Source organism: Streptomyces sp. NPDC088766, assembly GCF_044750845.1.
Taxonomy (GTDB): domain Bacteria; phylum Actinomycetota; class Actinomycetes; order Streptomycetales; family Streptomycetaceae; genus Streptomyces.
This window is the reverse complement of sequence record NZ_JBIVKQ010000002.1, coordinates 223202-278268: the sequence shown is the minus strand read 5'-3', so window position 1 is coordinate 278268 and position 55067 is coordinate 223202. Positions and strand designations below refer to the sequence as shown.

Here is a 55067-nt window from a genome sequence, read left to right as displayed (position 1 = left end):
GGCACCCATCAGGTCGGCTCCCCGGTGTTCCCTCCGGCGGCCGGGCCGGCCCGCGCGGGCCAGTTCGCTGGTGCGCAGCAGCAGGGCGCTGACGGTCTCGCGGTGGGCGGGCACGTCCAGCGCGGCGAGTTCCTCCGGGGTGCCCAGGGTCAGTTCCTCCGTGCGTTCCAGGGCCCGGCGCAGCTCGGGGCGGAGCGGGGCGGCCGCGGGGAGGGCGAGGGCCTCGGTGAGGTACCGGAGCAGCTCGTGCAGGTGCCGGACCACGGGGAAGACCTCGGTCATGCGGCGGACGTGCCCGCGGGGCCCCGTACGCCAGTCCCGGCCGCCGAAGGTGACCTGCGAGACCTTCTGGCCGGCGCCGAAGCAGTCGTAGACCGTGCAGCCGTTGAAACCCTGCTGCCGCAGCCGGGCGTGGATGCCGCAGCGGTGGTCCTCGCCCAGGTTGGGGCAGGGCGTGCCGGCGTCCTTGTCGATCGCGAAGTCCGCGGAGCGGGCGAAGGGCAGGGCCACGCAGCACAGTCCGAAGCAGTTTGCGCAGTCGCCGCGCAGGTCTTCCCGGTCCACCGTCTGGTCTCGCATTCCGTCCACCCTACTGACCTGCCCTCCCGGTGCGCCGGCCTGCCCTCCCGGTGCTACGGCCCTGTCGCGCCGGTGCGCCCTACCGGCCGAGGAGTTCGAAGGCCACCGCCGGTGTGCCGCCGAAGCGTTCCCCCACCGACCGGGCCACCTCGGTCAGGAAGTCCCGTGCGTAGGTCTCGGGCTCCTCGTCGGTCAACGCCTCGATGTAGGAACGGTGTTCGAGCAGCGAGGCGACGGCCCGCTCCAGTCCCGTCGTCGCGTCCACGGCGTGCGTGGGGGTCGCGGACCCGGCGACGGCGACCCAGCGGACGCCGTTCCACGGTTCGAGGCCACGCTCGGCCAGTTCGGGGAAGATCCAGCGGTTGCCCGCGTCCGCGGCCGCGTCGAGGACGGCGCGGCCCACGGCGACGTGGTCGGGGGTGTTCCAGGCCACCCCGCCCCAGGTGTCGCGGTGGTTCAGGGTGATCAGCAGTTCGGGGCGGTGCCGGCGGACGGCGGCGGCGATGTCCCTGCGCAGGGCGGGGCCGTACTCGATCACCCCGTCCCGGTGGTCGAGGAACTCCACCGTGGAGACGCCGACGACGGCCGCGCTCGCCCGCTGCTCGCGTTCGCGCAGCGGGGCGCACCGGGCGGGCGGGATGGTGTCGATGCCGGCCTCGCCGCGGGTCGCCAGCACGTAGGCGACCTCGCGGCCCGCGTCCGTCCAGGCGGCGATCGCCGCCGAACAGCCGTACTCCAGGTCGTCCGGGTGCGCGACGACGGCCAGCGCGCGCCGCCAGTCCTCGGGCATGGGGGTGAGCTGAGGGGTCGTCGGCTCGGTCATGGTCCGCACCCTAACCGGGGCCGGCCGCCCGGCACACGCGGCTTTGCCGGGCGGGTCGGATCTCGTCGCGGGTCAGATCTCGTCGCGGGTCAGGGCCAGCAGCCGGTCCAGGACGCGGGGGCCGCCCGCGCGGACGCCGTCGTGCTCGAACTCGTCGGTGACCCAGGTGCGCAGACCGCGGACGGCGCGGGCGGTCCGCAGCGAGTGCGCGGTGTCGACGTAGAGGTCGTCGTGGTAGACCGCCGCGGCGACCGGGACCTCGTTGGCGGCGAGGCGGGCCGGGTCGTACAGGGGGGTCCAGTCGGTGCGGGCGGCGAGGAGTTCGGCGGTCTCGCGCAGCGGGCGCAGCGCCGGGTCACGGTCGAACGTCCAGGGGTGGACGGTCTCGCCGGTCAGCGGCAGGGGCCCGTCACCCGCCAGGGCCTTCGCCGCGTCGAACTGCGGGAACTCGGCGCGCACCCGCTCGGCCGACCAGGCCGTGGGCCGCTCGTCCTGGCCGTAGATCGACTCGTGGACGAGGGCGTAGAGGGGGTGCGAGGCGTACGACAGGAGCCCTTGGACCTCCTCCTGGAAGGCGTCGGACAGGGCGGGGCCGCCCGGTGTGGGCACGAAGGCGTCCTCGAGGAGGAAGTGCAGCCGGTGGCTGCCCTCGCTGCCGCCGAGGAGGATGCCGAGACTCTGGAAGGCCTCGACGCCCAGGCGGTAGCCGTTCGGGAGGGTCACCTCGTGCGCGAGCAGGTGCTCGGCGATCCGGCGGGCGCGGGCGACGTCCTGCGGGTAGCGGGCGTAGTGCGCGGCCGTCTTGCGTTCCATGCGCGGGTAGGCGGCCCGGTAGACGTCGTCGGCGTGGGCGTCCAGGGCGGGCAGCCCGCCGGTGATCAGGGCCGCGGCGAGACCTTCGGGGGCGAGGGAGAGGTAGGTGACCGTGCAGAAGCCGCCGAAGCTCTGGCCGAGGACGGTCCAGGGGGCGCCGCCGGTGACCTCGCGGCGCACCAGCTCGCAGTCGCGGACGATGGAGTCGGCGCGGAAGCGGGTCAGGTACGCGGCCTGCTCGGCGGGGCCGCCGCGCAGCGGGAGCGTCTGCCGGTTGGCGGGCGTGGAGCGGCCGGTGCCGCGCTGGTCGAGGAGGAGGACGCGGAACTCCTTGAGGGCGCGGTCGAGCCAGGCCTGCCGGCCGACGAACCGGTGGGCGCCGAAGCCGGGTCCGCCCTGGAGGTAGACCAGCCAGGGGAGGTCCTGCCGCGCCTTGTCGCTCGCGACGACCTCGCGGGCGTACAGCTCGATCGTCTCCCCGGCGGGGTCGGCGTGGTCGAGGGGCACGGTGAAGCGGCGGTCGGTGAGGACGACGCCGGGCTGACGGTAGCTGTCGGACAACGTGAGGCTCCCGTGACGATCGAGGTGCGGGCCGCGTCCCAGTTCAGCACACGTCCCGGCGTCGGCGGAGGCCGGGGGACCACGGGCCGCCACTGAACGACGGGTCAGGCCGCCGCCAAAAGGCGAATCGTCACTGCTGAACGGCCGGTCAGCGCGACGACAGGCTGGACCGGCGCACCACCAGCTCCGGCTGGAGCACGACCCGCCGGTGCTCGTGCGGCCGTGCCCCGCCGCCGGGCCCCTCCTCGGTCTCCTCCAGGAGCATGTCGGCGGCCAGGGCGCCCATGGTGACGGCCGGCTGGCGGACGGACGTCAGGGGTACGGCCGCGGCGGCGGCGAACTCGATGTCGTCGTAGCCGACGATCGCGAGGTCGTCGGGGACGTTGACGCCGGCCGCGTACATGGCCTGCAGGACGCCGAGGGCGAGCAGGTCGTTGGCGCAGAACACGGCGGTCGGGCGGTCGGCCAGGCCGAGGAGGCGGGCGCCCGCGTCCCGGCCCGCGGCCACGTCGAGCCGCTCGGTGGGCAGCTCGCGCAGGCACTCGGGGCCCAGGCCCGCCTCGGCGAGGGCGCTCAGGGCGCCGGTGCGGCGGTCGCGGATCTGGGTGAGGCCGGGCGGGCCGCTGACGTAGGCGACGGAGCGGTGTCCGGCGTCGACCAGGTGGCGCACGGCGAGCGCGCCGCCGGCCACGTCGTCGACGGAGACCGAGCACTCGGTGGTGCCCTCGGAGACCCGGTCGACCAGCACGAACGGGATGCCGTGCCGGCGGAACGCGGCGATGTTGCGGCCGGTGGCGTCGGCCGGGGTGAGCAGGACGCCCCGCACGCGCTGCTCGGCGAAGAGGGACAGGTACTCGGCCTCCTCGCCGGCGCTCTCGGCGCTGTTGCAGACCATCACGCCGAGGCCCGCCTGCCGGGCGGCCCGTTCGGCGCCGCGGGCGACGTCCACGAAGAAGGGGTTGCCCATGTCGAGGACGAGCAGCCCCATGATGCGGCTGCGGCCCGCGCGCAGTTGGCGGGCGGACTCGCTGCGGACGTAGCCGAGCCGGTCGATCGCGGAGAGCACGCGGGCGCGGGTCTCCGTGGCCACGGTGTCCGGGCGGTTGATGACGTTGGACACCGTGCCGACCGAGACGCCGGCGGCGCGGGCGACATCCTTGATTCCCACCGACTGGGCCATCAGGCAGAAACCTCCAGAGAGTCAGGGACGAGGGGGCGGGGGGGACGGCGGGGCCTTCACATTACCGCCATCCCACCGCGCACCGGACCGGTCAGGCGGGGAGCCGGAAGTCGACGACGTGGAGCGCCGAGGGGGTCGTCCCGCTCGACTTCTCCTGGTACATGACGGACAGGACGCCGTCCTGCGCGATCCGGGTCTCGTCGACGACGACCTCGCCGAAGGCGTTGAGTCCGGCGCCGTCGAACAGCAGCTTCCAGTCGGTGTGTCCGGAGGCCTTCGAGGCGCCGGCGATCCGGCCGAAGGGGAGGATCGCGTAGGCGTTGTCGTATCTGTCGAGGATCAGTCCGGTGCGCTGGCTGGAGTTGAGCGGGATCGGGATCTCGGTCTTCTGCCAGGTGCCCGAGGCGTTCTTGCGGAGGTGGAAGGCGCGGCCGTTGGCGGTGCGGTCGGCGACGTAGTTCGTGGTGCACTGGCCGAAGCGGCCGGGGACATAGCTGATGATCGCGTGCGGGCGGCCGGCCGAGTCGGTGGTCTGGCTCTCCTGGTTCATCAGGGAGTGGTCGGGGTTCAGCGGGTCGACGACGAGTCCGGCGTCGGTGACGGCGACCTTGTCGGAGCCGCCCGTGGTGCCGACCACGGTGCCGGCGTCGTTGCGCCAGGTGCGGCCGCGGTCGTCGGAGTACACGTAGCCGGTGTCGTGGTTGGTGATGCCGCCGCCGCTGCACATCACGGCGCCGTTCTGCTCGCGCCAGGTGAAGAAGGCGTGCAGCCGTCCGCCCCGGTCGTAGTCGATGCCGTGCAGGTACATGTTGCGGGCCGTGCTGGAGCCGTGCTCGCTGGTGTAGGTGCCGGTGGCGGCGGACCACTCACCGAGGGCGGTCCACCGGGTGCCGTCGTACTCGGCGAGGGCGTTGCGGCCGTTGCCGGAGACGGCGACCCGGTGGCTGAGCTGGAGCCTGCCCTCGGGCGTGGAGACGAACTGCGGGTAGGTGAACTGGGAGGTGAGGGCGAGTCCGTCGAGCGTGGACTGCGGTGCGCCGAAGCGGCTCGCGGTCCAGGTCAGTCCCGAGGGGTCGTCCATGAGGCCGGCGACCGACTTGACGTAGGTGAAGCCGTCGCTGTGCGAGTCCATGTTCAGGTGGAGCCGGCCGTCGGCCCTGGAGACGCCCATGGAGATGACGTTGTGGGAGTCGTCGTAGCGGAGCGTGTGGCCGACCTTCACGGTGGACCAGGTGCTGCCGCCCAAGGCGCGGCGGCCGACGACGGCGTTGCGGTCGGCGGTGTACCAGACGGCGTACTGGTGGCCCTTGTAGGTCAGCAGGCCGTTCTTCTGGAACGAGTTGTTGTTGACCAGGCCGTCGTAGGAGACGAAGAAGAGCGCCTGGCTGTCGAGCGTGGTGGTGCCGGTCCTCGTCACCGAGGGGCCGGGGTCGGCGGCCCGTGCGGTGCCGGCCGCGAGGGCGGGCGTCGTCACGGCACCGGCCAGGGCCGCGCCGAGCAGCGTGCGTCGTCTCATCTCAGGACTCCGTTCATCTCGGGGACTTCCGTCGTCTCGTACGAGGGGAACGCGGGGAGGGGGTCAGGCGAGGTGGAAGACCTCGGTGAGTGGTTTCATGGCCTCGTCGGGCCGGGCGCCGTCCAACGACTCGAAGAACGGCGCCATCTCCGCCTGCCAGCGGGTGTTGACGTCGGTGGCCTCCATGCCGGCCTGGGCCGCGGCGAAGTCCTCGGTCTCCAGGTAGCCGACGAGCAGTCCGTCCTCGCGCAGGAAGAGCGAGTAGTTGTGCCAGCCGGTGGCCGAGAGGGCGTCGAGCATCTCCGGCCAGACGGCGGCGTGCCGCTCGCGGTACTCGTCGAGGCGGTCCGCCCGGACCTTCAGCAGGAAGCACACGCGTTGCATCAACACCCCTTGATTGGTCAGAAGTTGAACTGGTCGATGTTCTTGGCGTCGAAGACGGTCGGCTTGCCGAGGCTGATCACGCCGTCCTTGCCGATGGTGTAGCTGGTGCCGCCGGCGGTGAAGGTCTCGCCCTCCTTGCCGGTGATCTGGCCGGACACCAGGGCCACCGCCGTCTGCGCGGCGAGCGCGCCGAGCTTCGCCGGGTCCCACAGCTCGAAGGCCTCGACGGTGCCGTTCTTGACGTACTTGCGCATGTCGTTGGGGGTGCCGAGGCCGGTCAGCTTGACCTTGCCCTTGTACTTGGAGCCGGACAGGTACTGGGCGGCTGCCTTGATGCCGACGGTGGTCGGGGAGATGATCCCCTTCAGGTTCGGGTACTCCTGGAGCAGGCCCTGGGTCTGCTGGAAGGACTTCTGGGCGTCGTCGTCGCCGTAGGCGACCTTGACCAGCTTGATGTCCTTGTACTTGGGATCCTTGAGTTCGTCCTTCATGAACTCGATCCAGGCGTTCTGGTTGGTCGCGGTCTGCGCGGCGGACAGGATCGCGATCTCGCCCTTGTAGCCGATCTGCTCGGCGAGCAGCTGGACCTCGGTGCGGCCCAGGTCCTCACCGCTGGCCTGCGAGACGAAGGCGTTGCGGCACTCGGGGTTGGTGTCGGAGTCGTAGGTGACGACCTTGATGTCACTGCTCATGGCCTGCTTGAGCGCGGTGCACAGCGCCCCCGGGTCCTGCGCGGACACGGCGATCGCGTCGACCTGCTGCTGGGTGAGCGTGTTGACGTAGGACACCTGGCCGGAGGTGTCGGTGCCGCTGCTGGTGCCGACCTCCTTGTAGCTGGAGCCCAGTTCCTTCAGGGCCGCCTCGCCGCCCTTGTCGGAGGTGGTGAAGTACGGGTTGTTGACCTGCTTGGGCAGGAAGCCGACCGTCAGGCCCTTCTTGGTGGCCGCGTTCGGGTCGGCCTTGCCGGCGGAGGCGGCGGCGCCGGTGCTCTCGTTCTTCACGTCCTCCTTGGTGGTGCCGCCGCAGGCGGTGGCGGCGAGCGCGAGGGAGGTGACGGCGGCCAGGGCCGCGCAGGTACGGCGGAGGGACGACTTGCGCATGAGAGAGGGTCCTTTGTGAGTACGGGGGGACGCGGGGGGCGGCTGGGGGGTCACGGGGCCGGGGCGGGTGCGCCGGCCGGTGGTGGTGCCGACGCGGCTCGCCGGCCGGCCCGCGCGACGGCGATCTGGCGGGCGACGCGGGGGCCGAGCACCGAGAGGACGAGCAGGACGCCGGTGACGACGATCTGCGACTGGGCGGAGACGTCCTGGAGGCTCATCACGTTCTGCAGGGCGCCGAGCAGGAAGACACCGGCGACGGCTCCGCCCAGGGTTCCCTTGCCGCCGTCGAAGTCGATGCCGCCGAGCAGCACCGCGGCGACGACGGACAGTTCGAGGCCGGTGGCGTTGTCGTAGCGGGCGCTGGCGTAGTGCAGGGCCCAGAAGATGCCGGTGAGGGAGGCCATCAGGCCGGTGAGGGTGAACAGGATCAGCTTCTGGCGCCTGACCCGGATCCCGGCGAACCGGGCGGCCTCCTCGCTGGCGCCGATCGCGAACAGCGACCGGCCGAACGGGGTGGCGTGCAGGGCGACCACGGCGATCGCGAGGAGGACCACGAAGGGCAGGAGGGCCTGCGGGACGAAGGTGTCCCCGATGCGTCCGGCCGCGAAGTCCAGGTACTGGGCGGGGAAGTCGGTGACCGCGTCGGAGCCGAGCACGATCTGCGCGATGCCCCGGTAGGCGGCCATGGTGCCGATGGTGACGGCGAGCGAGGGCAGTCCGAGGCGGGTCACCAGCAGTCCGTTGACCAGGCCGCAGACCACACCGAGCAGCAGGCAGACCGGGATGATCGCCTCGATGGTCATGCCCTGGTTCCACAGGGCGCCCATCACGGCGCCGGACAGGCCGGCCGTGGAGGCGACGGACAGGTCGATCTCGCCGGAGACGACCAGCAGGGTCATCGGCAGGGCGATCAGCGCGATGGGGAGCGTGTTGCCGATCAGGAAGGACAGGTTGAGGGCGTTGCCGAAACCGTCCACGAACGAGAAGGACAGCAGGAGCAGGACGACCAGGAGGGCGCCGACGACCGTGTCCCACCGGATGGCGCGGGCCAGCGACTCAGGCATGGCGGGCGTTCCTCTTCTTCAGGGCCGACGCCACCCGCAGTGCGACCACGCGGTCGACGGCGATGGCGAGGAGGAGCAGGATGCCGTTGATGGCGAGCACCCAGACGGAGCTGACGCCGAGGGCGGGCAGCACGCTGTTGACGGAGGTCAGCAGCAGGGCGCCGAGGGCGGCGCCGTAGACGCTGCCGGAGCCGCCGGTGAAGACCACGCCGCCGACGACGACCGCGCTGACGACGGTGAGTTCGTAGCCGTTGCCGGTGCCGGAGTCGACGTTGCCGAACCGGGCGAGGTACAGGGCTCCGGCGAGGCCGGCGAGGGCGCCGCAGAAGGTGTAGGCGACGAGGATCCGCTTGCGGACGGGGATGCCGGCGAGGCGGGCGGCCTCCGGGTTGGAGCCGAGCGCGTACAGCTCACGGCCGCTGCCGAAGTGCTTGAGGTAGTAGGCGGTGGCGACCAGGACGACGAGCGCGATCAGCGCGAGCCAGGGCACGGCGGAGATGCCGCCGGCGCCGAAGTCGACGAAACCGCCGGGCAGGTCGGCCGCGGTGATCTGCCGGGAGCCGACCCAGATGGAGTCGATGCCGCGGATGATGTACAGGGTGCCGAGGGTGACGACCAGGGCCGGCACCTGGCCGAGGCTGACCAGGAGGCCGTTGAGCAGGCCGAAGCCGATGCCGAGCAGGACCGCCAGCGCGACCGCGACGAGCGGGTCGCCGCCGTCCTGGAGGTAGACGCCGGCGGCGAAGGCGCTGATGCCGAGCGTGGAGCCGACGGACAGGTCGACGTTGCGGGTGATGACGACCAGGGACTGGCCGGTGGCGACCAGGACCAGGATGGTCGCGTTGAGCAGGAGGTCCTTGATGCCCTGTTCCGACAGGAACTCGCTGTTGCCGGCCTGTGTGACGGCGATCATCACCAGGAAGACGACCAGGATGGCCAGTTCGCGCATCTTGAAGACGCGGTCCACCAGGCGGGTGCTGCTGGACCCGGCCGCCTCGGCGGCGGGGGCTTCGGGAGCGGTCACCGTCATGCGGCTGCCCTCCCCGTGGCTGCGGCCATCACGGTTTCCTCGGTGGCGTCGGAGCGGGGGATCTCGGCGGTGAGCCGGCCCTCGTGCATCACCAGCACGCGGTCGGCCATGCCGAGGATCTCGGGCAGGTCGGAGGAGATCATCAGGACGGCGACCCCGTCGGCGGCCAGCTCGGACAGCAGCCGGTGCACCTCGGCCTTGGTGCCGACGTCGATGCCGCGGGTGGGCTCGTCGACGATGAGCACCTTCGGCCCGGTGGCCAGCCACTTCGCCAGGACGACCTTCTGCTGGTTGCCGCCGGAGAGCGTGTTGACGGTGTCGGCGATCCGGGCGTACTTCACCTGGAGCTTCACCGCCCAGTCGAGCGAGCGGCTGCGCTCGGCGCCCCGGTCCATCAGACCGGCCTTCACGGTGGTACGGAGTCCGGTCAGGCCGATGTTGCGCTCGATGGACATGTCCATCACCAGGCCCTGGGCGCGCCGGTCCTCGGGGACCAGGGCGAGGCCCGCGGCCATGGCGGTGGACGGGGCGCCGTTGGTGAGGGTGCGGCCGTCGACCTCCACCTCTCCGGCGTCCCAGCGGTCGATGCCGAAGACCGCGCGGGCGACCTCGGTGCGCCCGGCGCCGACCAGTCCGGCGAGGCCGACGATCTCGCCGCGCCGGACCTCGAAGGAGACGTCGGTGAAGACGCCCTCGCGCGTCAGCCGGCGCACGCTGAGGGCGACCTCGCCGGGATCGACGTGCTGCTTCGGGTACAGCTCGTCGAGGTCGCGGCCGACCATCCGGCGCACCAGGTCGTCCTCGCTCATGCCGTCGAGGGGCTCGCCGGCGATCCAGGCGCCGTCCCGCAGGGTTGTCACCCGTTGGCAGATCGCGAAGATCTCCTCCAGCCGGTGCGAGATGAACAGCACGGCGGCGCCCTCCTCGCGCAGGGTGCGCACGACGCCGAAGAGGCGGGCGACCTCGCTGCCGGTGAGGGCGGCGGTCGGCTCGTCCATGATCAGGACGCGGGCGTCGAAGGAGAGCGCCTTGGCGATCTCGACGATCTGCTGGTCCGCGATGGACAGGCCGCGCGCCGGGCGGTCCGGGTCCAGGTCGACGCCGAGGCGCCGCATCAGGGCCGCGGTGGCCTCGTGGGTGGCCTTGTGGTCGATGCGGCCGAGGGCCCGCCGGGGCTGGCGGCCCATGAAGATGTTCTCGGCGATCGAGAGGTCGGGGAAGAGCGTGGGCTCCTGGTAGATCACGGCGATGCCGGCGTCGCGGGCGTCGCCGGGGCCGTGGAAGACGACGGGCTCGCCGTCGAGCAGCACCTGGCCGGCGTCCGGCCGGTGCACTCCGGCGAGCGTCTTGATGAGGGTCGACTTGCCCGCGCCGTTCTCGCCTGCGAGGGCGTGCACCTCGCCGGGGAACAGCTCCAGGGAGACGCCCCGCAGGGCGCGTACGGCGCCGAAGGACTTGGAAACGTCCCTGAGCGCCAGCACCGGGGCAGGTCCCGTGTCGGACGGGTGGGTCATGGATGGCTCCTCGACGACGTCCGCCGACAGTCCCCGAGGGGCCGCCACGGCGTCGTGAAAGGTTTCAACTGGATTGCCGGGACGTTAGGCACGACGGACATGTCACGTCAATGGGTCCGCCTCGAAAAGTTTTCGATAGCCGAAGGTCACGCAACGGTCACGGAGGCCGGACCTGGGCAGAGGGGTTGACACACCCCCGACGGCCTCATAGCTTCCCGTTCTGAATCGTTTCACCCGGAAGCCTTTCCGGAAGCCGATCAGGATGTCTTTCCGGACCGATGTCACAGGAGCACTGAGTGACCGACCTCGCCGCGGTGAAGGCCGCGCTGAAGACCCAGGCCGTAGAGACGCCGTCGTGGGCGTACGGGAACTCTGGGACCCGCTTCAAGGTGTTCGCCCAGGAGGGCGTGCCCCGCGACCCGCGGGAGAAGCTCGACGACGCGGCGAAGGTGCACGAGTTCACCGGCGTCGCCCCGACCGTGGCCCTGCACATCCCCTGGGACAAGGTGGAGGACTACTCCGCACTTGCGAAACACGCCGGGGACCGGGGGGTCAAGCTGGGGACGATCAACTCCAACACCTTCCAGGACGACGCCTACCGGCTGGGCAGCGTCTGCCACCCGGAGGCCTCGGTCCGGCGCAAGGCCGTCGACCACCTCCTCGAGTGCGTCGACATCATGGACGCGACCGGCTCCGCCGATCTCAAGCTGTGGTTCGCCGACGGCACGAACTACCCCGGCCAGGACGACATCCGGGCCCGGCAGGACCGGCTGGCCGAGGCCCTGGCCGAGGTCTACGGGCGCCTCGGGGACGGGCAGCGGATGCTGCTGGAGTACAAGTTCTTCGAGCCCGCGTTCTACACGACGGACGTCCCGGACTGGGGCACCGCGTACACCCACTGCCTCAAGCTCGGCCCCAAGGCCCAGGTGGTCGTCGACACCGGTCACCACGCGCCGGGCACCAACATCGAGTTCATCGTGGCCACGCTGCTGCGCGAGGGCAAGCTCGGCGGGTTCGACTTCAACTCGCGGTTCTACGCCGACGACGACCTGATGGTGGGGTCGGCCGACCCGTTCCAGCTGTTCCGGATCATGTACGAGGTCGTCCGCGGCGGGGGCCTCGGCTCCGAGGTGGCGTTCATGCTCGACCAGTGCCACAACATCGAGGCGAAGATCCCGGCGATCATCCGGTCCGTGATGAACGTCCAGGAGGCCACGGCGAAGGCCCTGCTGGTCGACCGGTCGGCGCTGGCCGCCGCGCAGGCCTCCGGGGACGTCCTGGAGGCGAACGCGGTGCTGATGGACGCGTACAACACCGACGTACGGCCGCTGCTGCGCGAGGTGCGGGAGGAGATGGGGCTGGACCCCGACCCCATCGCCGCGTACCGCGCGAGCGGGTGGGCCGAGAAGATCGTCGCCGAGCGGGTCGGTGGGGAGCAGGCCGGCTGGGGCGCGTGAGCGCCGGCCGCGTTCCCGCTGTTCGCGGGCCGCGCACGCCGCGGCCGGCCGCCCGGGCGTCCGCAGCCCGCGGGCCGGGGGTCGTCGTTCCCGCCGCGCACGGGGCACCGGCCGTCGTCCCCGCCCCGCACGGGCCGCGCACGCAGCGGCCGACCGCCCGGGCGTCCGCAGATCGCGGGCCGCGGGGCGTCGTGACCGGTCGCGTCCACGCCGGCGGGCCGCACCTCGGCGCGGCCCCGCGCCCCTGGAAGAACCGCACTCACCTCTCTCTCACGTAAGGACTGGAAGTTCATGGCACCGCATCCCGAAGCCGCCGCACTCCTCGCCCGGTCGCACCGGCTCGGCGCCGACCCCCGCAACACCAACTACGCCGGCGGGAACACCTCCGCCAAGGGCACCGGCACCGACCCCGTCACCGGTGGCGACGTCGAGCTGATGTGGGTGAAGGGGTCCGGTGGGGACCTCGGGACCCTCACCGAGGCGGGACTGGCCGTGCTGCGGCTGGACCGGCTGCGGGGGCTCGTCGACGTCTACCCGGGCGTGGAGCGCGAGGACGAGATGGTCGCCGCGTTCGACTACTGCCTGCACGGCAGGGGCGGCGCGGCCCCGTCCATCGACACCGCCATGCACGGCCTCGTGGACGCCGCCCACGTCGACCACCTGCACCCCGACTCGGGCATCGCGCTCGCCTGCGCCGCCGACGGGGAGAAGCTGACCGCCGAGTGCTTCGGGGACAGCGTGGTGTGGGTGCCGTGGCGGCGGCCCGGTTTCCAGCTGGGGCTGGACATCGCCGCCGTGAAGGCCGCCAACCCGCAGGCCGTCGGCTGCATCCTCGGCGGGCACGGGATCACCGCCTGGGGCGACACCGCCGAGGAGTGCGAGCGCAACTCGCTCCACATCATCCGGACCGCCGAGGCGTTCCTGGCGGAGCGGGGCAAGGCCGATCCGTTCGGGCCCGCCCTCGAGGGCTACGGGGCGCTGCCCGAGGACGAGCGACGGGAGCGGGCCGCCGCCCTCGCGCCGTACGTGCGGGCGATCGCCTCGCAGGACCGGCCGCAGGTCGGGCACTTCACCGACTCGGACGTCGTGCTGGACTTCCTGGCCGCCGCCGGGCATCCGCGGCTCGCCGCGCTCGGCACCTCCTGCCCCGACCACTTCCTGCGGACCAAGGTGCGGCCCCTCGTCCTGGACCTGCCGCCCACCGCCCCGGTGGCGGAGGCGGTGGCGCGGCTGAAGGAGCTGCACGCCGCCTACCGCGAGGAGCACGCCGCCTACTACCGGCGGCACGCGGCGCCCGACTCCCCCGCGATGCGCGGCGCCGACCCGGCGATCGTGCTCGTGCCCGGGGTGGGCATGTTCTCCTTCGGCAAGGACAAGCAGACCGCCCGGGTGGCCGGCGAGTTCTACGTCAACGCGATCAACGTGATGCGGGGTGCCGAGTCGGTGTCGACGTACGCGCCGATCGAGGAGTCGGAGAAGTTCCGCATCGAGTACTGGGCGCTGGAGGAGGCCAAGCTCCAGCGGATGCCGAAGCCGAAGGCCCTGGCCACGCGGGTGGCGCTGGTGACGGGCGCGGGCAGCGGCATCGGCAGGGCGATCGCGCACCGGCTGGTCGCCGAAGGCGCGTGTGTCGTCGTCGCCGATCTGAACGGGGACAACGCGGCCGCCGTGGCCGAGGAGCTGGGCGGGCCGGACAAGGCCGTCGCCGTGACCGTCGACGTCACCTCCGAGGAGCAGATCGCCGACGCCTTCCGGGCCGCGGTGCTCGCCTTCGGCGGGGTCGACCTGGTGGTCAACAACGCCGGCATCTCCATCTCCAAGCCGCTGCTGGAGACCTCCGCGAAGGACTGGGACCTCCAGCACGACATCATGGCCCGCGGCTCCTTCCTCGTCTCGCGCGAGGCGGCCCGCGTGATGATCGCGCAGGAACTGGGCGGCGACATCGTCTACATCGCGTCGAAGAACGCCGTCTTCGCCGGCCCGAACAACATCGCCTACTCCGCGACCAAGGCCGACCAGGCCCACCAGGTGCGGCTGCTGGCCGCCGAGCTGGGCGAGCACGGGATCCGCGTCAACGGCGTCAACCCCGACGGCGTGGTGCGCGGCTCGGGCATCTTCGCGGGCGGCTGGGGCGCCCAGCGCGCGGCGACCTACGGGATCGAGGAGGAGAAGCTGGGCGAGTTCTACGCGCAGCGCACCATCCTCAAGCGGGAGGTGCTGCCCGAGCACGTGGCGAACGCCGTCTTCGCGCTCACCGGCGGCGAACTCACCCACACCACCGGTCTGCACATCCCCGTCGACGCGGGTGTGGCGGCCGCCTTCCTCCGGTGACGGCCGTGAAGTCGTACGCCGCGGTCGACCTCGGCGCCTCCAGCGGGCGCGTGATGACCGGCCGCGTCGGCCCGGACACGCTGGAGCTGACCGAGGCGCACCGTTTCCCCAACCGCCCCGTGCGCGTGCCGGAAGGCCTGCGCTGGGACGTGCTCGGGCTGTACGCCGGGGTGCTGGAGGGACTGCGGGCCGCCGGCCAGGTGGACTCCGTCGGCATCGACAGCTGGGCCGTGGACTACGGCCTGCTCGACGCCGACGGGGCCCTGCTGGGCAACCCGGTGCACTACCGCGACGCCCGCACCGAGGGCGTCCCGGAGAAGGTGTGGGCGAGCGTCCCGGCCGCCGAGCTGTACGCGGCGACAGGACTGCAGTACGCGCCTTTCAACACGCTGTACCAGCTCACGGCGGCCCGCGAGAGCCGTCAACTGGCCTGTGCACGAAGGCTTTTGCTCATCCCCGATCTGCTGTCGTACTGGCTGACCGGGGAGCAGGGCACCGAGCTGACCAACGCCTCCACCACCCAGCTCGTCGATCCCCGGACCCGCGACTGGGCGTACGACCTCGCCGCGCGGCTGGACATCGACCTCGGCCTGTTCGCCCCCCTGCGGCGGCCCGGGGACGCGGCGGGCGTGCTGCGGGCGGAGGTGCTGGAGGAGACCGGGCTGGCCGGGCCCGTGCCGGTGACGGCCGTCGGGTCGCACGACACGGCGTCCGCGGTGGCCGCCGTGCCGGCCACGGGCGAGCGCTTCGCCTACATCTGCACGGGCACGTGGTCCCTGGCCGGCCTGGAACTCGACGCACCCGTGCTCACCGAGGACAGCCGCGCCGCCAACTTCACCAACGAGCTGGGACTGGACGGCACGGTCCGCTACCTCCGCAACATCATGGGGCTGTGGCTGCTCCAGGAGTGCGTACGGGCCTGGGGCGACCCGAACCTGAGCGGGCTGCTGCGCGACGCCGCCGAGGTGCCGGCGCTGCGGTCGGTGGTGGACGCGGGGGACGCCGCGTTCCTCGCGCCGGGCCGGATGCCGGAGCGGATCGCCGAGGCGTGCCGCGCCTCCGGGCAGCCGGTGCCGGGCACCCCCGCCGAGATCACCCGCTGCATCCTGGACTCCCTCGCGCTCGCCCACCGGCGGGCGGTGGAGGACGCCCAGCGGCTGGCCGGCCACCCCGTCGACGTCGTGCACATCGTCGGCGGCGGCACCCGCAACGCGCTGCTGTGCCAGCTCACCGCCGACGCCTGCGGGCTGCCGGTGGTGGCCGGTCCGACGGAGGCCGCCGCGCTCGGCAACGTCCTCGTCCAGGCCAGGGCGCACGGGCTGGTCGGCGACCGGCAGGACATGCGCGGGCTGCTCGCCAGAACCCAGCACCTGACGCGCTACGAACCGCAGGGCGGCACCGGCCGCTGGCGGGACGCGCAGGCCCGGCTCGCCACACAGTGAGCCGGGCCGGCCCCCGGTCCGGGCTCGCCACACGGTGAGCCTCGGCCCGGCCCCGGCCCGGCCGCCGGACTACCCTGCACCCATCCGATGACCGACCCCGAGGAGCCGCGATGCGTGTCGCACTGTTCCTGACCTGTGTCAACGACACGCTGTATCCCGACACCGGCCGCGCCGTGGTGAAACTCCTGACCAGACTGGGTGTCGAGGTCGACTTCCCGATGGCCCAGACCTGCTGCGGCCAGGCCCACTACAACACCGGCTACCGCCACGAGGCCGAACCTCTCGCCCGCCACTTCTCCGATGTCTTCGGGGAGTACGAGGCGATCGTGACGCCGTCGGGATCGTGCGGGGCGATGGTGCGCGAGCTGTACCCGCGGATGGGTGAGCGGGCGCGGGCCGAGGGCCGCGGCGACACCCTCGCCGCGGCCCTGGCGCCGGTGGTGCCGAAGACGTACGAGCTGACCGAGTTCCTTCTCGACGTGCTCGGCGTGACGGACGTCGGGGCGTACTACCCGCACACCGTGACCTACCACCCGACCTGTCACGGGCTGCGCGGTCTCGGTCTCGGGGAACGGCCCCGGCGGCTGCTCCGGGCGGTGAAGGGGCTGCAACTGGTCGAGCTGCCCGGCGCCGAGGAGTGCTGCGGCTTCGGCGGGACCTTCGCGCTGAAGAACGCCGACGTCTCCGCGGCGATGGGCACGGACAAGGTGCGCAACGCCGAGTCGACGGGCGCCGAGGTGCTGTGCGCGGCCGACAACTCGTGCCTGATGCACATCGGCGGCACGATGACCAGGCTCCGGTCCGGCCTGCGGCCGGTGCACATCGCGGAGATCCTGGCGAGCACGGAGGAGGAACCGGCCGTATGAGCGGTACGTATCTCGGAATGCCGGCGTTCCCGAAGGCCGCCCACGAGGCGGTCGGCAACACGACGCTGCGGGGCAATCTGCGGCACGCCACGCACACCATCCGCGCCAAGCGCGCGGCGGCGGTCGCCGAGGTGTCCGACTGGGCCGAGCTGCGGGAGGCCGGCAAGCGGATCAAGGATCACACGCTCCGTCATCTCGACCGCTACCTCGAGCAGTTGGAGGAGTCCGTCACGGCGGCGGGCGGCACCGTCCACTGGGCGGCCGACGCCGACGAGGCCAACCGGATCGTCACCCGGCTGGTCAAGGAGACCGGTGAGTCGGAGGTCGTGAAGGTCAAGTCCATGGCCACGCAGGAGATCGGGCTCAACGAGGCCCTGGAGGCCGAGGGCATCCGCGCCTACGAGACCGATCTCGCCGAGCTGATCGTGCAGCTGGGCAAGGACCGGCCCTCGCACATCCTCGTCCCCGCGATCCACCGCAACCGCGGGGAGATCCGCGACATCTTCGCCCGCGAGATGGGCGAGTGGGGGCGTCCGGCGCCCGAGGGGCTGACGGACACGCCGGCCGAACTAGCCGAGGCGGCCCGGCTGCACCTGCGCGAGAAGTTCCTGCGGGCCAAGGTGGGCGTCTCCGGCGCCAACTTCATGGTCGCCGAGACGGGCACCCTGGTGGTCGTCGAGTCCGAGGGCAACGGGCGGATGTGCCTGACCCTCCCCGAGACGCTGATCTCGGTGGTCGGCATCGAGAAGATCGTGCCGTCGTGGCGTGACCTGGAGGTCTTCCTCCAGACCCTCCCCCGTTCCTCCACCGCCGAACGCATGAACCCCTACACCTCGACGTGGACGGGCACCACCGACGGCGACGGCCCGCGGACCTTCCACCTGGTCCTCCTCGACAACGGCCGCAGCGACACCCTCGCCGACGAGGTCGGCCGCCAGGCCCTGCGCTGCATCCGCTGCTCGGCCTGCCTCAACGTCTGCCCCGTCTACGAGCGGGCGGGCGGGCACGCCTACGGCTCGGTCTACCCGGGGCCGATCGGCGCCATCCTCAGCCCCCAGCTGCGGGGCACCCAGAGCGAGATCGACGCCTCGCTGCCGTACGCCTCCTCGCTGTGCGGCGCCTGCTACGAGGTCTGCCCGGTCGCCATCGACATCCCCGAGGTGCTGGTGCACCTGCGGGAACGGGTCGTCCAGGGCGGGCCGGTGACGCGGGAGGGCAACAAGGCGGTGCTGAAGCCGGCCAAGGGGCACGCCGCCGAGCGGGCGGCGATGCGGGCGGCCCGCTGGGCGTTCAGCCGCCCCGGCGCCCTGCGCACCGGCCAGCGGCTCGCCTCCCGCACCCGCCGGCTGCATCCGCGCTCGCTGCCGGGCCCCGGCAAGGCGTGGAGCGGCACCCGGGACCTCCCGGCCGTGCCGGCGGAGCCCTTCCGCGACTGGTGGCAGCGCACGCACGGCGGGAACGACGGCAAGGGGGCCGCGAAGTGAGCAGCAGGGAACGGATTCTGGGCCGGGTGCGGCGCGCGCTGGCCGACGTGCCGCGGGACGACTCCCCGTACGAGGACGCCGTCGGGCGGGAGTACCTGCGCGAGCACGGCGACCGGAGTGTCGCGGAGACGGTGGAGCTGCTCGCGGAGAACCTGGCGGACTACCGGGCGGTCGTGCACCGCACGGACGAGGAGGGGCTGCCCCTGCTCATCATGCGGCTGCTCGCCCAGCGGGGGCCCCGGTACGTGCTCGTGCCCCCGGGTCTCCCGCCGGCGTGGATGTCGGCCGCCGATCCCACCCGGGTCCACGACCGCGCCGTGAGCACGTCTCACGAACTCGACGAGGTGGAGAGCGTGGTCACCGGCTGCGCCCTGGCCGTCGCCGAGACCGGCACCATCGTCCTGGACGGCTCCCCCGACCAGGGCCGCCGCCGCATCACCCTCGTCCCCGACCACCACATCTGCGTCGTGCGCGTCCCGGACCAGGTGGTCGCCTCCGTCCCGCAGGCGCTCGAACGGCTCGACCCGGCACGCCCGTTGACGTGGATCTCCGGCCCCTCGGCGACCAGCGACATCGAACTCGACCGGGTGGAGGGCGTGCACGGGCCGCGCACCCTGGAGGTGATCCTGGTCGGCTGAGCGGCCGCCTTACCACTCCTTTCGTTCCAGAGGCTGTTGGGCAGGTCCCTGGATGACCTTGCCCTCCCCGTCGAAGCGGGAGCCGTGGCAGGGGCGCTCCCAGGCCCGCTCCGCGTGGTTGAAGGCCACCAGGCAGCCCAGGTGGGTGCAGCGCGCGGAGACGGCGTGCAGCTGTCCGGCCTCGTCGCGGTGGACGGCGCGGCGTTCCCCGGCGACGTGTACGACCGCACCGTCGCCGGGGGCGATCCCGTCCACCGTCGAGCCGGTCCCCGTCGGCAGCCGGTCCCCCACGAAGTGGCGGGCCACGTCGGCCTGCTGCTTCAGGAAGGTGGCGCCCTCACGGACGACGGAGGCGATACGGCGCGGGTCGTAGAGGTCGCTCCAGGCACAGTCGTGCCCGGTGATCCGGTCGCCGAGCAGCCGGCCCGCCATGATGCCGCCGCTCATTCCCCAGCCGCCGAAGCCGGTGGCCACGTACACGTTCCGGCTGCCGGGGTGCAGGGCGCGGACCAGCGGGACGGAGTCGGTGGAGTCGTTGTCCTGGGTGGCCCGGCGATGGGTGGAGGTCAGGTCGCCGAAGTGCTCGGTGGCCCAGCCGGCCAGCCTGTCGAACCGTTCCTCGACGTCGCCGCCCGCGCCGGGGGTGAAGTGCTCGCCGGTCACGACGAGGAGCCGCCGGCCGTCGGGCAGGGGCGCGGTGCGCACGGAGCGGGTGTTGTTCTCGGGGGTGATGTACGTGCCGCGCGGCCGGCGTCGATCGGCGCGGCCGATCCGGAGGGCCTCGGTGGCTGCATCCGCGCGGAGGCGACGCTGACCGGCTGGCACGGCAGCGGCGACTACGGCGTCGCCCTGGGCGAGTTCGCCGAGCGGTGCGCAGCGGCGGTCGGGTCCCGCACGACGGTCTTCGTGCCCGGCGACGCCCGCGCGAACATGAGCGACCCGAGCCTGCCCGCCGTACGGCGGATCGTGGCGCGGGCGCGCCGGGTGCACTGGCTGAATCCGGAGCCGCGTGCGCAGTGGGGTACGGGGGACTCGGCCGCCCCGGACCACGCCGAGCCGGTCGCGATGCACGAGTGCCGCACCGCTCGCCGGCTCGGCGCGCTGGTCAGCCCTGCCCTCCCGGTCTGACTCGCGATCCGGCCCCCGACCTGGCTCCCGGTCCGGCTCCCGGCCCGACTCCCGGTCCGACGGGGCCGGTCTCAGTCGGACTTCGCGTACTCCTGGGCCATCTGCCCGGCGAAGTCGTACGCCACCACCTGCTCGTCGCCGACCACCCAGGCGTCGTGGCCGGGCGAGCAGACGAACACGTCACCGGGGCCCACCTCGCTCTCGGCTCCGTCGTCCATACGGATGCGCATGCGGCCCTGGACGACGTAGCTGTTGTGGTGGACCTGGCAGCTCTCGGTTCCGGCGATCGGTGCCACCGACTCGGACCAGCGCCAGCCGGGCTCGAAGGTCGCCACGGCGAAGTCCAGGCCCGTCATGTGGACGGCTTCGAGATGCCCCCGCGGGAAATCGCGTCGCTCGTCCGGCTTGTCGAGCGTCTTCACTTCCAGCATGACGCTCCTCCCTTCCGGCCGCGTTCGACCGCGGCCGGGGCCGGTCTCCCCGGCGGCACCGGACGTCACCGGTGGGGGCCGGTCCCCACACGTTCATCCTCCGCCCGCGACCCGAGGGCCGCCATTCGGGTGACTCCGGCGTCCCCGGGCGCCCTCGGGCATCTCCGGACGTCCTCGTGGATCTTCCTCAGGCGCCGTCCCGCGCGCCTTCGCCGCAGAGCCGGGCGAAGCGTCCGGCGTCGATGTTGCCGCCCGAGACGATCACCCCGACCCGGTCCGGCAGGGGTCCGGTCCGGCCGAAGAGCAGGGCGGCCAGCGGGGTGGCGCCGCTCGGCTCGACCACGATCTTCAGGCGTTCGAAGGCGAACCGCATGGCCGCGCGGATCTCGTCGTCGGAGACCAGCGCGATCTCGTCGACGAGCCGCCGGTTCACCGAGAAGGTGAGTTCACCGGGCGTGTGCAGGGCCTGGCCGTCGGCGATGGTGCGCGGCACCGGGATCTCGACGCGCCGGCCCGCCGCCAGCGACCGCCTGGTGTCGTCACCGGCCTCCGGCTCGACGCCGACGATCCGGATCCCCTCGTACAGCGCCTTGGCCGCCGTGGCGCTGCCCGCGACGAGTCCGCCACCGCCGACGGGCGCCAGCAGCGCCCCCAACTCGCCTACCTCCTCGAAGAGTTCGAGGGCCGCGGTGCCCTGTCCCGCCATGACGTGCGGGTGCTCGTAGGGCGGGATGACGGTCAGGCCCCGCTCGGCGGCCAGGGCCTCGGCGATGGCCACCCGGTCGCCGCCGTAGCGGTCGTAGGTCACGATCTCGGCGCCGTACCCCTCGGTCGCCTGCCGCTTGGAGCGCGGGGCGTCGTCGGGCATGACGATCACCGCGGTGGTGCCCAGTTCCCGGGCGGCGAGGGCGACGGCCTGGGCGTGGTTGCCGGAGGAGTAGGCGGCGATGCCGTGCGCGAGCTGCGCGGGGGTGAGCCGGGAGGCGGCGTTGTAGGCGCCGCGGAACTTGAAGGCACCGACCCGCTGGAAGTTCTCGCACTTCAGGAGGACTTCGGAGCCGACGAGCGCGTCGAGGGTGCGGGAGCGCAGGACGGGGGTGCGGTGGGCGACTCCCTTCAGCCGGGCGGCCGCGTCACGGACGTCGTCCAGGGTGATCGGCAGGGGTGTGGTCGTCACGGGCGGGCTCCCTCGGAGGTGGGGTGCGGTTCGGGTCCGGTGGCCGTCCGGGCCTGGGACAGGTAGCTGTAGGCGGAGGCGCGGGAGATGCCGAGGCGGGCGGCGACCTGCTCGATCGCCCTGCGCACGGCGAACACGCCACGTTCGTCCAGGGCGCGGAAGAGAGCGAGGCGCCGGGGCCTGTCCAGACCGGCCCAGGTCAGGTCGCGCGGCAGGTGGGTGTCGAGGAGGGTGTCGACGACGGAGTCGATGTCGTCGCCGAAGGTGGTCACGGGCGCGTCCGCGGACGGGCCGGCGGCCCCGGCAAGTGCGGCGAGGAGGGTCTGCGCGCGGCCGACCTCCGTGACGTCCACGTTGACGCACAGGGCGCCGAACACCGTGCCGGCGGAGTCGCGCAGCACCATCGTCGAGGACTTCACCGTCCGGCCGGTGGCGGTACGGGTGACGTAGTTCAGTTCGTCGTCGGCGTCGTCACCGCGGGCGAGGACGCGCAGGCCGATCTCGCTCATCGCGCCGCCGACGGCCCGCCCGGTCACCTCCCCGGCGACGGCGACCACGGAGTTCTCCGGACGCCGGTAGTCGTGCAGCACCACCTCGCACACCGGCCCGAAGGTGGCCGCGACGCCGTCCACGACGGGCACGAGGGCGCGCAGGACGGCGTCCCGTTCGGCATCGCGGGCAGGTCCGGTCCGAAAGTCCTCGTCCACCGTGCGGTTTCCCCTCTGTGTCCCGTCCCCCCATTAGACCATGGTTCCAAGTGTTGGACTGGAAATCCAGAAGCTGTCCGGGCCCGCCGAACCTTCACGGGAAGCGGGAGATCGCGGGAGATCAAGGGGTGGCATCGCCAATTGCCGTATCTCTAGGATGGGTTGCCAACCGCGCCAGCCCTCGGCGCGGGCCCGCACTGGGGGAAGAGATGCAGCCTGGAAAGCAGCTGTCCACGTCGATCGATGCCGCGGTTCCGACGGCCGCGCGCATGTACGACCACTATCTGGGCGGCAAGGACAATTACGCGGCGGACCGCGCGGCGTGCGAGGAACTCGACAAGGTCGTCCCCAGCACGCGCGCCCTCGCCCTGAACAACCGGCGTTTCCTGCAGCGGGTCGTACGGACCCTGACACAGGAGTACGGCATACGGCAGTACCTCGACCACGGGTCGGGCCTGCCCACGCAGAACAACGTGCACCAGGTCGCGCAGAGCATCGACCAGACCGCACACGTCGTCTACGTCGACAACGATCCGATGGTGCTCGTCCACGGCCGTGCCCTGCTGGAGCAGGACCGGCGCACCACGGTCATACACGCCGACATGCGCGAGACCGAGGCGATCTTCACCCACCCCGACACCGAGCGTCTGATCGACTTCTCGGAGCCGGTGGCCGTGCTGTTCAACTCGGTCTTCCACTGCATCCCGGACAGCGAGACCGACGGGCCGCCGGCAGTGGTCCGCCGCGTGGCCGAACGCCTCGCGCCGGGCAGCTTCCTGGTGATGTGCCAACTGGTCAGCGAGGACCCGGAGGTTCGCGAGTTCGTCACGAACTTCATGGACCAGGCCACGCAGGGCCACTGGGGCCGGGTGCGCACGGAGAAGGACGTGGAAGCGCTGTTCGAGGGTCTGGAGATCCTCGACCCCGGCCTGGTGGAGGTCTCCACCTGGCGGCCGGACACCGAGGTGACGCCCCGTCAGCTCACCCGGGAGTGGATCGAGTTCGGCGGCGTGGCCCGGCTCCCCTGACCGGCGCCGAACCCCCTGCCCCCGGACGCCGGGGTCAGGGGGTTCGGTAACGGGTCTCCGCCGTCTCGCGCAGGAGCGCGAGGGACTCCCGCGGATCGAGCGCCTCGTCGGCCAGCCGGTCCAGCGTGACCCGGTACTCCTCCGTCTCGTCCTGGTCCTCCAGGAAGGTGGCGCTCCTGATCTGCTCGAGGTAGACGACATCGGGCAGGTCGGAGCCTCCGAACCGCAGATAGGTCACCGGGATCGCCGGCGCGGACGCGTGGGTGACGTCCAACGGCACGACCTGCACGGTCACATGGGGCAGCGAGGCCATCCGCACCAGGTGGTCGAGCTGCTCCCGCATCACCTCGCGGCCGCCGAGCACCCGCAGGAGCACCGACTCGTCGACGACGGCCCACAGTTGCGGGGCGTCCGGCCGCTCCAGGAGCTGGGTGCGGCGCATGCGCAGTTCCACCCGGCGCTCCACCTCACGGGCGGGCGCCGTCGGCAGGCCCCGCTCGACGACGGCCCGGGTGTACGCCGAGGTCTGCAGCAGCCCCGGCACGTACTGGATCTCGAAGGTACGGATGGCGGTGGCCGCCTCCTGGAGTCCCACCAGCCGGTCGAACCACTCGGGCATCAGCCGCTTGTCGTACCGCTGCCACCAGCCCGGCTCCCCCGCCCGCCGCAGCAACTGGAGCAGGACGGAGGCCTCGTAGGCATCCGTCCCGTACAGGTCGAGGAGTGCGCGGACGTCGGTCTCCGTGGGAGGACGGCGCCCCTTGCCCGCCTCTATCCGCGACAGCTTCGCCGGGCTGAACCCGAGCGCCCGCGCGGCCTGGTCCTGGGACAGCCCGGCACCCTCACGGATACCCGCCAGCTGCACGCCGACCAGCATTTTCAGCAAGGTCGGGGCGGGCTCGGCCCGGTTCAGATACGGTTCGAGGCGGGAGACGCGAGGCGAATCGGCAGACATCCTGACTCCCCGTTCCGGCTTGCGTTGACATGCGGAGGACAAACTCCATTGTCGCACCCGAAGGCCACCGACCGCACGCCGCAGGGGAATTGAGTCCGTCCGCGCCGCCCCGGCACAGGTGGCCGCAGACCGTCACAGCAGGTGGTCGAACTCCCCGTCCTTCGCCCCTGCCACGAACGCCGCCACCTCGGCCGGCGTGTAGACCAGTGCCGGACCCTCCGGGTCACGGGAGTTGCGCATCGCGACCCCTCCCCCGTCCAGGACGGCCACCTCGACACAGTTGCCCTCGGCATTGCTGTGACTGCTCTTTATCCAGCGGGCGCCGAGCACGCTCGCCCGGACTCCGTTCGGCACCGACGACACTGCACTCTCCTCGCCAGTACGCGCAATTTCCCGTGAAATTGCACGAGGACATCGTCAGCGTGGATAATAGCCCTGTCGTCAACTGCACTTCTGCTGCCCCGTACTGACGTTGCCTCAGGGAGATGCCGTGCCATCACCTGCGCAGTTCCGGAGTCACGAGTCCGTCGTCCACGACTCGCCCAGAACAGCCGTGCTGCACCTCTCGGGCTGCCGGGAGGGTTTCGCCGCGGCACGGGAGTTCACCCACCGCACCCTGGACGGCTGGTCACTGGAGCACTGTGCCGACGACGCCCTGACCGTCGTCACGGAACTCGCGGCCAACGCCGTCCTGCACGCCCTGCCGGACCCTTCCGAGGGCGCCGGGGACGTGCGGCTCAGGCTCTCGCTGCGCCGTTCCCACCTGGTGTGCGCCGTCACCGACCCGAGCGACGACCTGCCCGTCTACCCGCGCGCCGGGGATTCCCTGCTGGAGCACGGCCGGGGACTGCACATCATCGAGGCCCTCTCGGAGCACTGGGGCTGGACCCGCCGCTCCCCGGTGGGCAAGACCGTCTGGGCCATGCTCCCGACCCGCATCCACACCTGACATGACCGCCATCAAGAGATCCACGCCGCTCGAGGACCTGGGAGGCGTCCCCTGGCCCGAGATGGCCGACTCGACCGGGTCCGCCGAAGCCATCCCGGTCCTGCTGACCACCGTCGCCCGCGGCGACGCCGACACCGCCGGGCCCGCCCTCGGCCAACTGCGCCGGCGCATCTGCCAGTACGGCTTCGTGGTGGGCCAGGCGACGGCCGCCACGGTGCCCTTCCTCTGGGAACTCGTCCGGCTCCCGCAGGTCAGCTGCCGCGTCGAGATACTGCACCTGCTCAGGAGCATCGCCGACGCCCGGCAGTGGGAGACCACCGCCGCCGCCTACCCCAAGCTGCTGCGCCACCGCGAGAAGTACGTGGAGTGGGAACGCGACGCGCGCCACGCCGTCCGCGCCCAGCGCGGCGTACTGCGCCACCTGCTCGACGAACCGGACCACGAGATCGTCCGCGCCAGCAGGGAACTCGCCGCCGCCCTGACCGACCGGTGACCCGTTAGGTTGTGGGTCATGAGCAACCTTGACCGTTCGCCCGTGCCCAGCGTGTGCGGCGGACGCGGATTCGTCGTCGCCGAGCCCGTGCGGGAACTGCTGAGTCCCCGGCACGTCCGGCTCGGGGAGTCGACCGAGGTACGCCGGCTGCTGCCGAACCTCGGCCGGCGCATGATCGGCGCCTGGGCGTTCGTCGACCACTACGGCCCCGACGACATCGCCGACGAGCCGGGCATGCAGGTCCCGCCGCACCCGCACATCGGTCTCCAGACCGTCAGCTGGCTGCACGAGGGCGAGGTGCTGCACCGCGACTCCACCGGCAGCCTCCGGACGATCCGCCCCCGCGAACTGGGCCTGATGACGTCGGGGCGGGCGATCAGCCACTCCGAGGAGAGCCCCAGGTCACACGCCCCCACCCTGCACGGCGCCCAGCTCTGGGTCGCCCTGCCCGACGCCCACCGGCACACCGACCCGCACTTCGAGCACCACGCCACGCTGCCCACGGTCACGGCCCCCGGCCTCACCGCGACCGTGATCCTGGGCGACCTCGACGGCGCGACCTCGCCCGGCACCACGTACACCCCGATCGTGGGTGCCGACCTGGCGCTCGCCCGCGGCACCGACGTCCGGCTGCCGCTCGTCCCCGACTTCGAGTACGGCGTCCTGGCGATGTCCGGCGAGGTGCACGTGGACGGTGTCCCCGTACTGCCGGGCTCCATGCTCTACCTCGGCTGCGGTCGCCGTGAACTGCCCCTGCGCGCCGAGTCCGACGCCGCGGTGATGCTCCTCGGCGGCGAGCCCTTCGACGAAGAGCTGATCATGTGGTGGAACTTCGTCGCCCGCTCCCAGGCCGAGATCGAACAGGCCCGCGAGGACTGGATGAAGGGAGCACGTTTCGGCGAGGTGAAGGGCTACGACGGCCGTCCGCTCCCCGCGCCCGAGCTGCCCCCGGTGCCGTTGAAACCCCGCGGAAGGGTGCGCTGACCCGGGGGAACGCCTGACAGGTACGCCACCACGTGCCCGGCATCCGGGTACTCCTCGCCCGGCTGTGCCGGCATGAGGCGGCCGGGGAGGCAGGAGAAGGCGGCAGGGGAGGCAGGTGCAGCGATTCCCAGGTGTGCTGCCAGGCCCCGCCGGAGATGGCCCGGGCGTCGAGGACGACGAAGTCCAGGTCTTGGCGGCGCAGGTGGTGGCCGGCGGCGAGCCCCGCCTGGCCGCCGCCGATCACCACCACGTCGGCCTACCGCGTCATGTCGCCCGCGCCGCCCCGCACGTCGTACACGTCGTGCACGTCGTGCACCGAGCGGTGCGGGGCGTGGCCGTGCCGGTCGCTCCCCGTGCGCGGCTGTAGAAGCGGCGCGTCAGCGGTCCCCTCCCGGGGTGGCCGGCGCGGACGGGACGAACTTGTTGCGCCAGGCCAGCGAGACGTAGACGAGCGCCACCAGGACCGGTACCTCGATGAGTGGTCCGACGACGCCGGACAGGGCCTGGCCGGAGGTGACGCCGAAGGTGGCGATGGCGACCGCGATGGCCAGCTCGAAGTTGTTGCCCGCCGCGGTGAAGGCGAGTGTGGCGGTGCGGTCGTAGGCCAGGCCGATGGCCTTGCCGAGGGCGAACGTGCCGAACCACATCACCGCGAAGTACACCAGAAGCGGCAGTGCGATGCGGGCCACGTCCAGCGGCCGGGAGGTGATCGTCTTCCCCTGCAGGGCGAAGAGGACGACGATCGTGAAGAGCAGGCCGTACAGCGCCCACGGGCCGATCTTCGGCAGGAAGTTCGACTCGTACTTCTCCTGGCCGAGCCTCTGTTCGCCGATGCGGCGGGTGAGGAAGCCGGCCAGCAGGGGGATGCCGAGGAAGACGACCACGTTCAGGGCGATCTTCCCCATGGAGATGTCGAGGTGCTCGCCGTCGCCCAGGTTCAGCCGGCCGGGCAGCAGGTCGAGATAGAACCAGCCGAGCAGGCCGAACGCCAGGACCTGGAAGACCGAGTTGAGGGCGACCAGGACGGCTGCCGCCTCGCGGTCGCCGCACGCGAGGTCGTTCCAGATGACGACCATGGCGATGCAGCGGGCGAGCCCGACGATGATCAGGCCGGTGCGGTACTCGGGCAGGTCGGGCAGGAAGATCCAGGCCAGCGCGAACATCACCGCGGGGCCGACGATCCAGTTGACGACCAGCGACGAGGTCATGAGCCTGCGGTCGCCGGTGACGGCGTCGAGCCTGTCGTAGCGGACCTTGGCCAGGACCGGATACATCATGATCAGCAGGCCGATGGCGATCGGCAGGGAGATGCCGCCGATCTCGACCTCGGCGAGGGCGTCGTTCAGCCCCGGAACGGCTCGGCCGAGGCCGAGGCCGACAGCCATGGCGATGAGGATCCAGAGGGCGAGGAAGCGGTCGAGCGTCGACAGCTTCGCGACGACCGACGACTCTTCTACGGCCGCGGATGCTTCGGTGGGGGTCACGGACAGGCCCTCTTGTTCTCGGCTGCGTCGCGAGCGGACTCGGCCAGGTCGGCGAACTGACCGGCGAGCTGGGCGATGACGTCGGGGCGCAGCTTGTAGTAGGTGTACCGGCCGCACGGCTCCGTCTCGACCACCCCGGCCTCGCGCAGCACCCTCAGGTGGTTGGAGAGGTTGGTCTGCTTCGCACCGGTCTCCTCGATCAGGTGCGTGGAGCAGAGCGTCTCCTTGGCGAGAAGGGTGACGACCCGGAGGCGGAGCGGGTCGGCGAGGACCCGCATCAGATCAGTGTCGACTGACGTCATCATGGACTGATATTTTCACATCAGTGGTGGCTGACACCACCTGGTGCTGAACTCATCCGCGCCTGATGCCGTCGTGAGACAAGAGAGACCTCGATGCCCGACAAGCCCTCCGTGCTCTTCGTCTGCGTCCACAACGCCGGCCGTTCCCAGATGGCCGCCGCGTGGCTGACCCACCTGGCCGGGGACCGCGTCGAGGTCCGTTCCGCCGGCTCCGACCCTGGCGCCGAGGTCAACCCGGCCGCCGTCGAGGCCATGCGCGAGGTCGGCATCGACATCTCCGCCGAGGTCCCGAAGGTGCTCACGGTCGACGCCGTCAAGGAGTCGGACGTCTGCATCACCATGGGCTGCGGCGACACCTGCCCGGTCTTCCCCGGCAAGCGGTACCTGGACTGGCGGCTGGAGGACCCGGCGGGCCGGGGCGTCGAGGCCGTACGCCCGATCCGTGACGAGATCAAGGTGCTGGTCGAGGGCCTGATCAAGGAGATCGCGCCGGAGCCGCAGGTGTGAGCACGGCGACCGAAACGACCGCGGACGTACGCAACGTCATCACCGCACGAACGTCCCCGGCGTCTTCGGCGCGGACCACGTCGTCGACCACACCTGCCGTCAGGCGATCATCGCAGCCGGCTCCGGCCGCGCGGCGGTCCCGGACGCCGCGCGGTACCGCGCGGCCCTTGCCGACGCGCCCGGAGCCGCTGCGGCCGTCGCCGCCGTCTGACGGCGCCCGCCCGACCCCTCTTCTCACGAGGAGACCGGACGGCGCCGAGCGCGTGCCCCGGGTACGAGGCGGAGTGGTCGTGACGCCGGTCGGCGGCCGCCAGGCCTGTCGGCGGTTCCGGGGCCCGCCGTCAGGACGGCGGTTCCCCCCGGGTGCGGGCGGCCTGCAGATCGGCGAGCAGTTCGGCCTGACCGGCCAGCACCCCGGACAGGATGGTCCGCGCGACCCGGAGCAGCTCGGCGATGTACGGGCTGGTCAGCGAGTAGTACACGGTCGAGCCCTCCTTGCGGGTCACCACCAGGTTCGCCCGGCGCAACACGGCGAGCTGCTGCGACAGGTGGGCCGGCTCGATGCCCACCTCGGGCAGCATCTCCGCCACCGCGTGCTCGCGTTCGCTCAGCAGCTCCAGGACGCGGATGCGCGCGGGGTGGCCCAGCGTCTTGAAGAACTCGGCCTTCAGTTGGTACAGCGGCGTACTCATCGTGCCGTCCCCTTCCCGGCGGAGCAGCACGGCCGTACCGGCCGGTCCGCGGCGCATCGCATCCACCCGCTGGTAGCACCGTGCAGAGCGGTGACCACCTCGACAATTGCCAAGATTAGCAACTCCGTACGGGACGTCACGGGGCCGTGGGCCGGTCCTCGTCGTCCGGTCAGAGGGGAAGGGTGATCCAGATGCTCTTGCCCTGGCCGTCGGCGTCGGTGCGCACGACCGCGGTGCCGCCGAGCCCGAGGGTCAGCTCCATGACGGTGGCCGGCCCGCCCGTCCCGCCGGCGGCCGCGCCGTACAGCAGGGGCTGACAGGGGTGGCGGTCGTGCACGGCGAAGGCCAGGGTGTCCTCGCCGGCCGCGTAGAGGACCGTCAGCTGCGGGGAGAGCGCCGCGGCGTGCCGGACGCTGTTGGTGACCAGCTCACCGAGGATCAGCAGGGCCGGGTCGACGGTGGGGTGGCGCAGGCTTGTCCCCCACTCGGTCAGGGCCTGCTGGGCGGTCTCCCTGGCGGTACGGACCGCGGACGGCACGGTGAGCAGCGTGAGCACGTGCCGGTGGGGCAGGGCTTCGAGCCGGGTGAACGTCACGAGCGCTCCGCAGGGGCCGTGCGGGACACGGGCACCGTCGTGGGGCGCGGGCGTGACAGGGCGTCGTACGGGCCGCGGGTCCCGTGGGCGAGGACGCACCGGACGGGGGCGTCTTCCCTGTCCCCGGCCGTCGCGGTGGCCGCGGCGGCCGGCTCCCGGCGCGTGTGCGCGCGCCGTCCGGGCGTGCCGCCTTCCGGCGGCCGGGGGGACGTGGCACCGCGGGCCCCGGCGGCTCGCGGTGATGCGGGCGGAGTGCTCATCCGGCGGTCCTCTCCGATTCCTCGCCGAGCGGCCGGGCCCGCCGGCCGTGCGGGGACGGTATGAGGCCGGCGCGCTCCAGGTAGGTGTGGGCGGCCCGGATCGCCTCCGGCGTGTCGGCGTACTCGCGGCCCTCCAGGCGCAGCAGTTCCAGCGCGCCGACCGAGTCCAGGACCTGCCGCTGGCCGGCGCGGATCCCGGACGTCATGACGACGATGCCGCGCCGGTGGAGCTTGTCCACCGCGTCCTTGAGGACGAGGGCGCCGGTGGCGTCGACGGTGGTCACGCGGGACATGCGCAGGATGACGACGCGTACGTCGGCGACCTCCGCCAGTTCCAGCAGGAAGCGGTGGGCGGCGGCGAAGAACAGTGGTCCGTCGATGCGGTACGCCACGATGTGCTCCGCGAGCAGCCGGTGTTCCTCGGTGCTGTGGTCGCCCCGGTCGAGCGGGACCTCTTCGAGACGGGCCTCGTTGGCCACCGCGCGCAGGGCGAGGACGCCCGCGACGGCCAGGCCGATGATCACGGCGTACACGAGGTCGAGCGCGAGGGTCGCGACGGCGGTGAGGACCAGGATCAGCGCGTCGGAGCGGGTGGCCCGCGCCATCGCCCGCAGCGAGCCGACCTCGACCATGCGGATGGCGGTGGCCAGGAGCACGCCCGCGAGCGCGGCGAGCGGGATCGCGGAGACGAGGGGCGCGGCGGCGAACACGATGACGGCGAGGATCGCCGCGTGGGTGAGGGCGGCGAGCCGGGACCCGGCGCCGCTGCGGACGTTGACCGCGGTGCGGGCGATGGCCCCGGTGGCGGGCACGCCGCCGAACAGCGGGGCGGCGATGTTGGCCAGGCCCTGGCCGAACAGCTCGCGGTCGGGATCGTGGCGCTGGCCGACCGTCATGCCGTCGGCGACCGAGGCCGACAGCAGCGACTCCAGGGCGGCCAGGGCCGCGACCGCGACGGCGGGGGCGAGCAGGGAGCCGAGGGCGCCCGGGTCGAGGAAGGAGAGGGAGGGCGCGGGCAGGCCGGACGGCAGGTCGCCGATCGGCTCCGCCGCGTCCAGGCCGGCCACCCGGGCCACGGCGGTGGCCGCGATCACGGCGAGGACGGAGAAGGGGATCGTGGGCCGCAGGCGGGCGCCGGCCAGCATCGCGGCGGCGACGGCCAGGGCGAGGGCGGCGGCGGTCCAGTTCGGTGTCCTGGCGAACTCCACCACGGCACGCCAGGTGACCACGAGGACGCGGTCGCCCTCCGGCTTGGGCACGCCGAGCGCGTTCGGTATCTGTTGCAGGCCGATCACGCAGGCGATGCCGAGGGTGAAGCCCTCGACGACGGGGGCGGGCACGTACTGCATGTACTTGCCGGCCTTGAGCAGGGCGAGGGCGACCAGCATCGCGCCGGCCATGAGCCCGACGGTCAGTACCCCGGCGGGGCCGTGAGCGGCGACGATCGGCACGAGCACCACGGTCATCGCACCCGTCGGACCGGACACCTGCAGGTTCGAGCCGCCGAACACGGCGGCGAGCGCGCCGGCGACGACCGCGGTCGCCAGGCCCGCCTCGGCGCCGAGTCCGGAGGAGACGCCGAATCCGAGGGCGAGGGGCAGTGCGACGATCGCCACGGTCAGGCCCGCGAGCAGGTCCCGGCGGGGGTCGCGGCGCAGTTCCGCCAGGTCGCCGCGGCCGGGGAGCAGGGCGGCGATCCGGCGCCGGATCCGGATGGGGACGGCCGTCATCGCGCGGTGACCTCGCCTTCCCGCAGCTCGGCCAGCAGCTCGTGCTGCCCGGTGAGCACGTCGGTGAGGATCCGGCGTGCGGCCTTCATCAGGTCGGCGACGTCGCCGCCGGCCAGCGCGTAGACGACCGTCGAGCCCTCCCGCGTCGCGGTGACGATGCCCGACCTGCGCAGGGTCGCCAGTTGCTGGGACAGGCTGGGGGGTTCCACCCCGATGGCGGCCAGCAGGTCGCGCACCGGTGCGGGGCCGTCCTGGAGCAGCTCCAGGACCCGGATGCGTACCGGATGACCCAGCATGCGGAAGAACTCGGCCTTGGCCTGGTACAGCGGAACGGACACGGACTCCTCGGTTCTCCTCGACGGCGCCCCACCGGGGCGGGCGCGGGCCGCGCCCACCACTGTCTGCGAGCACAGTAAATCCAGCATCTAACCAATTGCTAAATTTTGCAATTCTGCATCCGGTGAGGGTGCCGTGGATTTCCCGGAGAGGGGAGGGTCAGCCCTTCTTGACCACGCTCGACTTCAGTTGCATCGCACCGAACCCGTCGATCCTGCAGTCGATGTCGTGGCCGTCGACCCCCTCGACCAGCCGGATGCCGCGCACCTTGGTGCCGGCCTTGATGCCCGACGGACTGCCCTTGACCTTCAGGGCCTTGACGACGACCACCGTGTCGCCGTCCGTCAGCACATTGCCGACGGAGTCCCTGACGACCCGCTCCGCGGGGCCGCCGGCATCCGCGCCGCTCTCGGCGGGCACCCGTTCGTGGCCGCACTCCGGGCACACCACCAGGGCGTTCATCTCGTAGGTGTACTCGCAGGAGCACTTCGGACAGGGAGGAAGGTTCTCGTTCACCGCGCCAGCGTATCCGGCACACGGCGTGGCACCGGCGGGCCGGCAATACAGTAGCCATGTACATAATGGCCATGTACTGTACGGCCCATGAGCATGGGTTCCGAAGGGGCCACGCCCGGCTATCTGGTGTGGCGGCTGTCCACGAAGTGGCGCGTGGCGGTGGACCGGGCGGTGGCACCGCTCGGCCTCACCCACGCGCAGTACGCGATCGTCGCGTCGCTGCACGGCATGCGGCGCGCCGGTGAGCGCCCCAGCCAACGGCGCCTCGCCGACCACACCGGGCTGGAACCGCTGTACGTGTCGAAGCTGGCCCGCGCCCTGGAGTCCGCCGGACTGATCGAGCGCACCCGTGATCCGCGCGATCCGCGCGCGGTCCAGCTGACACTGACCGAACAGGGCGAGGACGTCACCCGCCGGGCCGTCAAGGTGGTGCACGCGCTGCTGGAGCGGCTGACGGAACCGCTCGGCGGCCTGGACAGCACTCGCACCCGCACGTTCACGGGCGAACTGGCGCTCCTGCTCGACACGCCTCTGGAACCTCCGTACGACAGCACCGCGGAGACCACCGCGGACGGGAACGACGACAGCGACCACCACGACCAGAGCGACAAGGGGACGTCATGACCGCCACCGCACCTCCCTTCGACAGCCGCGTCATCGGCCTGGCCCACTACGCCGCCCGCGCCGTCCTCGAACGCGTCCTGAGCCGCCACGACGCCACGTTCCCGCAGCAGATCACCCTCCGGTCGGTCGTCGTGGCCGACCAGCCCCTCGCACGGGAGGCGCTCGTCGCCCTGGTCGCGGCCTCCCTCAAGGCCGACCGGGCCGAGGTGCACGCCGTCGTCGACCAACTGCTGGCCAAGGGCCTGGTGTCGGCCGACGGCGGGACCGTCCGCGCCACGGACGCCGGGCGCGCGCTGTACGAGACCGTGAGCGCCGAGTCGGGCGCGGTCTCGGCCCGGATCCACGCCGGCATCCCCGCCGAGGACCGGGCCGTCGCCGGACGGGTGCTCGCCCTGATCACCGAACGGGCGGACGCGGAACTGGCCGCCATGTGAACCCGCGGAGCGACCCCGGCCGTACTGGTGGAATTTTCAACCATCGGTGGCGGTTGTGCGACGCGAAGGAGGCCACGAGTGGACACGACCTACGACACCGAGTACTACGCCCACGGAACGCCGGCCGAGCGCTGGGAGCGCGCGCGGTTGTTCTTCGACGCCAAGGAGTACACCGCCGCCGCGCGGGTCCTGGCCGGGCTGGTCGAGGAGGTGCCGGAGCAGACCGGACCGCGGCTGCTGCTGGCCCGCGCCTACTACCACTCGGCTCAACTCGGCCGCGCCGAGAACGAGTTGCGCGCCATCGTGGAGCGCGACCCGGTGGAGCAGTACGCCCGGCTGATGCTGGGCCGCACCCTGGAGCGGCAGGGCCGGCACGCGGAGGCGGGCCCGCACCTGCGGATCGCCTCGGCGCTGACGGGTGACTTCGAGGAGGCCTGACACACGGGCTCGCGGCGGGCCCCGCAGGCCGGGCCCGGACGAAGGGTCCGGCACGGCGGGGAGCGGCCCGGCGGTGGACACACGGGTTTCTCCCGTGGTCGTGGGGCGTGGTCGGTGGGGACGTCGTCGCGGGGACGCGGTCGATGGGGACGTGGCCGGTGGGGGCACGGCCCTTGAAGGCACGGCCCGTGGGGACGCATCAGCCGTGACGGACCAGTAGTCGGACCGCGGCCCCGCCGAGTTCCCGGCCGCTCCGGTGACCTGCGTCACAGGCGCCGTGGTCGTGGCATGCTGACGGGATGGCATCTCCCAGTTTCCGCGCACCTCTTGCCGAGCGGGTCGAGGAACTCCTCGCCGCCGGCGGCCCGTTGCCGATCGTGGCGGCCGGCGACCCGGTCCTGCGCACCGGCACCGAGCGCTACGACGGTCAGCTCGGCCCCGCCCTGCTGGCGCGCTTCGTCGAGGCGCTGCGCGTCACCATGCGCGCGGCGCCGGGGGTGGGCCTGGCCGCGCCTCAGGTCGGCGTGGAGCTGCGGATCGCGGTGATCGAGGACCCGGCGCCGGTGCCGGAGGAGGTGCGGGCGGCCCGCGGCCGGGTGCCGCAGCCGTTCCGGGTCCTGGTCAACCCCGCCTACGCGCCGGTGGGTTCCGGTCGTGCCGCCTTCTTCGAGGGCTGTCTGAGCGTGCCCGGCTGGCAGGCGGTGGTGGCCCGGCCCGCCGAGGTGCGGCTGACCGGCCAGGACGAGACGGGCCGGGCGCTGGACGAGGTGTTCGGCGGGTGGCCCGCACGGATCGTGCAGCACGAGACGGACCACCTCGACGGCCTGCTCTACCTGGACCGGGCCGAGCTGCGCTCGCTGTCGGCCAACGAGACGGTGGCGCGCCGGTGGGCGCAGCCGACGCCGGAGCAGGCAGCCCGCGCGCTGGGCTTCGGGCTGCCGTAACCGGACGTCGCTGCCGGACGTCGCTGCCGGACCGTCAGTTGTCGCGGAACGCCTCCAGCAGGCGCAGCCACACCTCGCTGATCGTCGGGTAGGACGGTACGGCGTGCCACAGGCGGGCTACGGGGACCTGGCCGACGACGGCGACGGTCGCCGAGTGGATCAGTTCGCCGACGCCGGGGCCCACGAAGGTGGCACCGAGCAGGACCTCGTTCTCCAGGTCGACGACCATGCGGGCGCGGCCCTTGTAGCCCTCGCCGTACAGGCCCGCCCCGGCGACCGAGGAGAGGTCGACGTCGACGGCGCGGACCCGGTGTCCGGCCTGTTCCGCCTCCGCGAAGGAGAGGCCGACCGCGGCGGCCTCCGGGTCGGTGAAGACGACCTGCGGGACGGCGGCGTGGTCGGCGGTGGCCGCGTGGGCTCCCCACGGACCGGCGTCCAGGTCCGTCTCCCCCGAGGCGTGGGCGGCGATCGCGGCACCGGCGATACGGGCCTGGTACTTGCCCTGATGGGTGAGCAGGGCACGGTGGTTGACGTCGCCGACCGCGTAGAGCCAGTCGTTGCCCACGACGCGCAGGCTGTCGTCGACCGGCAGCCACGAACCCGGCTCCAGGCCGACGGTGTCGAGGCCGATGTCGTCGGTGCGCGGGGCGCGGCCGGTGGCGAAGAGGATCTCGTCGGCCTCGATCCGGTCGCCGGCGCCGGTGACGACCACGACCGTGCCGTCCGTGCGGGTCACCGACGTCACCGAGGTCCCGGTCCGCACGTCGACGCCGGCCGCGGTGAGCGCCTCGGCGACCAGTTCGCCGGCGAACGGCTCCATGCGGTTGAGCAGCCCCTTGCCGCGCACCAGGAGGGTGACCCGGGAGCCGAGGGCCTGCCAGGCGGTGGCCATCTCGGTGGCGACCACGCCGCCGCCGACGACCACCAGGCGACCGGGCACGGACTGGGCGCTCGTCGCCTCACGGCTGGTCCACGGCCTGACCTCGGCGAGGTCCGGCAGGTCGGGCAGGACGGCCCGGGTGCCGGTGCACACGGCGACGGCGTGCCGGGCGGTCAGGACCTTGTCGCCGACCGTCACCGTGCGCGGGCCGGTCAGGCGGCCGTGGCCGCGGTAGAGGTCGGCGCCGATGCCGTCGAGCCAGCCGACCTGGCCGTCGTCCTGCCAGTCGGAGGTGTAGTAGTTGCGGTGGGCGAGGACCGCGGCCGCGTCGAGGGGGCCCTGCACCGCCTGGCGCAGGCCGGGCAGGCGTCGGGCGTCGGCCTGGGCGATGACCGGGCGCAGCAGGGCCTTGCTGGGCATGCACGCCCAGTAGGAACACTCGCCGCCGACCAGTTCGCTCTCCACGACCGCGGTGGTGAGGCCTGCCGCGCGGGTGCGGTCGGCCACGTTCTCCCCCACGGGCCCGGCCCCGAGCACCACGACGTCGTACGCGATGGTTTCCGTTTCCGTCATGGGGTCAGTCTGGTGGGTGGTGTGCGGGGTGGCCACACGGGTAGGGCGCGGAATACGCGACCGGCCGGCCGTGTTGACGCGGGCGGCTTCACCCCATGCCGGGAGGACCCGGCAGGAAGCACGGGAACACGGGAAGAGGGAATGACGCCATGAGCAGCACCATGGAGCTCACCAAGGAGAACTTCGACCAGACGGTCACCGACAACGACTTCGTCCTGATCGACTTCTGGGCGTCATGGTGCGGGCCGTGCCGTCAGTTCGCCCCGGTCTACGAGAAGGCGGCCCAGGAGAACCCCGACCTCGTCTTCGGCAAGGTCGACACCGAGGCCCAGCCGGAACTGGCCGCGGCCTTCGGCATCCAGTCGATCCCGACCCTGATGATCGTCCGCGACCGGGTCGCCGTGTTCGCGCAGCCGGGCGCCCTGCCCGAGGCCGCCCTCACGGACGTCATCGGACAGGCCCGCAAGCTGGACATGGACGAGGTCCGCAGGTCCGTCGAGGAGCAGCAGGCCGCCCAGGGCGAGTGACCTGCGGGTCCCGCCCTGCGGCCCTCCCGAAAGCACGGCCCGGGCCGGAAACACGCGGGGGCCGGTCCCGGCGGGCTTCCGGGCCGGTTCCGGCTGGAAGGGGTGCCGGGCTGGAGGGGGTGCCGGGCTAGAAGGGGTACGGCGCCACGTCCCCGCGCACCGTCGTCCAGCGCACGTCGGTGAAGGCCTCCAGGTTGGCCTCGCCGCCGAAGCGGGCACCGGTGCCGGAGGCGGCGACCCCGCCGAACGGCGCCACGGCCTCGTCGTTGACCGTCTGGTCGTTGATGTGCACGATGCCGGTCGGGATGCGCTCGGCCAGGTCGAGGCCGCGGGCCGTGTCGCGGGTGACGATCCCCAGGGACAGGCCGTAGGAGCTCGCCCCGGCCAGTGCGGCGGCCTCGTCCGGGGTGGCGAAGGCGCGGACCGGGGCGACCGGTCCGAAGACCTCCTCCGCGTAGGCGGGGGTGCGGTCGTCGACGTCCGCCAGGACGGTCGGGCGGTAGAACAGGTCCTCGTGCGTGCCGCCGGCCGCCAGCTTCGCGCCGGCCGCCGTGCTCGCCTCCACCAGGCCGTGCACCTTGCGGAGCTGACCGACGTCGATGAGCGGGCCGAGGTGGACCTGCTCGCGGTGCGGGTCACCCACGGCCAGGGCGTCGGCCTTCGCCACCAGCCGCTCCACGTACTCCTCGTGGAGCGAGGCGTGCACGAGGTGGCGGCCGGTGGTCATGCAGATCTGGCCCTGGTGGAAGAAGGAACCCCAGGCGGCCGTGGAGATCACCGCGTCGAGGTCGGCGTCCTCCAGGACGATCAGGGCGGAGTTCCCGCCGAGTTCCAGATGGGCGCGCTTGAGGTGACGGCCGGCGGCCTCGCCGACCGCCCGGCCCGCCGCGGTGGAACCGGTGAAGGAGATCACCGGGACGCGCGGGTCGGCCACCAGGGCCGCGCCCGTCTCGGCGCCGCCCGGCAGGATGTGCAGCAGTCCCTCGGGCAGACCGGCCTCGGCGAACACCGCGGCCAACGACAGTCCGCCGCACACCGCCGTGCGCGGGTCCGGCTTCAGCAGGACCGCGTTGCCGAGCGCCAGGGCCGGCGCGACCGAGCGGATGGACAGGATCAGCGGGGCGTTGAACGGGGAGATCACACCGACGACGCCCACGGGGACGCGGCGGGTGTACGACAGCCGGGGCGTCTCGCTGGGCAGGACCTGGCCGGCCGGGCGGGAGGCGAGGGCGGCGGCCTCGTAGCACTCCTGGGCGGCGACGTGCAGTTCGAAGTCGGCCTTGCCGGGGACGGAACCGGACTCGCGCACGAGCCACTCGCGCAGTTCGTCCGCGTGCGCGGCGAACAGGTCTCCGGCCTTGCGCAGCACCGCGGCGCGGACGAAGTGGGGGACGCGGGCCCACTCGGCCTGCGCGGCCGGGGCCACGTCCTGCGCGTCGGCCAGCACCACCGTGCCGAGGGTGTCCCCGGTGGCGGGCTCGGTGACGGGATGCACGGGGCCGGACAGACTGCGGAACTGCCGGGCGGTGGGGTCGAGCAACGGCATGACGGCTCTCCGATCAGTGACCCGCGGGACCTTCCGGGGGGGGCGCAGGTCCCGGGTGGTGCGCCGCCACTGGGGCGGCCGCGCGGCGGGACGCGGGCTCTGCAACGGCCGGGCGAGTTGCGCCGGCACCGAACGCGTCCCCGTCTGATTGAGCGTGCAACATCGTAGTCGTCCGCCGGGCGGGACGAGCGGTCACGGTCCTCGGGTGCCCGTTCCCCGGCCCCGGCCGTGATGTCCGGTTCGCGTCGTGTTCTTCGTCAGTGGTCCTCGCCGCGGGCGCCCGTGACCCGGTCCACCAGGTCGGTCCAGCCGGTTTCCAGGCGGGTCGGTGGGGTTGCGCACTGACGGACCAGGTGGTGGATCAGGGGCGGGTTGAGGTAGCCCAGCAGGGTGTGGGCCAGCAGGTCCGGGTCGGCGTCCGGTACCGCCCGCCGCAGCAGCAGCGCGAGATGACCGTGGTGCAGACGGTGGACGGGGCCGGTGTAGCGGCGGTCCGGTCCGGGCTCGGCCGCCAGCAGCAGGTCCAGCTCGTCGATCGCGCGGCGCAGGTAGGCGATCCCGAACGCCCGCAGCCGCTCCACCGGCGCGGCGCCGGGCCCGAGCGGCGGGGGCCCGCCGAGGAAGGCCGCCTGGAACTTCCGCTCGGAGTGGTCGAGCAGTGCCGTCAGCAGTCCGGTGCGGTCGCCGAAGCGGCGGAAGACCGTCCCCTTGCCGACGTTCGCCGCGGCGGCCACCGCCTCCATCGTGACCCCGGCCGCGCCGTGCGCGGCGACCAGCCGGGCGGCGGCGTCCAGCAGCCGGGCGCGGTTGCGGGCCGCGTCGGCACGCAGACACGGCTCGTCCCCGGCCGTTCCGAGCTGCAGCAGTTCGGGTTCGCCGAGGGGCGTCTCGGGGCCGGGGAAGGGAGGCAGGGCGGCGGACATGAACTCAGCGTAAAGCACCGGGAAGAAACTGGACCGCGGTCCGGTTGGAGTGCTAGAACTTGTAAACGGACCTCGGTCCGGATTGTCACCGCACTGTTCCAGCCCTTTGGGAGTAACCCATGTCTGTCCGCATCCTTGCGCTCGTCGGCAGCCTCCGCGCCGGTTCCACCAACCGCCAGCTCGCCGAGGCGGCCGTCAAGGTCGCTCCGGAGGGCGCGCAGGTCGACCTGTTCGAAGGCCTGGCCGACATCCCGTTCTACAACGAGGACCTCGACGTCGAGGGCAGCGTCCCGGCCGCCGCCGCCAAGCTGCGTGAGGCCGCTCAGGCCTCCGACGCCTTCCTGCTGTTCTCCCCCGAGTACAACGGCACCATCCCCGCCGTCCTGAAGAACGCCATCGACTGGCTGTCCCGCCCGTACGGCGCCGGTGCCTTCGGTGGCAAGCCGGCCGCCGTGGTCGGCACCGCCTTCGGCCAGTTCGGCGGCGTGTGGGCGCAGGACGAGGCCCGCAAGGCCGTGGGCATCGCCGGCGGCAAGGTGATCGAGGACCTCAAGCTCTCCATCCCCGGCTCCCTGACCCGCTTCGCCGAAACCCACCCGGTCGACGACGCCGAGGTCGCCGCGCAGCTGACCGAGGTCGTGGCCCGCCTGCACGGCCACGCGAGCGAGACCGTGGCCGCCTGACCGTCCGGCCGCCCGGCCGCCCGATCTGGCTTGGCGACACCGACGACACCGGCGACGCTGGGCGCTGGAGAGCGCTCGAAGTCAGGAAAAGGCCCCCGGACGCGCCGTATGCAAGAAGGCGGTTGACCGCGGCGGCGAATGTCGTTCAACGGGGGGACCGCACCCGGCCATGTCTGATAGGGCTGGCGGGATGCAGACCTTTTATCGACGACTCCTGCGGCTGATGCCCCGGATCGGCGTCCAGGTGAGCGACATCGCCCCGGGGACGGCGCTGGTGTCCCGGTCCGCCACCCCGCTGACGGTCACCGGTGCCGGCAAGGGCACCTGGATCGTCCGGCGGGCGAAGGACGGTGCAGCCGACCACGCGGACGCCAGCGCCGTCCGGCTCGGCGGGACCGGTGCGCTGCTGCTCATGGACGGGGCGGCCCGGCGCGACGAACGCAAGCTGCAACTCGCGGCGGCCGAGTACCTGTGCGCCCAGCACGTCGCCGCCATGCTCGCCCTGTACGACGCGAACTGCGTCTTCGACGTCGGCGCCAACAGCGGCCAGTACGCCCGTCGGCTGCGCCGGCTCGGCTACACCGGGCGGATCGTGTCGTTCGAACCCACCTCGGAGACGTTCGCCGAGCTGGAGAGGGCAGCGGCGCAGGACCCCGACTGGCACGTGTACCGGTGCGGACTGGGCCGTGCGGAGACGACCGCCGAGATCCACACCGGCTGGAAGACCATGAACTCCCTGCTGGGGCCCAGCGACTACGGCAGGGACCGGTACAGCCGGTTCGGCACGTCCGACACCGAGGAGATCCGCGTCCGCCGGCTCGACGAGGTCATGGACGAGGCGCTGGAGGGCCTGGCCGATCCGCGCCCCTATCTGAAGATGGACACCCAGGGCTACGACCTGGAGGTGTTCGCCGGGGCCGGGAGACGAATCGAGGAGTTCGTCGGCATGCAGTCCGAGGTCGCGGTGCTGCGGCTGTACGAGGGCAGCCCGGGCATGGGCGAGGCCGTCGCGACGTACGAGGCGGCCGGGTTCGGCATCACGGGCATGTACCCGGTGACCCGTGAGGCGACCACCGGCCGGGTGATCGAGTTCGACTGCGTGCTGATGCGCGCGGACGCGGCCCCCAAGCCGTAGCCGGCCGGCTCGTGGCGGCGGCGCCGCCGTCGGTCTCCGGGCGGGGCGGGGCCGGCGGGCTCAGCGCCCGGCCGGCGGGGACCGCGGAGGGCACCGCGGTCCGGTGAGCCCTGCGGCGGGTGCGGAGGCTCGGGACGGCGGGCCCCGCACCCTGCCTGGACCTGTGCGCCAAGGCCCGTCGTCACCTTCCCGCCGTCCGCCCGGAGGGCGGGCCGTGCGGCGTCAGGCGCGTGCTCTCGGTGCACCGGACCCTGATCCTCGTACGGGACGTACTGGGGTCGGGGCCCGGTGCGGCCAGTGGGTGTCCCCCCTCCGGGGGGAGGCGTGCATGGCGCCGCGCGCCCGGCGGGAATTGCTCAGACACGTCCTAGACCTCGGCCCGCTCGGGCTCGGAGGCCTGCCGGGGCTCCTCCGTGCCGGAGTCGGCCGGGCGGGCGGCGGGGATGACGGACGCGATGGCCGCGGAGACCAGGGCGAGGGCGCCGCCGACGAGGAGCGCGGTGCGGAAGCCGTCCTCGGAGGCGAGGGTGTGGCCGCCCATGGTGGTCGTCATCTGGGCCAGGATCACGCCGATGACGGCGGCGCCGATCGAGGTGCCCAGCGACCGCATGAGGGTGTTGAAGCCGTTGGCGGCGGCGGTCTCCGACAGCGGGACCGAACTCATGATGAGGGCGGGCATCGAGCCGTAGGCGAGGCCGACACCGCTGTTGATGACGATGCCGACGACCATCAGGCCCCAGGCGGAGCCCATCAGCGCCATGGACAGGCCGTAGCCGGCGGCGATGACCAGCGCGCCGCAGACGAGCGTGAACTTCGGGCCGCGGGCGTTGGTGAGCCTCCCGCCGAGCGGGGAGACGAACATCATCATGATGCCGCCGGGGGCCATCCACAGGCCGGTCGCGAGCATGGACTGGCCGAGGCCGTAGCCGGTGGCCTCCGGGAACTGGAGGAGCTGCGGCATGACGAGCATGCTCGCGTACATCGCGAAGCCGACGAAGACGGACGCGAGGTTGGTGAGCAGCACCCGCGGGCGGGCGGTGGTACGCAGGTCGGTCAGCGGGTCGGCGGTGCGCGTCTCCCAGAAGCCCCAGGCCGCGAAGACCACGACGGCGGTGCCGAACAGGCCGAGCGTGACGCCCGAACCCCAGCCCCAGTCGGCGCCCTTGGAGACCGCGAGCAGCAGGGCGACCAGGCCGGCGCCGAGGCCGAGCGCGCCGGGCAGGTCGAAGCGCTGTCCCTTGGCGGCGGCGGGCACGTCGGGGATCAGGAACCAGATGAGCAGGGTGACGACGACGGCCATGCCGGCCGAGCCCCAGAACAGGACGCGCCAGTTCGCGTACTGGGCGATCGCCGCGGCGATGGGCAGGCCGAGGCCGCCGCCGATGCCCATGGAGGCGCTGACCAGGGCGATGGAGGAACTGAGCTTCTCCGCCGGGAGGACGTCGCGGAGCAGGGCGATGCCGAGGGGCAGCATGCCCATCCCCATGCCCTGGAGCCCGCGTCCGATGATCATCATGACGACGTCGGAGGCGAGGGCGCACACCACCGAGCCCACGATCAGCGGCACGGCGCACGCCAGGAGCATGCGCCGCTTGCCCAGCAGGTCGCCGAGGCGGCCCACGACCGGCACGCAGACCGCGGCGGCCAGCAGGGTGACCGTGATGACCCAGGCCGCGTTCGAGGACGAGGTGTCGAGGATCTGCGGCAGCTCGGCGATGAGCGGGGTGACCAGCGTCTGCATGATCGCGGCCGTGATGCCGGCGAGGGCGAGCGTGGCCACCACGCCACCCGCGCGGGCCGTGGACTGGGGGGCGTCCATGGGCGGACTCCTCGGTTTCTCTGGGGGTTCCGGGTGTTCCGGGTGTTCCGGGTGTTCCGGACGAAGGATGTGCATCATACATGTCAAATGCATCAACCATGTGATGTGGCGGTTGCATGCGATGTGGTGGCTGCACGGGGGTGTGCCAGGATGGAGCGGCCGCCGCCGGGACGGGTCGCGGGGACGGCCGCACGAACAGGAGGCTCGGGCACATGCAGAGGCCGACGCACGAGGTGGAGTACGAGCAGATGCTGCTCAGCCGCCATACGTTCCTGAGCCGGCGCGGGGGCCGCCGCACGGACGGCGTCCTGGAGCGCAGCGCCTACATCCTGCTGAGCCGGATCCGGGTCCAGGGCCCGATGTCGATCGGGGAGCTGAGCGACGCCTTCGCCCTGGACGCCTCCACCCTGAACCGGCAGACCGCCGCGGCGATGCGCGCCGGGCTGCTCGACCGCATCCCCGATCCGCAGGGCGGGATGGCCCGCAAGTTCCGGCTGACGGCGGAGGGCGAGCGGCTGCTCGACGAGGAGCGACGGGGCATCGTCGAGGTCCTGGACCGCGTCATGGGTGACTGGTCGCAGGACGACATCACCGCGTTCGCCTCCTACCTCAGACGCTTCAACAACGGCATCGAGGCCATCGGCGGACGCCCGTGGCCGCGCCCGTCCCCGCAGGACGGGGAGCCCCGCGGCTGATCCCGGTCGGCGCGGGCTCGTCCCCGCCGCCGGCACGAGCCCGCGCTCCCGGTGGGCGCGGTGGCCCGCGGTCCGGGCCACGGCCGCGCGACGCGGAACCCGACGCCGTCCGCCCGAAGCGCCGGATGCCCGCGGTGCCGTACGGATGCCCGGCGGCTCCCGTGTCCGGGTCCGGCGGCGGGCGACCCGGCCCGCGATCGCGTCGGCCGTCCGGTTCCCGCCCTCGGGTCCACGGGCCGACGGTCTCACCTGCGGGACGTCGGCCCCGCGCGGTTCACCAGTTCACCAGCTCCGGGTCACCGAACGCAGGGCGATCCAGGAGTCGCGTACGCGGGCGTAGTCCATGGTCAGCTGGAGCCGCCGGTCCTCGTGCGCGCCCTCCGCGGCCGGACGCGTGACCACGCGGCCCACGAGGCGTGCCGTGTCGCCGTCGACCGCGACGGTCACGGTCTTCTCCTCGATCGCCTGCGGGACGAACGTCGCGGCGCGCAGGTCCGCCAGCCAGGCGGCCTTCGGCTGCTCGTCCCCCGTGGTCCGCGTCAGGGTGAAACCGTCGTCGAGCAGGGCGTCGAGCGCGGCGGTGTCGCCGTCGGCCATCGCGTGCAGATGGGCCCGGTAGGCGTCGATGACCTCCATGCGGGTGTGCACGTCGGCTGAGGGGTTCATCCGTGCTCCTGTCGTCGTGCCCCGCCCCCGCCGCCGGATCGCCTTCACCGCACGGCAGGACCGGGGCGTACCTCGGCGCATGCCTGTCAGTGATCATCGTGGCTGTTCGGGTCACCCGGTGCTCGCCGCGCCGCCGACCGGGCGGTTCAGGCCCAGGCGGTCACCGGCAGGAAGGAGCTGTCCTGGCGGAACAGTTCCGTGCCGTCGGACCGCTCCACGCGGAGCCGGTAGTCGTAGTGGCGGAGGTAGCACCCGGGGTAGTTGTACGACGGGTGGTGGCCTGCGGGACGTCCGTGGCGGACACCGAACCCACCGCGGGCCCGGGTGCGTTCCGCCTCCGGCGGCCAGACGTTACCGTTCGGTAGACAATGTGCTCACGGAGGTGTCCCGCCATGACGCTCGACCGTTGTGCAGGCCTGATCGAGACCGCCCGCGCGCTGGCCGCCGGGGAGGTCACCTCCCGCGCGCTGGTCGAGCGGGCCCTGGCGCGGATCGAGGCCACCCAGGGCACCCTCAACGCCTTCCGCGTCGTCCGCGCCGAGGCCGCGCTCGCCGAAGCCGACGCGGCCGACCGGGAGTTGTCCCGCGGCGTGCGCAGGCCCCTGCTGGGGGTGCCGGTCGCCGTGAAGGACGACATGGACGTGGCGGGCGAGCCGACCGCCTTCGGCTGCGCGGGCGCCCACCCCGCGGTCGCCGAGGACGGGGAGGCGGTACGGCGGCTGCGCGCGGCCGGGGCCGTGATCGTCGGCAAGACGAACACCTGCGAATTCGGACAGTGGCCGTTCACCGAGGGCCCAGCCTTCGGTGCCACCCGCAACCCGTGGCACACCGGGCACACCCCGGGCGGCTCCTCCGGCGGCTCGGCGGCCGCCGTGGCGGCGGGCCTGGTCCCCGCCGCGCTCGGCTCGGACGGCGCAGGCTCGGTCCGCATCCCGGCGTCCTGGACCCACCTCGTCGGCATCAAGCCGCAGCGCGGACGCGTGTCGACGTGGCCGCGCGGCGAGTCCTTCCAGGGCATCACGGTCAACGGCACCCTGGCCAGAACCGTGGCCGACGCGGCCCTCCTCCTCGACGCGGCGAGCGGCAACCATCCGCGCGACCCGCACCGGCCGCCCGCCGTCGACGCCCTCGCCGCGGTGGGCCGCGACCCCGGCCGGCTGCGGATCGCCCTCGCGCTGAAGCCGCCGTTCACCGCCGTGCCCGCCCGGCTGCTCCCCGAGGTGCGCGACCGGGTCGTCGCCCTCGCGGCGACACTGGCCGGCCTCGGGCACACCGTCGAGGAGGCCGACCCGCCGTACGGGCGGATCGGGCTGACCTTCGTGCCACGGGCGACCGCGGGGATCGCCGAGTGGGTGGCCGAGGCGCCGTTCCCCGCCCTGCTCGACCGGCGCACCCACGGCGCCGCCCGGCTCGGCAGGCTCCTCGGCGGCGCCCCGCTGCGGGCGGCCCGCCGTGCGGAGACGGTCCTGCACCGCCGTGTCGGCCGCTTCTTCGAGACGTACGACGTGGTGCTCGCGCCGACGACGGCCGCTCCCCCGCCGCGCATCGGCGCCCTGCTGGAGCTGAGCGGTTTCGCCACCGACCGCGCCATGATCGCCGCGTGCCCCTACGCGTGGCCGTGGAACGTCCTCGGCTGGCCCGGAGTCAACGTGCCCGCGGGCTTCACGCCCGCTGGGCTGCCGGTCGGGGCGCAACTGCTCGGGCCCGCGGGCAGCGAGCCGCTGCTGCTGTCGCTCGCCGCGCAGGCGGAGGCGGACCTGCGCTGGCACGAGCGGTGGCCGGAGCCGCTCGTCACGGACTCCCCGGCGGCCTGAGCAGCCCGCTCCGGGTGCGTCCGTGCGCGCTGCGCCGGGCCTGGACCGGGGGAAGGCGTGTCGCCGGCGGCCGCGCGCGACGTGGTCACGGGGGCGGCACCGGGGCGGTCCCGGCACAGCCTCCAGTGCTGTGGCCGGAAAGGTCTGCCGGAAAGCTCGCGGCGCCCGGTGCGGTGCATCGCCAGGCGGAGCATTGCCCGCGTACCGGATGTACTCGGGTGATGCGACAACGCGGCGGTGGGGGCCCCTGCCGCGCGAGCGAAGCCGAGCGTGGGGGAGCCGTGCCGGGCGTCGCGAGCCGGTGAACCTTTCCGGTCACAGCCTCTAGGGTGCCCTCGTGACCGCTTCCACCGAAGAAGAGAACGTCCCGGGCCGCTTCGGCCCCTCCGCCACCGTCGAGGCCGAACCGCGCGAGGTCGGCCGGGTGCGGACCGAGTACTCGCCCGCGCACGACGGCGACCCGGACCCCGGCGAGATCGTCTGGACCTGGGTGCCCTTCGAGGAGAACGACGGGCGGGGCAAGGACCGCCCGGTGCTGGTCGTCGCCCGGGAGGCGGCCGGCACCTTCCTCGCCGTGCGGCTGTCCAGCAAGCGGCACGTCGGCGACCGCGAGTGGGTGCCGATCGGCAGCGGTCCCTGGGACCGCTCGGGCCGGGACTCCTGGGTGGCCGTCGACCGTGTGCTGCGGCTGCACGAGCAGGGCATGCGCCGGGAGGCCTGCGCGCTGGACCGGATGCGGTTCAACCTGGTGGTGCGCCGACTGCGGGAACGGTACGGCTGGAACTGAGCGGCGGCCGGCGCTCACGCCCGCTCGCGGAGCCGCGGCTCCGAAAACGCGCGTGCGAAGGCCTGCCGGACCACGCTCCCCGGCGTACGGTCCAGCACGCCGAACACCACCTGCGTGAACGTCCCCTCGAACCGGCCGCCGGGACCCAGCAGCGCCCGGAACGCATCCGCCACCTGCGCGGGGTCGTTGCGGAAGACACCGCAGCCCCAGGCGCCGAGGACCAGCCGTCGGTAGCCGTGCGCCGCGGCCGTCGCCAGGACGCGTTCGGCGCGTACGGCCAGCGCGCGCGGCAGTTCGCAGGCGCGCTCCGGCGCCGTGCGCAGGATCACTCCGGCGTTCGGCGCGGCGGCCGTCAGGAAGCCGACGGCGTACGGCTCGGGCAGGAACCGGCCCCGGTCGTCGCGGAAGACCGGCACGGCCGGTGAGTGGATGACCCGGTCCGTGTAGAACGGGTCGCGGTGGGCGCGGTGGTGGTCGTAGAACTCGGGGGCCCGCAGCAGGCACGTGTACAGCGCGGAGGCGCGGCACAGCGCCTCCTCCTGGGCCTGGGCGCCGTTGAGGTAGCCGCCGCCGGGATTGCGGGCGGAGGCGAAGTTGAGCACCGCCACCGGGGCGTCCGCGAGTCTGCGGGCGGCCTCCAGGCTGCTCTCGCCGGTGACCTCGATCCGCGGGGCGGACGGGGCGGTCCCCAGGACCGTCTCCGGGACCGGCACCGGGCCGGGTCCCACCATGCGGGTCCCCTCCCGAGCGGCCCCGACCGCGGCGGCGAGCGGTATCCCACGCCCGTCGGCCGTGCGGTACGCGCCCGCGGCCACGGCCCCTTCCGTCTCCTGCGCGACGCCGCGCAGCCGCGCGCTCATGGCGCCACCCCCGTGGGCGCCACAGCCGCGTGCCGCACGGCGTACCGTGCCCCGTCCGTCTCCCCCGTCGTGCTCACGCACGCATCGTCAGCGATGCTGGACGGACGGTGCAACCGAGTTTCCGCCGGCCGGGAAAGTCGGCGGGAACCGCTCGGAAACGCCCTGGAAACGGTACGGAAAGGAGGGTGTCCCGGCCCCGCGGGCGCCGGGGGGCGCTCTTGTGCGATGCGGCGAGAGGGTCTTGGGTGGATGAGCGAACCGGTCCGGCGCCACCGAAGCCGGACCGATGGCATGGTGGAATCTCAGGAGGATCCAGACATGTCCGACACATCGAGCAGTGCTTCGGGGAGCGACTGTACGGAGACCCGTACCCCGCTCACCGAGGCCGAGGTGGAGGCCCTGGTCAAGGGCATCTGCTTCAAGACCGGACCGCCCCGCACAGTCGGGGTCGAAGTGGAATGGTTCGTCCACGAGCTGCGCTCACCGCGGCTCCCCGTCCCACCCGAACGACTCGCGGCGGCCTACGAGGCCCTGCGGACGGTGCCGCTGTCCTCGGCGCTCACCGTCGAACCCGGCGGCCAGCTGGAGCTCAGCTCGCCGCCCGCCGCCTCCCTGATGGAGTGCGTGACCACCGTCTCCGCCGACCTGGACGCCGTCCGCGCCGTCCTGCGCGAGGCGGGACTGGTCCTCGCCGGACTCGGCACCGAGCCCTGGCACCCGCCCCGGCGGTTCCTGCACGAGCCGCGCTACGACGCCATGGAGACGTACCTCGACCGCACCGGCCCGGCCGGGCGGGCCATGATGTGCACCTCGGCCTCCGTGCAGGTCTGCCTGGACGCCGGTCACGAGGAGCCCGGCCCACTGGGGCACGGGCGGCGCTGGTGGCTGGCGCACATGCTGGGTCCCGTCCTGGTCGCCGCCTTCGCCAACTCGCCGCTGCTCGGCGGCGCCCCGACGGGCTGGCGTTCCACGCGGCAGCGGCTGTGGACGGAGATCGGCGCGGGCCGCGCGGGCGCACCGGCCCTGGACCGGGATCCGCGCGCCGCCTGGGCCGGACACGTCCTGGACGCCCCGGTGATGTGCGTACGCCGGGACGGCGGGCCGTGGGAGGTGCCCGAGGACCTGACCTTCCGGGAGTGGGTCCGGTCGGGGACGCCCACCCGGGCGGACCTCGACTACCACATGTCCACGCTGTTCCCGCCGGTGAGACCGCGTGGCCATCTGGAGCTGCGCATGATCGACGCGCAACCGGGCGAGGACGGCTGGATCGTGCCGCTCGCGGTGACGACGGCGCTGTTCGACGACCCGGAGGCCGCCGAGAGCGCCTACCGGGCGGTGAAACCGCTCGCGGAACGGTCCCGGTCACGGCCGGCGCCGCACAACCCGCTGTGGAGCGGGGCGGCCCGCTCCGGCCTCGCCGACCCCGAGCTGCAGGAGACCGCCGTGGCCTGCTTCACGACGGCCCTGGAGGCCCTGCCCCGGATCGGCGCCGGCACCGAGGTGACGGACGCCGTCGCCGCGTACCTGGAGCGCTACGTCCGCAAGGGCCGCAGCCCCGCCGACGACCAGCTCGACCGCCTGTGCGGCACCGACGGCCGCACACACGGGAAGGACACCCCCACATGACCGACCTCGCCCCCGAGGCCCTGGACACCGAGGCGTTGCGTGAGCGGGCGCTCACCACCCTCGTCACCGCACGTGCGCGCACCACGCTCCTGACCAGCTGCGTCGAGGAGCCCGACCTCACCGCACAGCACTCCCCGCTGATGTCCCCCCTGGTGTGGGACCTCGCGCACATCGGGAACCAGGAAGAACTGTGGCTGCTGCGCGCCGTGGCCGGCCGCGAGGCGATGCGCCCCGAGATCGACGGGCTCTACGACGCCTTCGAGCACCCGCGCTCCGAGCGGCCCTCGTTGCCGCTGCTGCCGCCCGCCGAGGCCCGCGCCTACGCGGCGGAGGTCCGCGGGCGGGTCCTGGACGTGCTGGAGTCGGCCGACTTCGACGGGACACGGCTCACGGAGGCCGGTTTCGCCTTCGGCATGGTCGCCCAGCACGAACAGCAGCACGACGAGACCATGCTGATCACCCATCAGCTCCGCACGGGTCCGCAGGCCCTGACCGCGCCCGACCCGGAACCGGCACCGCTGTTCACCGGCCCGTCCGAAGTGCTCGTGCCGGGAGGCCCGTTCACGATGGGCACCTCCGGCGAGCCCTGGGCGCTGGACAACGAACGGCCCGCGCACCGGCGCGAGGTGGCGGCGTTCCACATCGACACCACGCCGGTGACCAACGGCGCCTACCAGGCGTTCATCGACGACGGCGGTTACGACGACGCCCGCTGGTGGACGGCGGAGGGCTGGTCCCACATCCGCCGGCACCGGATCGACGCACCGCTGTTCTGGCACCGCGACGGCGGGCAGTGGCTCCGGCGCCGCTTCGGTGTCACCGAGGTCGTGCCGCCCGAGGAGCCGGTGGTGCACGTGTGCTGGTACGAGGCCGACGCCTACGCCCGCTGGGCCGGGCGGCGGCTGCCCACCGAGTCCGAGTGGGAGAAGGCCGCCCGCTTCGACCCCGCGACCGGCGGCTCGATGCGCTACCCGTGGGGTGACGCCGACCCCGCGCCCGAGCACGCCAACCTGGGCCAGCGCCATCTGCGCCCCGCCCCCGCCGGCAGCTATCCGGCGGGGGAATCGCCTCTGGGAGTACGGCAGTTGATCGGCGACGTGTGGGAGTGGACGTCGAGCGACTTCCAGCCCTACCCCGGCTTCCGGGCGTTCCCGTACAAGGAGTACTCGGAGGTGTTCTTCGGCCCCGAGCACAAGGTGCTGCGGGGCGGTTCGTTCGCGGTGGACCCGGTGGCCTGCCGGGGCACCTTCCGCAACTGGGACTACCCGATCCGGCGGCAGATCTTCTCCGGCTTCCGCACCGCCCGCTCGGCGGCCGTCTGATGTGCCGTCACATCGCTTTTCTGGGACCGGAGGAGTCGCTCGGCCGACTCCTGGTGGAGCCCCCGCACGGTCTGTACCGCCAGTCGTGGGCCCCCCGCATGCAGCGGTACGGCACGGTCAACGCCGATGGTTTCGGGGTGGGTTGGTACGCCGAGGACGATCCGGTGCCGGCCCGCTACCGCCGGGCCGGGCCGATCTGGGCCGACCTGTCCTTCGCCGACCTGGCCCGCGTCGTGCGCAGCGGGGCGGTGCTGGCCGCCGTACGCGACGCGACGCTGGCCGGGGCGGACGCCGAGGCCGCGGCGGCGCCGTTCGCGGCGGGGCCCTGGCTGTTCAGCCACAACGGGGCCGTGCCGGGCTGGCCGGGGTCGCTGGAGCCGCTCGCACGCTCGCTGCCGGCGTCCGCGGTGCTGTCGATGGAGGCACGCAACGACTCCGCGTTCGTGTGGGCGCTGGTCCTGGCCCGGCTGCGCGCCGGGGACACGGAGGGCCAGGCGCTCGCCGACACGGTGCAGGAGGTCGCCGCGGCGGCCCCCGGCTCCCGGCTCAACCTGCTGCTCGGCAACGGCGACACCGTCACCGCGACGGCCTGGGGGGACACCCTCTGGTACCTGACGGAGCCCGGCCGCACGGTCGTGGCCTCCGAGCCCTACGACGACGATCCGCGCTGGCAGGAGGTCCCCGACCGCACCCTGCTCGCGGCGACCCGCACCGAGGTGCTGCTCACCCCGCTGAAGGACCCGAGCGAGGCCGCGGCGCCCTCCCCCGCTCCCGGCTCCGCCGCGGGGGCAGCCCCATCATCCGAGGAGAACGGCTCGTGAGCCCCTTCCAGATCACCCGCACCCTCCCGGAGGACGCCACCGGCGCCGCCCTGCGCGCCGACGTCCTCCAGGGCCTCAGCGCCACCCCCAGGACGCTGCCGCCGAAGTGGTTCTACGACGCCGCCGGCAGCGAACTGTTCGAGCGGATCACCGAGCTGCCCGAGTACTACCCGACGCGGGCCGAGCGCGAGATCCTCGTGGACCGGGCCGGCGAGATCGCCGCCGCGGCCGGCGCCCGCACCCTGGTCGAGCTGGGTTCGGGGTCCTCGGAGAAGACCCGCCACCTGATCGGCGCGCTGACGGAGCTGGACACCTACGTGCCCGTCGACGTCAGCGAGAGCGCCCTCACCGGGGCGGGACGGGCCCTCGTCGCCGAGCGGCCGGGCCTGTCCGTCCACGCCCTCATCGCCGACTTCACCGCACCGCTGACGCTCCCGGACACCCCGGGGCCGCGTCTGGTGGCGTTCCTCGGGGGCACGATCGGCAATCTCCTCCCCGACGAGCGCGCGGCCTTCCTCGGCTCGGTCCGGGCGCTGCTCTCGCCGGGCGACGCCCTGTTGCTCGGCACGGACCTCGTGAAGGACGAGAAGGTCCTGGTGCGGGCGTACGACGACGCGGCCGGGGTGACGGCGGCGTTCAACAAGAACGTCCTGGCCGTCGTCAACCGTGAGCTGGGCGGCGATTTCGATCCGGACGCCTTCGACCACGTCGCGCTCTGGGACGCGGAGCACGAGTGGATCGAGATGCGGCTGCGGTCCCGTACGGCGCAGACGGTGAAGCTCCCCGCGCTCGGTCTCGCCGTCGACTTCGCGGCGGGCGAGGAGCTGCGCACGGAGGTCTCGGCGAAGTTCCGCGAGGCGGGAGTGCGCGCGGAACTGTCCGCGGCGGGACTTGAGTTGTCCCGCTGGTGGACGGACCGGGAGGGTCGCTTCGCGCTCTCGCTGAGCACCGTGCGGTAGGGGCGGGTCAGCCCGCGGAGACCCTCAGCGCCTCGGTGATCCGCCGGGAGGCGCGGCGGGCCTCCGTCGCGGCATCGGCTCCGCCGAGCACCTTGGTCATGTAGGTCTTGATCGGGTTGTCCGCCTCCACGGCGGCCCACTCGGGCGTGCTGGGGGTCGCCCGGCCCTGCGCGGCTCCCGCCGCCATGGCGGCGACCCCCTCCTCGCCCGCCACCGCCGACGCCAGCTTCGCCTTGTTCGGAACGTAGTTCATGGTGCGGGCCAGGTCGGTGTTCCATTCGGCGCCGGTCAGCGCGGCGACCACGGCGACGGCCCCCTCGCGCCGGTCGGTGTTGCGGGGCACGACGAGATCGGAGCCACCGATGAGGACCGCGCCCGGTTTCGCCGCGGTCTTCCCCGGGACGGGGAAGTAACCCAGCTTCCCCTCCAGGGCGGGGTTCTGCTGGACGACGGCCCGTGCGAGGCCGGGGACGGCGACGATCTGGGCGACCTTGCCCGCGGCGAACACCCCTGCCTGGGGCGGGTGTTCCTCGTCCGCGTCCGCAGGCCCCGCGCCGAGGGACTGAAGGCTCCGGTAGAACTCCATGCCGCGCAGGGCGGCCGGGGTGTCCAGGGTGCCCTCCCAGCGGCCGGCGTCCTCGGTGGCGAGGTCGCCGCCCTCGTCCCAGATGAAACCGGAGAGGGTGTACCAGTCCTGGCCTGCCAGGTAGATGCCCTGGTTCCCGCCCGAGTTCAGCTTCTCGGTGGCGGTGAGCCACTCCTCACGGGTGCGCGGCACGGTGGTGACTCCGGCCTGTGCGAAGAGGTCCTTGCGGTAGATCACGACGCGGTTGGCCGCGTACCAGGGGATGCCGTACTGGTGGAAGCGGCGCTGTCCCGGGTCGGCGAGGCCGGGCAGCCACTCGTCCTTCTCCCACTTGGCGACGGATTCCAGCGTCAGGTCCAGCAGCCGGTTGCCGTCGACGTACATCGGGACCTGGGTGTTGCCGACCTCGATGACGTCCGGCCCGTCCTCTCCTTCACCCTCCAGGGCCGTCTGCACCTTCTCGGCGATGCCGGTCCACTCCTGGATGCGGACGTCCAGGTCGAGGTCGGGGTGGTCGCGTTCGAAGTCCTCGGTGAACCGGTCCAGGAAGTCCCGCGATGCGCTGTCCTTCATGAGCCAGACGGTGACGGTCTGCCGGTCGCTCCCGCCGACGCCCGGTACGGCACCGCAACCGGTGAGGAGAGAGGCGGACACGCAGAGGAGGGCGAGGAGGCGACGTCTCACGGGGGTCCTGTTCTGCCTGGTGGACAGGGGGGAGGGGCCCGGCGTGGGGGAACGGGCATGGTCGCCCGGACGGGTGTGCAGGATTTTGGTATGGACCAATGCGGAGGTCAAGGGGGAACCGGCCCGAACCCCGGACGTCTCGCGCTCCGCCGCAGCCTGGGGCACCGTGGAGTGACGCGTGACACACGCGGCACCGCCGTCCCGGCCGAGAGGAGCACCCGCATGTCGAACCACACCTACCGGGTCACGGAGATCGTCGGCACCTCACCCGACGGCATGGACCAGGCGATCCGCAACGGCATCTCCCGCGCCTCGCAGACCCTGCGGCACCTGGACTGGTTCGAGGTGACCCAGGTGCGCGGACAGATCGAGAACGGCGACGTCGCGCACTGGCAGGTGGGCCTCAAGATCGGCTTCCGCCTGGACGAGACGGAGTGACGGCCGGGACGAAGTGACGCGGGAGCGGCCGGCCGCGACGGCAGGACCCTCCGGGCCGGCGGGCCGCCGGCCGGGGTGACGGGCCGCCTCGGGGTCCGTCCGCCGCCCGCGCCTCAGGTGCGCCCCTCACGCTCCTGGGCGACGCGCAGCGTGGCCGAGGGCGCCGTCCAGCGCGCCCGGACCACGGTGAAGCCGGACGCCTCCGCGTCGTCGCAGACCAGGTCGTC

General features: G+C 72.9%; 56 protein-coding genes and 5 pseudogenes (2 of these 61 running past the window's edge). 28 read left to right on the top strand and 33 right to left on the bottom strand.

Translation table 11 applies throughout. The features are described 5' to 3' along the window. The 10 genes from ACIP5W_RS04035 to ACIP5W_RS03990 all read right to left on the bottom strand — a co-directional run. Positions 1–579 carry the 5' portion of a pentapeptide repeat-containing protein gene (locus ACIP5W_RS04035; protein ID WP_401466354.1) on the bottom strand. The gene continues 252 nt to the left of window position 1, outside the view, so only the first 579 of its 831 coding nucleotides appear in the window; its start codon is at positions 577–579; the stop codon falls past the left edge of the window. Positions 580–658: 79 nt separating this feature from the next. Next, complete coding sequence (locus tag ACIP5W_RS04030; protein WP_401466351.1) at positions 659–1402, bottom strand: PIG-L deacetylase family protein; 744 nt, start codon at positions 1400–1402, stop codon at positions 659–661. A gap of 72 nt (positions 1403–1474) precedes the next feature. Then, the gene (locus ACIP5W_RS04025; RefSeq protein ID WP_401466348.1) at positions 1475–2776 is read right to left on the bottom strand and encodes an alpha/beta fold hydrolase; all 1302 of its coding nucleotides are present in this window, start codon (positions 2774–2776) and stop codon (positions 1475–1477) included. A gap of 148 nt (positions 2777–2924) precedes the next feature. Further along, the gene (locus tag ACIP5W_RS04020; RefSeq protein WP_401466345.1) at positions 2925–3956 is read right to left on the bottom strand and encodes a LacI family DNA-binding transcriptional regulator; all 1032 of its coding nucleotides are present in this window, start codon (positions 3954–3956) and stop codon (positions 2925–2927) included. Between the two features lie 91 nt (positions 3957–4047). Beyond that, positions 4048–5472 carry a BNR repeat-containing protein gene (locus ACIP5W_RS04015; protein WP_401466342.1) on the bottom strand — a complete coding sequence of 475 codons (1425 nt, stop codon included), beginning with the start codon at positions 5470–5472 and terminating at the stop codon, positions 4048–4050. Positions 5473–5535: 63 nt separating this feature from the next. Continuing rightward, positions 5536–5856, bottom strand: a complete 321-nt coding sequence (locus tag ACIP5W_RS04010; protein WP_401466339.1) for an L-rhamnose mutarotase — start codon at positions 5854–5856, stop codon at positions 5536–5538. A gap of 17 nt (positions 5857–5873) precedes the next feature. Further along, entirely contained in the window at positions 5874–6956 is a 1083-nt protein-coding gene (rhaS, locus tag ACIP5W_RS04005) for a rhamnose ABC transporter substrate-binding protein (RefSeq protein WP_401466336.1), read from the bottom strand. 50 nt (positions 6957–7006) lie between these two features. Next, on the bottom strand, positions 7007–8020 hold the full coding sequence (locus tag ACIP5W_RS04000) for an ABC transporter permease (RefSeq protein ID WP_401466333.1): 1014 nt from the start codon (positions 8018–8020) through the stop codon (positions 7007–7009). Beyond that, on the bottom strand, positions 8013–9050 hold the full coding sequence (locus ACIP5W_RS03995) for an ABC transporter permease (RefSeq protein WP_401466331.1): 1038 nt from the start codon (positions 9048–9050) through the stop codon (positions 8013–8015). Before ACIP5W_RS03995 ends, ACIP5W_RS04000 begins: the two co-directional genes overlap by 8 nt. After that, positions 9047–10564 carry a sugar ABC transporter ATP-binding protein gene (locus tag ACIP5W_RS03990; RefSeq protein ID WP_401466329.1) on the bottom strand — a complete coding sequence of 506 codons (1518 nt, stop codon included), beginning with the start codon at positions 10562–10564 and terminating at the stop codon, positions 9047–9049. The genes ACIP5W_RS03995 and ACIP5W_RS03990 overlap by 4 nt, the downstream gene beginning before the upstream one ends. Before the next feature lie 296 nt (positions 10565–10860). On the opposite strand from ACIP5W_RS03990, the gene rhaI reads away from it, so the two are divergent. From rhaI to ACIP5W_RS03960, 6 genes are all read left to right on the top strand, one after another. Beyond that, positions 10861–12021: an L-rhamnose isomerase gene (rhaI, locus tag ACIP5W_RS03985; RefSeq protein ID WP_401466327.1), complete on the top strand. Its 1161-nt coding sequence runs from the start codon at positions 10861–10863 to the stop codon at positions 12019–12021. A 291-nt stretch (positions 12022–12312) separates the two neighbouring features. Beyond that, complete coding sequence (locus ACIP5W_RS03980; protein ID WP_401466325.1) at positions 12313–14352, top strand: bifunctional aldolase/short-chain dehydrogenase; 2040 nt, start codon at positions 12313–12315, stop codon at positions 14350–14352. Between the two features lie 5 nt (positions 14353–14357). Next, the gene (locus tag ACIP5W_RS03975) at positions 14358–15794 is read left to right on the top strand and encodes a rhamnulokinase family protein (RefSeq protein WP_401466323.1); all 1437 of its coding nucleotides are present in this window, start codon (positions 14358–14360) and stop codon (positions 15792–15794) included. Between the two features lie 110 nt (positions 15795–15904). Next, positions 15905–16660, top strand: coding sequence for a (Fe-S)-binding protein (locus ACIP5W_RS03970; RefSeq protein WP_401466320.1), 756 nt, complete (start codon positions 15905–15907; stop codon positions 16658–16660). Next, positions 16657–18144, top strand: coding sequence for a LutB/LldF family L-lactate oxidation iron-sulfur protein (locus ACIP5W_RS03965; RefSeq protein WP_401466317.1), 1488 nt, complete (start codon positions 16657–16659; stop codon positions 18142–18144). The genes ACIP5W_RS03970 and ACIP5W_RS03965 overlap by 4 nt, the downstream gene beginning before the upstream one ends. Beyond that, the gene (locus ACIP5W_RS03960; protein WP_401466314.1) at positions 18141–18782 is read left to right on the top strand and encodes a lactate utilization protein C; all 642 of its coding nucleotides are present in this window, start codon (positions 18141–18143) and stop codon (positions 18780–18782) included. The genes ACIP5W_RS03965 and ACIP5W_RS03960 overlap by 4 nt, the downstream gene beginning before the upstream one ends. A gap of 9 nt (positions 18783–18791) precedes the next feature. On the opposite strand, the pseudogene ACIP5W_RS03955 reads toward ACIP5W_RS03960, so the two are convergent. Beyond that, positions 18792–19628: pseudogene (locus ACIP5W_RS03955) on the bottom strand (FAD-dependent oxidoreductase); the annotation flags it as partial. Between ACIP5W_RS03955 and ACIP5W_RS03950 the strand changes: the two are divergent. Beyond that, positions 19542–19910, top strand: a pseudogene (locus tag ACIP5W_RS03950) (VWA domain-containing protein); the annotation flags it as partial. The pseudogenes ACIP5W_RS03955 and ACIP5W_RS03950 overlap by 87 nt on opposite strands. Before the next feature lie 71 nt (positions 19911–19981). Here the strand turns inward: ACIP5W_RS03950 and ACIP5W_RS03945 are convergent. The 3 genes from ACIP5W_RS03945 to ACIP5W_RS03935 form a co-directional block, all read right to left on the bottom strand. After that, positions 19982–20341 carry a cupin domain-containing protein gene (locus ACIP5W_RS03945; protein ID WP_401466311.1) on the bottom strand — a complete coding sequence of 120 codons (360 nt, stop codon included), beginning with the start codon at positions 20339–20341 and terminating at the stop codon, positions 19982–19984. Between the two features lie 187 nt (positions 20342–20528). Further along, on the bottom strand, positions 20529–21518 hold the full coding sequence (locus ACIP5W_RS03940) for a pyridoxal-phosphate dependent enzyme (RefSeq protein ID WP_401466308.1): 990 nt from the start codon (positions 21516–21518) through the stop codon (positions 20529–20531). After that, on the bottom strand, positions 21515–22225 hold the full coding sequence (locus ACIP5W_RS03935; RefSeq protein ID WP_401466305.1) for a transcriptional regulator: 711 nt from the start codon (positions 22223–22225) through the stop codon (positions 21515–21517). The genes ACIP5W_RS03940 and ACIP5W_RS03935 overlap by 4 nt, the downstream gene beginning before the upstream one ends. Before the next feature lie 209 nt (positions 22226–22434). Here ACIP5W_RS03935 and ACIP5W_RS03930 point away from each other — a divergent pair, with 209 nt between their 5' ends. Then, positions 22435–23253 carry an SAM-dependent methyltransferase gene (locus tag ACIP5W_RS03930; RefSeq protein WP_401466302.1) on the top strand — a complete coding sequence of 273 codons (819 nt, stop codon included), beginning with the start codon at positions 22435–22437 and terminating at the stop codon, positions 23251–23253. A gap of 34 nt (positions 23254–23287) precedes the next feature. Here ACIP5W_RS03930 and ACIP5W_RS03925 read toward each other — a convergent pair whose 3' ends face one another. Beyond that, on the bottom strand, positions 23288–24208 hold the full coding sequence (locus ACIP5W_RS03925; protein WP_401466299.1) for a helix-turn-helix domain-containing protein: 921 nt from the start codon (positions 24206–24208) through the stop codon (positions 23288–23290). Positions 24209–24340: 132 nt separating this feature from the next. Then, complete coding sequence (locus tag ACIP5W_RS03920; RefSeq protein ID WP_401466296.1) at positions 24341–24571, bottom strand: DUF397 domain-containing protein; 231 nt, start codon at positions 24569–24571, stop codon at positions 24341–24343. Between the two features lie 127 nt (positions 24572–24698). Between ACIP5W_RS03920 and ACIP5W_RS03915 the strand changes: the two genes are divergently transcribed. The 3 genes from ACIP5W_RS03915 to ACIP5W_RS03905 are packed head-to-tail and all read left to right on the top strand — an operon-like array spanning position 24699 to position 26634. Then, positions 24699–25157 carry an ATP-binding protein gene (locus tag ACIP5W_RS03915; RefSeq protein WP_401466293.1) on the top strand — a complete coding sequence of 153 codons (459 nt, stop codon included), beginning with the start codon at positions 24699–24701 and terminating at the stop codon, positions 25155–25157. Position 25158: 1 nt separating this feature from the next. Further along, positions 25159–25650: a hypothetical protein gene (locus ACIP5W_RS03910; RefSeq protein WP_401466290.1), complete on the top strand. Its 492-nt coding sequence runs from the start codon at positions 25159–25161 to the stop codon at positions 25648–25650. A gap of 18 nt (positions 25651–25668) precedes the next feature. After that, a complete protein-coding gene (locus ACIP5W_RS03905; RefSeq protein ID WP_401466287.1) occupies positions 25669–26634 on the top strand; it encodes a pirin family protein in 966 nt (321 codons plus the stop codon). A gap of 14 nt (positions 26635–26648) precedes the next feature. On the opposite strand, the pseudogene ACIP5W_RS03900 reads toward ACIP5W_RS03905, so the two are convergent. The 3 genes and pseudogenes from ACIP5W_RS03900 to ACIP5W_RS03890 all read right to left on the bottom strand — a co-directional run. Further along, positions 26649–26884 (bottom strand): annotated as a pseudogene (locus ACIP5W_RS03900) (NAD(P)-binding protein); the annotation flags it as partial. A 127-nt stretch (positions 26885–27011) separates the two neighbouring features. Continuing rightward, the gene (gene arsB / locus ACIP5W_RS03895) at positions 27012–28118 is read right to left on the bottom strand and encodes an ACR3 family arsenite efflux transporter (protein WP_401466284.1); all 1107 of its coding nucleotides are present in this window, start codon (positions 28116–28118) and stop codon (positions 27012–27014) included. Then, positions 28115–28423, bottom strand: a complete 309-nt coding sequence (locus tag ACIP5W_RS03890) for an ArsR/SmtB family transcription factor (protein WP_401466281.1) — start codon at positions 28421–28423, stop codon at positions 28115–28117. Before ACIP5W_RS03890 ends, arsB begins: the two co-directional genes overlap by 4 nt. A gap of 90 nt (positions 28424–28513) precedes the next feature. Here ACIP5W_RS03890 and ACIP5W_RS03885 point away from each other — a divergent pair, with 90 nt between their 5' ends. Beyond that, positions 28514–28927, top strand: coding sequence for an arsenate reductase ArsC (locus tag ACIP5W_RS03885; RefSeq protein WP_401466279.1), 414 nt, complete (start codon positions 28514–28516; stop codon positions 28925–28927). Positions 28928–28970: 43 nt separating this feature from the next. Next, positions 28971–29138 (top strand): annotated as a pseudogene (locus tag ACIP5W_RS03880) (thioredoxin-disulfide reductase); the annotation flags it as partial. A 130-nt stretch (positions 29139–29268) separates the two neighbouring features. Here ACIP5W_RS03880 and ACIP5W_RS03875 read toward each other — a convergent pair. The 5 genes from ACIP5W_RS03875 to ACIP5W_RS03855 all read right to left on the bottom strand — a co-directional run bounded on the left by ACIP5W_RS03875 (position 29269) and on the right by ACIP5W_RS03855 (position 33056). Further along, entirely contained in the window at positions 29269–29619 is a 351-nt protein-coding gene (locus ACIP5W_RS03875; RefSeq protein WP_401466276.1) for an ArsR/SmtB family transcription factor, read from the bottom strand. Between the two features lie 169 nt (positions 29620–29788). Continuing rightward, entirely contained in the window at positions 29789–30214 is a 426-nt protein-coding gene (locus tag ACIP5W_RS03870; RefSeq protein ID WP_401466273.1) for an ATP-binding protein, read from the bottom strand. Between the two features lie 256 nt (positions 30215–30470). Further along, positions 30471–32204 (bottom strand): SulP family inorganic anion transporter, encoded by a 1734-nt coding sequence (locus ACIP5W_RS03865; protein WP_401466271.1) that lies wholly within the window; start codon positions 32202–32204, stop codon positions 30471–30473. After that, positions 32201–32542, bottom strand: a complete 342-nt coding sequence (locus ACIP5W_RS03860; RefSeq protein WP_401466268.1) for an ArsR/SmtB family transcription factor — start codon at positions 32540–32542, stop codon at positions 32201–32203. The genes ACIP5W_RS03865 and ACIP5W_RS03860 overlap by 4 nt, the downstream gene beginning before the upstream one ends. Positions 32543–32699: 157 nt before the next feature. Further along, positions 32700–33056: a zinc ribbon domain-containing protein YjdM gene (locus ACIP5W_RS03855; protein WP_401466265.1), complete on the bottom strand. Its 357-nt coding sequence runs from the start codon at positions 33054–33056 to the stop codon at positions 32700–32702. Between the two features lie 87 nt (positions 33057–33143). Between ACIP5W_RS03855 and ACIP5W_RS03850 the strand changes: the two genes are divergently transcribed. The 4 genes from ACIP5W_RS03850 to ACIP5W_RS03835 all read left to right on the top strand — a co-directional run bounded on the left by ACIP5W_RS03850 (position 33144) and on the right by ACIP5W_RS03835 (position 35496). After that, on the top strand, positions 33144–33680 hold the full coding sequence (locus tag ACIP5W_RS03850) for a MarR family winged helix-turn-helix transcriptional regulator (protein ID WP_401466262.1): 537 nt from the start codon (positions 33144–33146) through the stop codon (positions 33678–33680). After that, positions 33677–34114 carry a MarR family transcriptional regulator gene (locus ACIP5W_RS03845; protein ID WP_401466260.1) on the top strand — a complete coding sequence of 146 codons (438 nt, stop codon included), beginning with the start codon at positions 33677–33679 and terminating at the stop codon, positions 34112–34114. Before ACIP5W_RS03850 ends, ACIP5W_RS03845 begins: the two co-directional genes overlap by 4 nt. A gap of 78 nt (positions 34115–34192) precedes the next feature. Then, complete coding sequence (locus ACIP5W_RS03840; protein WP_401466257.1) at positions 34193–34552, top strand: tetratricopeptide repeat protein; 360 nt, start codon at positions 34193–34195, stop codon at positions 34550–34552. 299 nt (positions 34553–34851) lie between these two features. Then, positions 34852–35496 (top strand): peptide deformylase, encoded by a 645-nt coding sequence (locus ACIP5W_RS03835; protein ID WP_401466254.1) that lies wholly within the window; start codon positions 34852–34854, stop codon positions 35494–35496. A 34-nt stretch (positions 35497–35530) separates the two neighbouring features. On the opposite strand, the gene ACIP5W_RS03830 is transcribed toward ACIP5W_RS03835, so the two are convergent. After that, positions 35531–36949, bottom strand: a complete 1419-nt coding sequence (locus tag ACIP5W_RS03830; RefSeq protein ID WP_401466251.1) for a dihydrolipoyl dehydrogenase family protein — start codon at positions 36947–36949, stop codon at positions 35531–35533. A 149-nt stretch (positions 36950–37098) separates the two neighbouring features. On the opposite strand from ACIP5W_RS03830, the gene trxA reads away from it, so the two are divergent. After that, positions 37099–37476: a thioredoxin gene (trxA, locus tag ACIP5W_RS03825; protein WP_401466248.1), complete on the top strand. Its 378-nt coding sequence runs from the start codon at positions 37099–37101 to the stop codon at positions 37474–37476. A 127-nt stretch (positions 37477–37603) separates the two neighbouring features. On the opposite strand, the gene ACIP5W_RS03820 is transcribed toward trxA, so the two are convergent. Together ACIP5W_RS03820 and ACIP5W_RS03815 are read right to left on the bottom strand one after the other, a co-directional pair. After that, on the bottom strand, positions 37604–39022 hold the full coding sequence (locus ACIP5W_RS03820) for an aldehyde dehydrogenase family protein (RefSeq protein ID WP_401466245.1): 1419 nt from the start codon (positions 39020–39022) through the stop codon (positions 37604–37606). A 257-nt stretch (positions 39023–39279) separates the two neighbouring features. Then, on the bottom strand, positions 39280–39963 hold the full coding sequence (locus ACIP5W_RS03815) for a TetR/AcrR family transcriptional regulator (protein ID WP_401466242.1): 684 nt from the start codon (positions 39961–39963) through the stop codon (positions 39280–39282). Between the two features lie 101 nt (positions 39964–40064). Here ACIP5W_RS03815 and ACIP5W_RS03810 point away from each other — a divergent pair, with 101 nt between their 5' ends. Then, the gene (locus ACIP5W_RS03810) at positions 40065–40628 is read left to right on the top strand and encodes an NAD(P)H-dependent oxidoreductase (RefSeq protein ID WP_401466239.1); all 564 of its coding nucleotides are present in this window, start codon (positions 40065–40067) and stop codon (positions 40626–40628) included. 169 nt (positions 40629–40797) lie between these two features. Next, positions 40798–41763 carry an FkbM family methyltransferase gene (locus ACIP5W_RS03805; RefSeq protein WP_401466236.1) on the top strand — a complete coding sequence of 322 codons (966 nt, stop codon included), beginning with the start codon at positions 40798–40800 and terminating at the stop codon, positions 41761–41763. 367 nt (positions 41764–42130) lie between these two features. On the opposite strand, the gene ACIP5W_RS03800 is transcribed toward ACIP5W_RS03805, so the two are convergent. Continuing rightward, a complete protein-coding gene (locus ACIP5W_RS03800) occupies positions 42131–43582 on the bottom strand; it encodes an MFS transporter (protein ID WP_401466233.1) in 1452 nt (483 codons plus the stop codon). Positions 43583–43794: 212 nt separating this feature from the next. Here ACIP5W_RS03800 and ACIP5W_RS03795 point away from each other — a divergent pair, with 212 nt between their 5' ends. Then, complete coding sequence (locus ACIP5W_RS03795) at positions 43795–44277, top strand: MarR family transcriptional regulator (protein ID WP_366060936.1); 483 nt, start codon at positions 43795–43797, stop codon at positions 44275–44277. A 282-nt stretch (positions 44278–44559) separates the two neighbouring features. On the opposite strand, the gene ACIP5W_RS03790 is transcribed toward ACIP5W_RS03795, so the two are convergent. Both ACIP5W_RS03790 and ACIP5W_RS03785 read right to left on the bottom strand, forming a co-directional pair. Next, positions 44560–44943 (bottom strand): nuclear transport factor 2 family protein, encoded by a 384-nt coding sequence (locus tag ACIP5W_RS03790; RefSeq protein WP_401466229.1) that lies wholly within the window; start codon positions 44941–44943, stop codon positions 44560–44562. A 146-nt stretch (positions 44944–45089) separates the two neighbouring features. Then, positions 45090–45215 (bottom strand): annotated as a pseudogene (locus tag ACIP5W_RS03785) (AbfB domain-containing protein); the annotation flags it as partial. A gap of 120 nt (positions 45216–45335) precedes the next feature. Between ACIP5W_RS03785 and ACIP5W_RS03780 the strand changes: the two are divergent. Further along, positions 45336–46757 (top strand): amidase, encoded by a 1422-nt coding sequence (locus tag ACIP5W_RS03780; protein ID WP_401466226.1) that lies wholly within the window; start codon positions 45336–45338, stop codon positions 46755–46757. A 337-nt stretch (positions 46758–47094) separates the two neighbouring features. Continuing rightward, positions 47095–47544, top strand: a complete 450-nt coding sequence (locus ACIP5W_RS03775) for a type II toxin-antitoxin system PemK/MazF family toxin (protein ID WP_401466223.1) — start codon at positions 47095–47097, stop codon at positions 47542–47544. Between the two features lie 14 nt (positions 47545–47558). On the opposite strand, the gene ACIP5W_RS03770 is transcribed toward ACIP5W_RS03775, so the two are convergent. Further along, positions 47559–48404, bottom strand: a complete 846-nt coding sequence (locus ACIP5W_RS03770; protein WP_401466220.1) for a TIGR02452 family protein — start codon at positions 48402–48404, stop codon at positions 47559–47561. 318 nt (positions 48405–48722) lie between these two features. Here ACIP5W_RS03770 and egtA point away from each other — a divergent pair, with 318 nt between their 5' ends. Genes egtA through egtD form a run of 4 tightly spaced genes read left to right on the top strand, consistent with a single transcriptional unit; the run spans position 48723 to position 53132 of the window. Next, positions 48723–50030 carry an ergothioneine biosynthesis glutamate--cysteine ligase EgtA gene (gene egtA, locus ACIP5W_RS03765; protein WP_401466217.1) on the top strand — a complete coding sequence of 436 codons (1308 nt, stop codon included), beginning with the start codon at positions 48723–48725 and terminating at the stop codon, positions 50028–50030. Further along, on the top strand, positions 50027–51352 hold the full coding sequence (egtB, locus tag ACIP5W_RS03760) for an ergothioneine biosynthesis protein EgtB (protein ID WP_401466214.1): 1326 nt from the start codon (positions 50027–50029) through the stop codon (positions 51350–51352). Before egtA ends, egtB begins: the two co-directional genes overlap by 4 nt. After that, positions 51352–52173 (top strand): ergothioneine biosynthesis protein EgtC, encoded by an 822-nt coding sequence (gene egtC / locus ACIP5W_RS03755; protein ID WP_401466211.1) that lies wholly within the window; start codon positions 51352–51354, stop codon positions 52171–52173. Before egtB ends, egtC begins: the two co-directional genes overlap by 1 nt. After that, the gene (egtD, locus tag ACIP5W_RS03750; protein WP_401466208.1) at positions 52170–53132 is read left to right on the top strand and encodes an L-histidine N(alpha)-methyltransferase; all 963 of its coding nucleotides are present in this window, start codon (positions 52170–52172) and stop codon (positions 53130–53132) included. The genes egtC and egtD overlap by 4 nt, the downstream gene beginning before the upstream one ends. Before the next feature lie 7 nt (positions 53133–53139). Here the strand turns inward: egtD and ACIP5W_RS03745 are convergent, their stop codons facing one another. Beyond that, positions 53140–54402 (bottom strand): extracellular solute-binding protein, encoded by a 1263-nt coding sequence (locus ACIP5W_RS03745; RefSeq protein ID WP_401466205.1) that lies wholly within the window; start codon positions 54400–54402, stop codon positions 53140–53142. Between the two features lie 222 nt (positions 54403–54624). Between ACIP5W_RS03745 and ACIP5W_RS03740 the strand changes: the two genes are divergently transcribed. Next, on the top strand, positions 54625–54840 hold the full coding sequence (locus tag ACIP5W_RS03740) for a dodecin (RefSeq protein ID WP_401466202.1): 216 nt from the start codon (positions 54625–54627) through the stop codon (positions 54838–54840). A gap of 113 nt (positions 54841–54953) precedes the next feature. Here the strand turns inward: ACIP5W_RS03740 and ACIP5W_RS03735 are convergent, their stop codons facing one another. Next, positions 54954–55067 carry the end of a hypothetical protein gene (locus ACIP5W_RS03735; protein WP_401466199.1) on the bottom strand. Its footprint extends 378 nt past the window's final position, so 114 of the gene's 492 nt are visible here — the last part of the coding sequence; the start codon falls outside the window, past its right edge; it ends in the stop codon at positions 54954–54956.

Coding starts and splice junctions, on each gene's coding strand:
- ACIP5W_RS04030 (WP_401466351.1), bottom strand. CDS start 1,402: ATGACCGAGCCGACGACCCCTCAGCTCACCCCCATGCCCGAGGACTGG.
- ACIP5W_RS04020 (WP_401466345.1), bottom strand. CDS start 3,956: ATGGCCCAGTCGGTGGGAATCAAGGATGTCGCCCGCGCCGCCGGCGTC.
- ACIP5W_RS04015 (WP_401466342.1), bottom strand. CDS start 5,472: ATGAGACGACGCACGCTGCTCGGCGCGGCCCTGGCCGGTGCCGTGACG.
- ACIP5W_RS04010 (WP_401466339.1), bottom strand. CDS start 5,856: ATGCAACGCGTGTGCTTCCTGCTGAAGGTCCGGGCGGACCGCCTCGAC.
- rhaS (WP_401466336.1), bottom strand. CDS start 6,956: ATGCGCAAGTCGTCCCTCCGCCGTACCTGCGCGGCCCTGGCCGCCGTC.
- ACIP5W_RS04000 (WP_401466333.1), bottom strand. CDS start 8,020: ATGCCTGAGTCGCTGGCCCGCGCCATCCGGTGGGACACGGTCGTCGGC.
- ACIP5W_RS03995 (WP_401466331.1), bottom strand. CDS start 9,050: ATGACGGTGACCGCTCCCGAAGCCCCCGCCGCCGAGGCGGCCGGGTCC.
- ACIP5W_RS03990 (WP_401466329.1), bottom strand. CDS start 10,564: ATGACCCACCCGTCCGACACGGGACCTGCCCCGGTGCTGGCGCTCAGG.
- ACIP5W_RS03980 (WP_401466325.1), top strand. CDS start 12,313: ATGGCACCGCATCCCGAAGCCGCCGCACTCCTCGCCCGGTCGCACCGG.
- ACIP5W_RS03970 (WP_401466320.1), top strand. CDS start 15,905: ATGCGTGTCGCACTGTTCCTGACCTGTGTCAACGACACGCTGTATCCC.
- ACIP5W_RS03965 (WP_401466317.1), top strand. CDS start 16,657: ATGAGCGGTACGTATCTCGGAATGCCGGCGTTCCCGAAGGCCGCCCAC.
- ACIP5W_RS03945 (WP_401466311.1), bottom strand. CDS start 20,341: ATGCTGGAAGTGAAGACGCTCGACAAGCCGGACGAGCGACGCGATTTC.
- ACIP5W_RS03930 (WP_401466302.1), top strand. CDS start 22,435: ATGCAGCCTGGAAAGCAGCTGTCCACGTCGATCGATGCCGCGGTTCCG.
- ACIP5W_RS03925 (WP_401466299.1), bottom strand. CDS start 24,208: ATGTCTGCCGATTCGCCTCGCGTCTCCCGCCTCGAACCGTATCTGAAC.
- ACIP5W_RS03910 (WP_401466290.1), top strand. CDS start 25,159: ATGACCGCCATCAAGAGATCCACGCCGCTCGAGGACCTGGGAGGCGTC.
- ACIP5W_RS03905 (WP_401466287.1), top strand. CDS start 25,669: ATGAGCAACCTTGACCGTTCGCCCGTGCCCAGCGTGTGCGGCGGACGC.
- ACIP5W_RS03890 (WP_401466281.1), bottom strand. CDS start 28,423: ATGATGACGTCAGTCGACACTGATCTGATGCGGGTCCTCGCCGACCCG.
- ACIP5W_RS03885 (WP_401466279.1), top strand. CDS start 28,514: ATGCCCGACAAGCCCTCCGTGCTCTTCGTCTGCGTCCACAACGCCGGC.
- ACIP5W_RS03875 (WP_401466276.1), bottom strand. CDS start 29,619: ATGAGTACGCCGCTGTACCAACTGAAGGCCGAGTTCTTCAAGACGCTG.
- ACIP5W_RS03865 (WP_401466271.1), bottom strand. CDS start 32,204: ATGACGGCCGTCCCCATCCGGATCCGGCGCCGGATCGCCGCCCTGCTC.
- ACIP5W_RS03850 (WP_401466262.1), top strand. CDS start 33,144: ATGAGCATGGGTTCCGAAGGGGCCACGCCCGGCTATCTGGTGTGGCGG.
- ACIP5W_RS03845 (WP_401466260.1), top strand. CDS start 33,677: ATGACCGCCACCGCACCTCCCTTCGACAGCCGCGTCATCGGCCTGGCC.
- ACIP5W_RS03835 (WP_401466254.1), top strand. CDS start 34,852: ATGGCATCTCCCAGTTTCCGCGCACCTCTTGCCGAGCGGGTCGAGGAA.
- ACIP5W_RS03830 (WP_401466251.1), bottom strand. CDS start 36,949: ATGACGGAAACGGAAACCATCGCGTACGACGTCGTGGTGCTCGGGGCC.
- trxA (WP_401466248.1), top strand. CDS start 37,099: ATGAGCAGCACCATGGAGCTCACCAAGGAGAACTTCGACCAGACGGTC.
- ACIP5W_RS03820 (WP_401466245.1), bottom strand. CDS start 39,022: ATGCCGTTGCTCGACCCCACCGCCCGGCAGTTCCGCAGTCTGTCCGGC.
- ACIP5W_RS03810 (WP_401466239.1), top strand. CDS start 40,065: ATGTCTGTCCGCATCCTTGCGCTCGTCGGCAGCCTCCGCGCCGGTTCC.
- ACIP5W_RS03805 (WP_401466236.1), top strand. CDS start 40,798: ATGTCTGATAGGGCTGGCGGGATGCAGACCTTTTATCGACGACTCCTG.
- ACIP5W_RS03800 (WP_401466233.1), bottom strand. CDS start 43,582: ATGGACGCCCCCCAGTCCACGGCCCGCGCGGGTGGCGTGGTGGCCACG.
- ACIP5W_RS03795 (WP_366060936.1), top strand. CDS start 43,795: ATGCAGAGGCCGACGCACGAGGTGGAGTACGAGCAGATGCTGCTCAGC.
- ACIP5W_RS03790 (WP_401466229.1), bottom strand. CDS start 44,943: ATGAACCCCTCAGCCGACGTGCACACCCGCATGGAGGTCATCGACGCC.
- ACIP5W_RS03780 (WP_401466226.1), top strand. CDS start 45,336: ATGACGCTCGACCGTTGTGCAGGCCTGATCGAGACCGCCCGCGCGCTG.
- ACIP5W_RS03770 (WP_401466220.1), bottom strand. CDS start 48,404: ATGAGCGCGCGGCTGCGCGGCGTCGCGCAGGAGACGGAAGGGGCCGTG.
- egtA (WP_401466217.1), top strand. CDS start 48,723: ATGTCCGACACATCGAGCAGTGCTTCGGGGAGCGACTGTACGGAGACC.
- egtB (WP_401466214.1), top strand. CDS start 50,027: ATGACCGACCTCGCCCCCGAGGCCCTGGACACCGAGGCGTTGCGTGAG.
- egtC (WP_401466211.1), top strand. CDS start 51,352: ATGTGCCGTCACATCGCTTTTCTGGGACCGGAGGAGTCGCTCGGCCGA.
- ACIP5W_RS03740 (WP_401466202.1), top strand. CDS start 54,625: ATGTCGAACCACACCTACCGGGTCACGGAGATCGTCGGCACCTCACCC.